The 43,353-nt window shown below is 58.8% G+C and carries 41 protein-coding genes; 20 read left to right on the plus strand and 21 right to left on the minus strand.

Annotated features, from left to right (window positions below; genetic code table 11):
- Positions 1-185: 185 nt before the first annotated feature.
- On the minus strand, positions 186-1,022 hold the full coding sequence (locus tag AC6CIA_RS25330) for a CvfB family protein (RefSeq protein WP_498315831.1): 837 nt from the start codon (positions 1,020-1,022) through the stop codon (positions 186-188).
- 336 nt (positions 1,023-1,358) lie between these two features.
- Between AC6CIA_RS25330 and AC6CIA_RS25335 the strand changes: the two genes are divergently transcribed.
- The 3 genes from AC6CIA_RS25335 (at position 1,359) to AC6CIA_RS25345 (ending at position 3,422) form a co-directional block, all read left to right on the plus strand.
- On the plus strand, positions 1,359-1,538 hold the full coding sequence (locus tag AC6CIA_RS25335) for a PFL_1563 family small protein (RefSeq protein ID WP_007946007.1): 180 nt from the start codon (positions 1,359-1,361) through the stop codon (positions 1,536-1,538).
- 219 nt (positions 1,539-1,757) lie between these two features.
- Positions 1,758-2,480 carry a TorF family putative porin gene (locus tag AC6CIA_RS25340; protein ID WP_498315832.1) on the plus strand — a complete coding sequence of 241 codons (723 nt, stop codon included), beginning with the start codon at positions 1,758-1,760 and terminating at the stop codon, positions 2,478-2,480.
- 66 nt (positions 2,481-2,546) lie between these two features.
- Positions 2,547-3,422 carry a DUF6279 family lipoprotein gene (locus AC6CIA_RS25345; protein WP_498315833.1) on the plus strand — a complete coding sequence of 292 codons (876 nt, stop codon included), beginning with the start codon at positions 2,547-2,549 and terminating at the stop codon, positions 3,420-3,422.
- Between the two features lie 23 nt (positions 3,423-3,445).
- Here AC6CIA_RS25345 and AC6CIA_RS25350 read toward each other — a convergent pair whose 3' ends face one another.
- Positions 3,446-3,835, minus strand: a complete 390-nt coding sequence (locus tag AC6CIA_RS25350; RefSeq protein ID WP_498315834.1) for a transcriptional regulator — start codon at positions 3,833-3,835, stop codon at positions 3,446-3,448.
- Between the two features lie 156 nt (positions 3,836-3,991).
- Between AC6CIA_RS25350 and AC6CIA_RS25355 the strand changes: the two genes are divergently transcribed.
- Entirely contained in the window at positions 3,992-4,267 is a 276-nt protein-coding gene (locus AC6CIA_RS25355) for a hypothetical protein (protein WP_339528778.1), read from the plus strand.
- Between the two features lie 49 nt (positions 4,268-4,316).
- On the opposite strand, the gene AC6CIA_RS25360 is transcribed toward AC6CIA_RS25355, so the two are convergent.
- Positions 4,317-5,663 carry a DEAD/DEAH box helicase gene (locus tag AC6CIA_RS25360; protein ID WP_084379427.1) on the minus strand — a complete coding sequence of 449 codons (1,347 nt, stop codon included), beginning with the start codon at positions 5,661-5,663 and terminating at the stop codon, positions 4,317-4,319.
- A 193-nt stretch (positions 5,664-5,856) separates the two neighbouring features.
- Between AC6CIA_RS25360 and AC6CIA_RS25365 the strand changes: the two genes are divergently transcribed.
- Positions 5,857-7,155: a mechanosensitive ion channel family protein gene (locus AC6CIA_RS25365; RefSeq protein ID WP_498315835.1), complete on the plus strand. Its 1,299-nt coding sequence runs from the start codon at positions 5,857-5,859 to the stop codon at positions 7,153-7,155.
- Positions 7,156-7,225: 70 nt separating this feature from the next.
- Here the strand turns inward: AC6CIA_RS25365 and AC6CIA_RS25370 are convergent, their stop codons facing one another.
- On the minus strand, positions 7,226-7,687 hold the full coding sequence (locus AC6CIA_RS25370; RefSeq protein WP_498315836.1) for a TlpA family protein disulfide reductase: 462 nt from the start codon (positions 7,685-7,687) through the stop codon (positions 7,226-7,228).
- 116 nt (positions 7,688-7,803) lie between these two features.
- Between AC6CIA_RS25370 and arsC the strand changes: the two genes are divergently transcribed.
- The 3 genes from arsC to AC6CIA_RS25385 are packed head-to-tail and all read left to right on the plus strand — an operon-like array spanning position 7,804 to position 9,171.
- Positions 7,804-8,157, plus strand: coding sequence for an arsenate reductase (glutaredoxin) (gene arsC, locus AC6CIA_RS25375; protein ID WP_339528591.1), 354 nt, complete (start codon positions 7,804-7,806; stop codon positions 8,155-8,157).
- Positions 8,154-8,768: an NAD(P)H:quinone oxidoreductase gene (wrbA, locus tag AC6CIA_RS25380; RefSeq protein ID WP_339528590.1), complete on the plus strand. Its 615-nt coding sequence runs from the start codon at positions 8,154-8,156 to the stop codon at positions 8,766-8,768. The genes arsC and wrbA overlap by 4 nt, the downstream gene beginning before the upstream one ends.
- The gene (locus AC6CIA_RS25385; protein WP_498315837.1) at positions 8,752-9,171 is read left to right on the plus strand and encodes a DUF2069 domain-containing protein; all 420 of its coding nucleotides are present in this window, start codon (positions 8,752-8,754) and stop codon (positions 9,169-9,171) included. Before wrbA ends, AC6CIA_RS25385 begins: the two co-directional genes overlap by 17 nt.
- A gap of 146 nt (positions 9,172-9,317) precedes the next feature.
- Here the strand turns inward: AC6CIA_RS25385 and AC6CIA_RS25390 are convergent, their stop codons facing one another.
- Both AC6CIA_RS25390 and ttcA read right to left on the minus strand, forming a co-directional pair.
- Positions 9,318-9,989, minus strand: a complete 672-nt coding sequence (locus AC6CIA_RS25390; protein WP_498315838.1) for a DNA-3-methyladenine glycosylase I — start codon at positions 9,987-9,989, stop codon at positions 9,318-9,320.
- 67 nt (positions 9,990-10,056) lie between these two features.
- Positions 10,057-10,881 (minus strand): tRNA 2-thiocytidine(32) synthetase TtcA, encoded by an 825-nt coding sequence (gene ttcA, locus AC6CIA_RS25395; protein ID WP_498315839.1) that lies wholly within the window; start codon positions 10,879-10,881, stop codon positions 10,057-10,059.
- Positions 10,882-11,160: 279 nt separating this feature from the next.
- On the opposite strand from ttcA, the gene AC6CIA_RS25400 reads away from it, so the two are divergent.
- Together AC6CIA_RS25400 and AC6CIA_RS25405 are read left to right on the plus strand one after the other, a co-directional pair.
- Positions 11,161-11,763, plus strand: coding sequence for a Yip1 family protein (locus tag AC6CIA_RS25400; protein WP_084379435.1), 603 nt, complete (start codon positions 11,161-11,163; stop codon positions 11,761-11,763).
- Between the two features lie 129 nt (positions 11,764-11,892).
- Entirely contained in the window at positions 11,893-12,387 is a 495-nt protein-coding gene (locus tag AC6CIA_RS25405; RefSeq protein ID WP_498315840.1) for a SprT family zinc-dependent metalloprotease, read from the plus strand.
- Positions 12,388-12,493: 106 nt separating this feature from the next.
- Here AC6CIA_RS25405 and AC6CIA_RS25410 read toward each other — a convergent pair whose 3' ends face one another.
- Both AC6CIA_RS25410 and AC6CIA_RS25415 read right to left on the minus strand, forming a co-directional pair.
- Positions 12,494-13,675, minus strand: a complete 1,182-nt coding sequence (locus AC6CIA_RS25410) for a CaiB/BaiF CoA transferase family protein (RefSeq protein ID WP_498315841.1) — start codon at positions 13,673-13,675, stop codon at positions 12,494-12,496.
- Positions 13,676-13,834: 159 nt separating this feature from the next.
- Complete coding sequence (locus AC6CIA_RS25415; protein ID WP_339528584.1) at positions 13,835-15,166, minus strand: dicarboxylate/amino acid:cation symporter; 1,332 nt, start codon at positions 15,164-15,166, stop codon at positions 13,835-13,837.
- A 333-nt stretch (positions 15,167-15,499) separates the two neighbouring features.
- Here AC6CIA_RS25415 and AC6CIA_RS25420 point away from each other — a divergent pair, with 333 nt between their 5' ends.
- Positions 15,500-16,498, plus strand: coding sequence for an AraC family transcriptional regulator (locus AC6CIA_RS25420; RefSeq protein ID WP_498315842.1), 999 nt, complete (start codon positions 15,500-15,502; stop codon positions 16,496-16,498).
- A 201-nt stretch (positions 16,499-16,699) separates the two neighbouring features.
- On the opposite strand, the gene AC6CIA_RS25425 is transcribed toward AC6CIA_RS25420, so the two are convergent.
- Positions 16,700-18,046 (minus strand): ATP-binding protein, encoded by a 1,347-nt coding sequence (locus AC6CIA_RS25425; RefSeq protein ID WP_498315843.1) that lies wholly within the window; start codon positions 18,044-18,046, stop codon positions 16,700-16,702.
- Positions 18,043-18,720 carry a response regulator gene (locus AC6CIA_RS25430; RefSeq protein ID WP_339528581.1) on the minus strand — a complete coding sequence of 226 codons (678 nt, stop codon included), beginning with the start codon at positions 18,718-18,720 and terminating at the stop codon, positions 18,043-18,045. Before AC6CIA_RS25430 ends, AC6CIA_RS25425 begins: the two co-directional genes overlap by 4 nt.
- Before the next feature lie 161 nt (positions 18,721-18,881).
- Between AC6CIA_RS25430 and AC6CIA_RS25435 the strand changes: the two genes are divergently transcribed.
- Positions 18,882-19,601 carry a 4'-phosphopantetheinyl transferase family protein gene (locus AC6CIA_RS25435; RefSeq protein WP_498315844.1) on the plus strand — a complete coding sequence of 240 codons (720 nt, stop codon included), beginning with the start codon at positions 18,882-18,884 and terminating at the stop codon, positions 19,599-19,601.
- 45 nt (positions 19,602-19,646) lie between these two features.
- On the opposite strand, the gene AC6CIA_RS25440 is transcribed toward AC6CIA_RS25435, so the two are convergent.
- Together AC6CIA_RS25440 and AC6CIA_RS25445 are read right to left on the minus strand one after the other, a co-directional pair.
- On the minus strand, positions 19,647-21,257 hold the full coding sequence (locus AC6CIA_RS25440) for an ATP-binding protein (RefSeq protein WP_498315845.1): 1,611 nt from the start codon (positions 21,255-21,257) through the stop codon (positions 19,647-19,649).
- A complete protein-coding gene (locus AC6CIA_RS25445; RefSeq protein ID WP_498315846.1) occupies positions 21,254-21,979 on the minus strand; it encodes a response regulator in 726 nt (241 codons plus the stop codon). Before AC6CIA_RS25445 ends, AC6CIA_RS25440 begins: the two co-directional genes overlap by 4 nt.
- Positions 21,980-22,709: 730 nt before the next feature.
- Between AC6CIA_RS25445 and AC6CIA_RS25450 the strand changes: the two genes are divergently transcribed.
- On the plus strand, positions 22,710-25,604 hold the full coding sequence (locus tag AC6CIA_RS25450; protein ID WP_498315847.1) for a ribonucleoside-diphosphate reductase subunit alpha: 2,895 nt from the start codon (positions 22,710-22,712) through the stop codon (positions 25,602-25,604).
- 170 nt (positions 25,605-25,774) lie between these two features.
- Here the strand turns inward: AC6CIA_RS25450 and flgE are convergent, their stop codons facing one another.
- The 6 genes from flgE to AC6CIA_RS25480 all read right to left on the minus strand — a co-directional run bounded on the left by flgE (position 25,775) and on the right by AC6CIA_RS25480 (position 30,893).
- Positions 25,775-27,091, minus strand: coding sequence for a flagellar hook protein FlgE (gene flgE / locus AC6CIA_RS25455; RefSeq protein ID WP_498315848.1), 1,317 nt, complete (start codon positions 27,089-27,091; stop codon positions 25,775-25,777).
- A 30-nt stretch (positions 27,092-27,121) separates the two neighbouring features.
- Positions 27,122-27,853, minus strand: a complete 732-nt coding sequence (gene flgD / locus AC6CIA_RS25460) for a flagellar hook assembly protein FlgD (protein WP_498315849.1) — start codon at positions 27,851-27,853, stop codon at positions 27,122-27,124.
- Between the two features lie 16 nt (positions 27,854-27,869).
- Positions 27,870-28,313 carry a flagellar basal body rod protein FlgC gene (gene flgC / locus AC6CIA_RS25465; RefSeq protein WP_084379447.1) on the minus strand — a complete coding sequence of 148 codons (444 nt, stop codon included), beginning with the start codon at positions 28,311-28,313 and terminating at the stop codon, positions 27,870-27,872.
- A gap of 3 nt (positions 28,314-28,316) precedes the next feature.
- On the minus strand, positions 28,317-28,724 hold the full coding sequence (gene flgB, locus AC6CIA_RS25470; protein ID WP_498315850.1) for a flagellar basal body rod protein FlgB: 408 nt from the start codon (positions 28,722-28,724) through the stop codon (positions 28,317-28,319).
- A gap of 365 nt (positions 28,725-29,089) precedes the next feature.
- Positions 29,090-29,917, minus strand: a complete 828-nt coding sequence (gene cheR, locus AC6CIA_RS25475) for a protein-glutamate O-methyltransferase CheR (protein WP_498315851.1) — start codon at positions 29,915-29,917, stop codon at positions 29,090-29,092.
- Between the two features lie 43 nt (positions 29,918-29,960).
- Positions 29,961-30,893 (minus strand): chemotaxis protein CheV, encoded by a 933-nt coding sequence (locus AC6CIA_RS25480; protein WP_498315852.1) that lies wholly within the window; start codon positions 30,891-30,893, stop codon positions 29,961-29,963.
- An 81-nt stretch (positions 30,894-30,974) separates the two neighbouring features.
- On the opposite strand from AC6CIA_RS25480, the gene flgA reads away from it, so the two are divergent.
- The 4 genes from flgA (at position 30,975) to AC6CIA_RS25500 (ending at position 33,566) form a co-directional block, all read left to right on the plus strand.
- The gene (flgA, locus tag AC6CIA_RS25485) at positions 30,975-31,739 is read left to right on the plus strand and encodes a flagellar basal body P-ring formation chaperone FlgA (RefSeq protein ID WP_498315853.1); all 765 of its coding nucleotides are present in this window, start codon (positions 30,975-30,977) and stop codon (positions 31,737-31,739) included.
- A 142-nt stretch (positions 31,740-31,881) separates the two neighbouring features.
- Positions 31,882-32,205 carry a flagellar biosynthesis anti-sigma factor FlgM gene (gene flgM, locus AC6CIA_RS25490; protein WP_339528570.1) on the plus strand — a complete coding sequence of 108 codons (324 nt, stop codon included), beginning with the start codon at positions 31,882-31,884 and terminating at the stop codon, positions 32,203-32,205.
- A 48-nt stretch (positions 32,206-32,253) separates the two neighbouring features.
- The gene (locus AC6CIA_RS25495; protein ID WP_498315854.1) at positions 32,254-32,721 is read left to right on the plus strand and encodes a flagella synthesis protein FlgN; all 468 of its coding nucleotides are present in this window, start codon (positions 32,254-32,256) and stop codon (positions 32,719-32,721) included.
- Between the two features lie 95 nt (positions 32,722-32,816).
- Entirely contained in the window at positions 32,817-33,566 is a 750-nt protein-coding gene (locus AC6CIA_RS25500) for a flagellar brake protein (protein WP_498315855.1), read from the plus strand.
- Between the two features lie 58 nt (positions 33,567-33,624).
- Here AC6CIA_RS25500 and AC6CIA_RS25505 read toward each other — a convergent pair whose 3' ends face one another.
- Positions 33,625-35,025 carry an MFS transporter gene (locus AC6CIA_RS25505; protein WP_498315856.1) on the minus strand — a complete coding sequence of 467 codons (1,401 nt, stop codon included), beginning with the start codon at positions 35,023-35,025 and terminating at the stop codon, positions 33,625-33,627.
- A 371-nt stretch (positions 35,026-35,396) separates the two neighbouring features.
- Entirely contained in the window at positions 35,397-36,722 is a 1,326-nt protein-coding gene (gene nhaA / locus AC6CIA_RS25510; protein ID WP_498315857.1) for a Na+/H+ antiporter NhaA, read from the minus strand.
- 285 nt (positions 36,723-37,007) lie between these two features.
- Here nhaA and AC6CIA_RS25515 point away from each other — a divergent pair, with 285 nt between their 5' ends.
- From AC6CIA_RS25515 to AC6CIA_RS25525, 3 genes are all read left to right on the plus strand, one after another.
- Complete coding sequence (locus tag AC6CIA_RS25515) at positions 37,008-38,282, plus strand: DUF2254 domain-containing protein (protein ID WP_498315861.1); 1,275 nt, start codon at positions 37,008-37,010, stop codon at positions 38,280-38,282.
- Between the two features lie 156 nt (positions 38,283-38,438).
- The gene (locus AC6CIA_RS25520) at positions 38,439-40,316 is read left to right on the plus strand and encodes a DUF294 nucleotidyltransferase-like domain-containing protein (RefSeq protein WP_498315858.1); all 1,878 of its coding nucleotides are present in this window, start codon (positions 38,439-38,441) and stop codon (positions 40,314-40,316) included.
- Positions 40,313-41,035 carry a 3'-5' exonuclease gene (locus tag AC6CIA_RS25525; RefSeq protein ID WP_498315859.1) on the plus strand — a complete coding sequence of 241 codons (723 nt, stop codon included), beginning with the start codon at positions 40,313-40,315 and terminating at the stop codon, positions 41,033-41,035. The genes AC6CIA_RS25520 and AC6CIA_RS25525 overlap by 4 nt, the downstream gene beginning before the upstream one ends.
- A 143-nt stretch (positions 41,036-41,178) precedes the next feature.
- Here the strand turns inward: AC6CIA_RS25525 and AC6CIA_RS25530 are convergent, their stop codons facing one another.
- Positions 41,179-42,846 carry a BCCT family transporter gene (locus AC6CIA_RS25530; RefSeq protein WP_498315860.1) on the minus strand — a complete coding sequence of 556 codons (1,668 nt, stop codon included), beginning with the start codon at positions 42,844-42,846 and terminating at the stop codon, positions 41,179-41,181.
- Positions 42,847-43,353 lie beyond the last annotated feature (507 nt).

Consider the following 43,353-nt stretch of genomic DNA (forward strand, 5'->3'; position numbering starts at 1 on the left):
GGGTTGATCCAGGCAAACCGGGGTGGCAGGTTTGAGGACTGCTGCGCAGCCCAACGGGGGACAAGCCCCCTCGCCACAGACAAGCCCCCTCGCCACAGGAGGTTGTTCATCCTTGCCACAGGAGGTTCGCCCTTAGCTGAAGGCGCGGAGACTGTGCAAGAGCCAATATGCGCCCGCACGCGCCATCAGCTTAGTTCAATGCGGTCTGCATGAATCACGATCTGGCCTTGCTTGTAAAGGGCGCCAATGGCCTTCTTGAAGTTGCCCTTGCTGACGCCGAACAGACTGCTGATCAGCGCCGGATCGCTTTTGTCGCTGACCGGCAAAGTACCGTTGTTATCACGCAACTTGGCGAGGATCTTCGAGTTCAGGCTGGAGGCGGCTTGTTCGCCCACCGGTTGCAGACTCAGGCTGATGTTGCCGTCGGTACGAATCTCTTTGATATAGCCCTTCTCTTCCTTGCCTGGCCGCAGAAACTTGAACACTTCGTTCTTGTGGATCAAGCCCCAGTGCTTGTTGTTGATGATGGCCTTGAAGCCCATATCGGTGGCTTCGGCCACTAGCAAATCGACTTCCTGGCCTACCGTGTAATTGGCCGGGGTCTTGTCCAGGTAGCGATCAAGGCGCGCGGTGGCGGTGATGCGCTTGGTGTGTTTATCGAGGTAAACATGCACCACGCAGTATTCACCAGCCGTCAGTTGGCGTTTTTCCTCGGAGTAGGGCAGCAACAGGTCCTTGGGCAGCCCCCAGTCGAGGAATACGCCGATACTGTTGACTTCAACTACTTTCAGGCTGGCAAACTCACCCACCTGCACTTTCGGTTTTTCAGTGGTGGCGATAAGTTTGTCATCGCTGTCCAGGTAAATAAAAACGTTAAGCCAGTCTTCATCTTCACTGGGAATATCTTTGGGAATATAACGGTTAGGCAAGAGAATTTCGCCATCTTGCGCACCGTCAAGGTACAAACCAAAGTTAGTGTGTTTAACCACTTGCAAACTGTTGTAGCGCCCGACTAAAGCCATTTCCAATACCCTCATTGCGTGGGCGACATTCTACCCGACTTGGCGGCAGCGGTCCCCTGTCCAGGCCTGCGACGCTGAAAAATCGTGGGGAGCCCAGCCCGTTCTCCGCAAGCCTCCCGCTCGTCAGGTCAAGCGGCCGGGTCCCGACAGTTCCAATTGCGCTTTTTTAGCGTGGCGTTCCCATTTAAAACAGCGAGTTAGGCAGTTTATTTCAACTATCAAAGCGGGCGTGCTTTAACAGCCCGGTTTATTCCCGGGGGATATTTACCAAGCAATTGTCAAGCATTTCATGTACGATGCTTGGCCAAGTTAATTTTCTATAGGTTAGTGGCCGCCATGCGCGTAAAAGCATCCAATAGCAAAGCAAAGCCAGCTCCCGCCGTTGAAACCAGCGAATCGATCAACAACCAAATTGCTGCCTTCCTGAAGTCCGGCGGTGAAATCCAGCAAATTGCCAAAGGCGTGAGCGGCCAGACATTCGGCCCGTCCAAGCAGATCACCCTGGGCAAAAAGTAAGCTGAAAATACCGCGTGCGCATAACACCTGGTCCCTAAGCGCTTTGCCTTTCAAAGCGCTAGGACTGGAGCCCGCAACACCCCTCCTGACTCATCCCGCAGTGCACCAATCGACGAACGGGCCTCATCTCCTGGCTTTCGCCGGTATGCTTGCACACGTCTAGAACGGGCATCTGCCCGGTTCCCCTGTTCCAGCTCCTCGCTTTTAATGGAGTGAAGCGTGCTAAAGCCCTGCATTTTCCTGGTCAGCGCCCTGCTCGCCAGCCCACTTGCCGAAGCGCAGGTTTTCCAGCGTGAATGGGGCGACTTCGACTTGAAGTTGGGCACCACCCCCAGCCGCAGCATGGCCCAAGGCCTGGTACAACCCACCTCCCCCGGCAGTAATTCGTTCCATGGCGGTCTCGATCTTTCCCATGCCAGCGGTCTGTACTTCGGCCAGTTTTCCCCAAGCATGGGCCTCTCTCCCGCGAGTAAACTCGAGGTCGACTCCTACATGGGCTTCAAGCGCCCCTTCGATCAGACCCTGGGCTATGAGCTAGGCATGATTCAATACAGTTATCCCAGGCTGAGCCCACTCGACAGCCAGGCGTTCTACGGCGGCCTGACCGTTCTGGGCAATCGTTTCGGCGTGTCGCTGGGCAATGACCCGGATCGCCGGGACAGTACGCTATTCGCCGACCTCGGCGGCACCCAACCCTTCGGGATCGGCGTCAGCATGCAATACACCACCCATCAATTGGGCAGCCCGGTATCGGTCGAAGATGGCTCCATTCGCAGTTTCAGCGATTGGTCCGTGAAATTTTCCCGGCCCTGGCTGGGCATTGACCTGGACCTGATCTACAGCGATTCCAGCCTCAGCGGCAGCGACTGTTCGGCTTACTCCGGACATAATTCGCAATGTGATGGACTGTTGACCTTGAAGGCCGAGCAGTCGTTTTATTAACGGACTGAACTGTTGCGTCCCTGGCGAGTTCGGATGAACTAATCACGTCTGCGCAAGGATTCGCCCATGTTGCGTCGGTTGAACCTCCTGATGGTCTTGCTGATCCTGAGCATCGTGCTCGCCGGCTGCAACCGCGTAGGCCTGGCCTACCGCAACCTCGACCTGATCATTCCGTGGACCCTCGACGACTACCTGGACATGAACGCCGGGCAAAAGAGCTGGTTCAACGACACACTCGAGGATCACCTGGCCTGGCATTGCACCACCCAATTACCCGGCTATCTGGACTGGCTTGACCGCCTGCAGCAGATGGTCGCAGGCAATCAGGTGACGGACGCCGCGCTTCAAACCCGTACCGCCGAAGCCAAGCAAGCCATCGCCGCAGTCGCCCGCGAAATCACTCCGTCAGCCATCGAGTTGCTGCGCAGCCTGGACGCTCAACAAGTCCGAGAGATGAGCGAAGCGCTGGCCAAAGACCTGCGCAAACGTCAACACGAATACCTTGATCCCCCGCTGGAACAGCAGATAAAAGAACGTGCCGAGCGCATGAGCAAACGCCTGGAAAGCTGGCTGGGCCCATTAAGCGCCAGCCAGCAAAATCGCGTCACCGCCTGGTCAGTCGCCTTGGGCGCGCAGAACCAGCAATGGATCGGCAATCGTGCCCATTGGCAGTCGCAGTTCATTGCCGCGGTGCAACAACGCGCCAGCCGTGATTTCCCGCGCAGGATGGAGCAACTGCTGGTGGATCGCGAAAGCCTGTGGACCGCGGACTATCGCCGAGCCTACGCTCGCACCGAAGCCGAGGCCCGCAGCCTGTTGGTCGATCTGATGGCCGAAAGTAGCGTGCGACAACGACAAAAACTGACGCAACAGATCAGTAAAGTGCGCAGCGACTTTCAGGCACTCCAATGCCTGAAAGGCGCCACGCCCGTCAACGGCTAACCGCAGGCGCCCGCCACGGGCCTTCAGGCAATCGCAGCCTTGGACGCCACCTGCGCAAACGTCGTCGGATCCAGCGCATCCACCTGTTCATCCAGCACCTGTCGCGGGTGGTCATTGCCTGGAATGGAGCTGTCAATCAGCGCCAGCAACTGCGCACCGAGGGGAGTCAGGATAAAGTTCTCCCCATTGCCACCTTCTTCCTCAGGGCGAGACTCGATAAACCCGCGCTTGAATAACAGCGCTTCGTAATCCGCGGCGGTCTTTTTCAGCGCATCCAGATTGCCGGTCGGCTCATCGGCCGCGGCCTTGTCAGCCGCTTCCTGCTCGGCATATTTACGTGGGGCAAAGCTGCCCTCGCCGTTCTGCACTTCGTGCAGCAGGCGTTCGATCAAATCCCAGTTGTAAGTCGTCATCCTGATTCCTCCTTTAGGCATACCGATACGTTGCCCTTCCAAAGGTGTGACACACGGGGTCTGCCGCCGTTCAGCCGGGTGGACGGACGTCATCGCACTGAACTTTCTGCCAGCCCGCACCCTCAACCGACTATCACCGCCACGGAGAGTTGAACGATGAAAACCCTAGTGCAACTGGCTGTCGCCGCAGCCCTGCTCGGCGCCCTGCCCGCGTGGGCCTGCACCCCGGAAGAAGCCACGATCAAGCGTGAGCAGTTGGCCAAGGAAGTCACCACACTCACCCAGCAGAACCCGACCAAAGCCAAGGAAATCAACGATGAGTTGCAGCAAATGGACCTGGACACCGAAAGCGCGAAGTTTCCCGACAAATGTCAGCTGATCGATGCTCGGCTGAAAGAGTTGAAAGAAGCCGCCGCCGAAACCCGGAAGTGAACGCATAAAAAAACCGGACATTGTCCGGTTTTTTTGGGGCCTGCCGGTATTACTCGGCAGCCGGGGCTTCCGGCTTGCGGCGCTTGAGCGGCGCCATGCCGTCCTTGCTGACCAGCGACAGGTTGTCGGTTTTCGGCCGGTTGGCAATCTTGCGCTTGGTCGGCGACTTGCCGCCGGCCTTTTTCTTGTCACCCTTGGCGTCGACCTTTTTCTTCTTCACGCCCACCGCCTTGCCCGACGCCTTGACCTTCTTCGGCCCGGTGTAGGTACCTTTGACTTCCTTGATGGTACGGCGCTCGAAGGATTGCTTCAGGTAGCGCTCGATGCTCGACATCAAGTTCCAGTCGCCATGGCAGATCAACGAGATGGCCAGGCCATCGTTGCCGGCGCGGCCGGTACGCCCGATACGGTGCACGTATTCGTCGCCGCTGCGCGGCATGTCGAAGTTGATCACCATGTCCAGGCCATCCACGTCGAGACCACGCGCAGCCACGTCGGTCGCCACCAGGATCTTCACGCCGCCCTGCTTCAGGCGGTCGATGGCCAGTTTGCGGTCCTTCTGGTCTTTCTCGCCGTGCAGGACAAACGCCTTGTACTCCTGCGCCACCAGGCGGCCGTAGATACGGTCGGCCATGGCCCGGGTGTTGGTGAAGACAATGGCCTTCTGGTAGGTCTCATTGGCCAGCAACCAATTGAGAATCTGTTCCTTGTGCACATTGTGGTCGGCGGTAACGATCTGCTGGCGCGTGGTCGCATTCAGATCGCTGACATTATTGACCTGCAAGTGTTCCGGGTTGTTCAGGACCTTGGCGACCATTTCGCGCAAGGTCGAACCGCCGGTGGTGGCGGAGAACAACATGGTCTGCTGGCGGTTGACGCATTCTTCCACCAGGCGCTGCACGTCGTCGGCAAAGCCCATGTCGAGCATGCGGTCGGCTTCGTCGAGCACCAGCACTTCGACTTCCTTGAGGTCGAGGTTGCCGGCGTTCAGTTGCTCGATCATCCGGCCGGGCGTGCCGATCAGGATGTCCGGCACCTTGCGCAGCATGGCGGCCTGGACCTTGAAGTCTTCGCCGCCGGTAATCAGGCCGGCCTTGATGAAGGTGAACTGCGAAAAGCGTTCCACTTCCTTCAGGGTCTGCTGGGCCAGCTCGCGGGTAGGCAGCAGGATCAGGGTCTTGATGCTGACACGGACTTTCGCGGGGCCGATCAGGCGATTGAGGATGGGCAGCACGAAAGCGGCGGTCTTGCCGCTCCCGGTTTGAGCCGTCACCCGCAGGTCACGCCCTTCGAGCGCGAGCGGGATGGCCGCTGCTTGCACAGGCGTAGGCTCGACAAATTTAAGCTCGGCCACGGCTTTGAGCAGGCGTTCGTGCAGGGCGAATTGGGAAAACACGGGTGCTACCTCGAAGAAATACAAAAAAACAGCTGCATAGGGTAACGGTTTCGGGCGCCGAGGCCGAGTTTCTTTACGCGAACAATGACAATCGGATAGTTTTTTGTGAGGTGATTTGTCTACAACCACAACTTTGCAGCACTTCAGTGCTCTAATTGCCCCGTCATGTCTTACAGAAGAATTGCGTTTATCCATGGATATCAAACAGCTCTGGCTCAACATCCAGGACCTCTGGGGCGCCCTGGACCAACACCCGCTGCTGCATTCAAGCCTGGCTCTGCTGGTGTTGCTGGTGGTGGCACTGATTGTCGGTCGGGTGGCACGCTACCTGATCCTCCACGCCGTTAAACTGCTCGGCCGCCAACCCGCGCTGCACTGGCTCAATGACCTGCGGCACAACAAAGTTTTCCACCGCCTGGCGCAAATGACCCCGTCGCTGGTGATTCAGTTCGGCCTGCATCTGGTACCGGGACTGGGCAAGACCAGCGCGCTGTTCATCGGCAACGTGGCCCTGGCGTTCACCATTCTGTTCCAGGTGCTGGCCTTGAGCGCACTGCTCAACGCCCTGCTGGATATCTATGCGCGTACCGAACATGCCCGCACGCGCTCGATCAAGGGTTACGTGCAGCTGGCAAAAATGGTGCTGTTCATCTTTGGCGCCATCATCATCGTCGCGACCTTGATCGACCGTTCGCCGTTACTGCTGCTGTCTGGCCTGGGAGCCATGTCGGCGGTGATTCTGTTGGTCTATAAAGACACCCTGCTGTCATTTGTCGCCAGCGTGCAATTGACCAGCAACGATATGCTGCGCGTGGGTGACTGGATCGAAATGCCCCAGGTCGGTGCCGATGGCGATGTAGTCGACATCACTTTGCACACCGTCAAGGTGCAGAATTTTGACAAGACCATCGTCTCCATTCCTACCTGGCGCCTGATGTCCGAGTCCTTCAAGAACTGGCGTGGCATGCAGGCCTCGGGCGGGCGGCGGATCAAGCGCAGCCTGTATATCGATGCGGCCGGCGTGCGTTTCCTGCGCGATGACGAAGAAACGCGCATGACCCAGGTCCATCTGCTGACCGACTACGTCAGCCGCAAGCAGGCGGAGTTGAAAGCCTGGAACGAGGCTCAGGGCCACAGTGCGCAGCTATCGGCGAACCGGCGGCGCATGACCAATCTGGGCACCTTCCGTGCCTACGCCCTGGCCTATCTGAAAAGCCATCCGGACATCCAGCCCAATATGACCTGCATGGTCCGCCAGATGCAGACCTCTGCCCAAGGTGTTCCGCTGGAAATCTACTGCTTTACCCGTACCACGGCGTGGGGCGACTACGAGCGCATCCAGGGCGATATCTTCGATTACCTGCTGGCGGTGCTGCCGGAGTTTGGCTTGAGCCTGTACCAGCAGCCGAGCGGCAATGATTTAAGGGCGGGCATTTTACCCGCGGTGCTGGGGGCGAGTCATTTGCCGGTGCCGGAGAAAGCGGCGCTCTGAGGATTGCGGTGCAATTGAGTCGAAGCGCCGATCCGTTACCGCAGCAACGGATAGGCGCCCCTCCACCCGCTCATCCCCGCAAGGCCTTGAGCCTGGCCATCACCCCGGCCGCTGTCTGTTCGCCCAACAACTGCTCACGCACTTTGCCCTTGTCATCAATGATGTAGGTCACGGGCAACGCTTCACTGCGCGGGATATCGAAAATCGCCTCGGGGTTCTGCGCCAGCACGGTGAACTTGATACCCAGCTTTTCACTGGCACTCTTCAGTTCTTCACCCTGCACATTATCGAAGTTGACCCCGAACACGCTCACCGGCTGCCCTTTCAACTGCTCGGCCAGAGCGTTGAGTTCGGGGATTTCGATACGGCAGGGACCGCACCACTCGGCCCAGTAATTGATCACCAGCCATTGCTTGTCGACGCGCTCGGACGCCACTTTCTGGCCATATTGGTCGACGCCGTAATCATTGCCGCAGCCGCTGAGCAGCAGGGTAGTGAGCACTGCCAACGCGCCTATCAGTCGCCGTGTCATGGGGAAATCCTTTGCAAAAAATGAACAAGGGCTGCGGCCTATCGCCTCTTACGGTTTAAGGACAACCCGCAGCGCAGGTAGAATACCCGCCACCTTACGCAAGATGCGACCCGCACATGACCGATCTGACGCTTTATCACAACCCGCGCTGCTCGAAATCCCGCGGTGCGCTCGAACTGCTGGAAGCCCGCGGCTTGACGCCTGCCGTGGTGCGTTATCTGGAAACCCCGCTGGACGCCGCGCAGTTGAAGGCCTTGCTCGGTAAGCTTGGGGTCAGCGCCCGGCAACTGTTGCGCACCGGCGAAGAGGAGTACAAAACCCTCAACCTGGCTGACGCAAGCCTCAGCGACGCGCAGTTGATCGCAGCCATTGCCGAACATCCGAAGTTGATGGAACGGCCGATCCTGGCAACCGCCGATAAAGCCGTGATTGGTCGCCCGCCGGAAAATATCCTGGAGATATTGCCGTGAGCGCGCCTTACATTCTGGTGCTGTATTACAGCCGCAACGGCTCGGTGAGCGAAATGGCCCGACAGATTGCCCGAGGCATCGAACAAGCCGGCCTGGAAGCACGATTGCGCACCGTTCCAGCCATCTCCACCGAATGCGAGGCCATCGCGCCGAGCATTCCGGCAGAAGGCGCGCTGTACGCGAGCCTCGACGACCTGAAGAACTGCTCGGGCCTGGCCCTGGGCAGCCCGACGCGCTTTGGCAACATGGCCGCGCCGCTGAAGTACTTTCTCGACGGCACCAGCAATCTGTGGCTGACCGGCGCGCTTGTCGGCAAACCGGCCGGCGTCTTCACGTCGACCGCGAGTTTGCATGGCGGCCAGGAAACCACCTTGATGTCGATGCTGCTGCCGCTGCTGCACCACGGCATGTTGATCACCGGCCTGCCCTATAGCGAACAGGCCTTACTCGACACCCAGGGCGGCGGTACGCCCTACGGCGCCAGCCATCACTCCGGCGCCGACGGCAAGCGCGTCCTGGACCGGCATGAAATTGCCCTGTGCCGCGCCCTCGGCCTGCGCCTGGCAAGCACGGCGATGAAACTGGAGAGCGGCCGTGGCCAGGAAGCCTAAGATCCTGCCGCCCCAGGCCTGGCTGGAGCCACGGGTCAAAGTGGCGCGAGCGTTGAGCCTGCTGGCGTTTTTCGGCCTGGTGGGCTTGCTGTGTGGCTACTACCTGCTGGTTGCCGACCTGCACGGTGCACGGCCCTGGGTCATCCTGCTGATCGAACTGGTGCCGCTGCTGATCCTCGCGCCGGGGATGATCCTGGGCAGCGCACGCGGGCATTCATGGACCTGTTTTGTGGTCAACCTGTACTTCATCAAAGGCGCGTTGGCCGCCTACGACCCGAACCGACAGTGGTTTGGCGTGCTGGAAATGCTGGCGAGCCTGACGGTCTTCTGCACCGCGCTGCTGTACGTACGCTGGCGGTTCCAGCTGGATCGGCGGTTGGCGGGGGAAGGCCAACCGGCCTGAAGGTTTCGCGAAGCCTGGGTAGATAGCGCCTTGAATCTCACCGAGCAAGCTCGACAACTGCTACGGGGTAACTTATGGCTTGAGATGTGCGCTTGCTCGGCAAGATTCAAGACCTATCTACGGGATACTCCTCCTCACCCGTGCGGTCAGTGATTGACGGTGTAGGCCAACATCATCGACAACTGGCACATCGGCCGCCCACTCTCGGCGTGCCACTGGTTGAACGCGCCCTGCACGGTCGCCAGATCGCGCAGGCTGCTGGGTACCTTGTCGACGATGTTCTGCGCATTGAGCGCTGCCACCACATCGTAGCTCGGTACAAAGGTGTCCTTGCCGACCATGCGCAAAAAGCGCGGCGCCGAGAGTCCGCCCAACTGATGACCGTGCTTGCTGAGGTATTTCCACAGGCCGACGATATCGGTCACCGGCCAGTCGGCGATCAGGGCGCCAAAGCTGCCCTTTTCCTGCTCGATATCGAGGATCATCTGCGCATTGCGCGGCACGCTCTTGAGCTTGCCCAGGTGCCGGATGATGCGCGTATCCTGCATCAGTCGCTCCAGGTGCTCGGCGCCCATCAACACGACTTTTTGCGGATCGAAACCGAAAAACACCTGCTCGAACGCCGGCCACTTGGCGTCTACCACGCTGTGTTTGAGCCCGGCGCGAAACACCCGCAGCGAGAGCGTCGAGAGGTAACGGTCAGCGCTGATCTTGCGCAACTGCGCCGGCGTCTTGGGCACGGGCAGGTGCGCTTCCAGCTCGGCCACTGAACCGAAACGATTCAGACAATATTCGTGCAGCCACTTGTAATCGCGCATGCCCTCTCCTACCGGTTGAAATGAAAACGGCGCCCAGGAGCGCCGTCAGTCAGAGCGTTGAAAAGCCTCAGAGGTTCACCACATTGACGAAACGCGATGCCGCGCTTTCATCGATACGCAGGTTGCTGAAGTCGAACAGGTTGCGATCAGCCAGTTGCGACGGAATCACATTCTGCAGGCTGCGGAAGATGCTTTCGGTACGCCCTGGCGTCTTGCGCTCCCATTCTTGGAGCATCTCCTTGACCACCTGGCGCTGCAGGTTCTCCTGGGAGCCGCAGAGGTTGCAGGGAATGATCGGGAATTGCTTGAAGTCGGAATAGGCCTGGATGTCCTTCTCGTTGCAATACGCCAGTGGGCGGATCACCACATTGCGCCCGTCATCGGCCCGCAGCTTGGGCGGCATGGCCTTCAGAGAGCCGTTGAAGAACATGTTGAGAAAGAAGGTTTCGACGATGTCATCGCGATGATGACCGAGAGCCATTTTGTTCGCGCCGATTTCATCGGCAAAGGTGTACAAGGTGCCACGACGCAGGCGTGAGCACAGCGAACAGGTGGTTTTGCCCTCCGGGATCAACTCCTTGACCACCGAATAGGTGTCTTTCTCGACGATGTGGTATTCGATACCCAATGCCTGGAGATAGGCCGGCAACACATCCTCGGGAAACCCGGGCTGTTTCTGGTCCATATTGACCGCGACGATCTCGAACCTGATCGGTGCGACCTTTTGCAGGTGCATGAGCACATCCAGCATGGTGTAGCTGTCCTTGCCGCCGGACAGGCAGACCATGACCTTGTCGCCCTCCTCGATCATGTTGAAATCAGCCACGGCTTCACCGGCCAGGCGACGCAGGCGTTTTTGCAGCTTGTTCTGGTTAACTGTAAGAGTGCCCATGGCGCTAGGATCCGCGAAAGGTGTGTGACGAAAAGCCGGGTATTTTACGCAAAAAACGCCGCCGGGGCGACGCCGGCCCAGTGGGGGGCTTCTTACAGACCTCACCGCGATTAAGCCCCGTGTTTACAGCGCGATTTGCTCTAAAGCCGCACAGTTTTTCCGGTCATTCATTCCTATACTGCGACATAAGGTCGCACACATATATCCAGACCTTTCAGGCCAATTGGCCGGCGGGCGCTCCGCAGGGGGGCGATGGTAATAACGACAGGAGTGACAGGCATGATCCATCACGTCGTGGGGCTGTTTACTCACCCCGATCAGGAATGGCGGGAAATTCGTGGCGATAAGGAAGAAAGCATCAGCCACATGTACCTCACTCACACGCTGATTCTCGCGGCGATTCCGGCCGTATCAGCCTTTATCGGCACCACCCAGGTCGGCTGGGTCATCGGCGAACGCGCTCCGGTCATGCTGACCCAGGAAAGCGCATTGTGGATGACCATCATGTCGTACCTCGCAATGCTCGGTGGCGTAGCGGTCATGGGTGCCTTTATTCACTGGATGGCGCGCACTTATGATGCAACCCCCAACATGGCGCGCTGCGTCGCATTCGCCACCTACACCGCGACACCGCTGTTTATCGGCGGGCTGGCAGCGCTTTATCCACACTTGTGGCTGGGGATGGTCGTCGGTACCGCTGCCATCTGCTACACCGTGTACTTGCTGTATGTCGGGTTGCCGACCTTCATGAACATCGACCCGGATGAGGGCTTCCTGTTTTCCAGCTCAGTACTGGCAGTGGGCCTGGTGGTGCTGGTGGCGATCATGGCGTTTACCGTGATTGTCTGGGGCTTGGGTGTCGGCCCGATCTACACCAGCTGACCTGGATCGAATCGCAGGAGAAGCCACCGCAAGGTGGCTTTGTGCGTCATGCATGACCATTCGGCGCCTGACAGATTCGGAAACACCCCACGATGCGGCATACTGGATGTCTCTGGAGAGATGTACAGCATGCCCGAGCAACTCAATACCCGCGTCGAAGATTGTTTCCTGCAAGCCGAATCCTTTTTCAAACGAAGCTTCAAACGTCCCCAAGTCAGCCTCAAGCTGCGCGGGCAGAAAGCCGGTGTCGCGCATTTGCACGAGAACCTGCTGCGCTTCAACCCGCAGTTGTACCGGGAAAACAGCCAACACTTCCTCAAACAGACCGTCGCCCATGAAGTGGCGCACCTGATTGCCCACCAATTGTTCGGCGAGCGAATCCAACCCCATGGCGAGGAATGGCAGCTGATCATGCGCGGTGTGTACGAACTGCCGCCTGATCGGTGCCACACGTATGAAATCCAGCGTCGGCGGGTAACTCGCTATATCTACCGCTGCCCGTGTGCCGACAGTGACTTCCCGTTTTCGGCCCAACGCCATGGGCTGGTGAGGCAAGGCCGGCGGTATTTGTGCCGAAAGTGTCGCGAAACCTTGGTGTTTACCGGGGAGACTCGGGTGGAGTGAGGGTTGCGGCATCTGTTCTGGCCTCATCGCGAGCAAGCCCGCTCCCACAGGGGATTGCGGTCAAAATGTGGGAGCGGGCTTGCTCGCGATGAGGCCAGAACAGGCGCTACCCCACCACTTTGGCACCCCGCAACTGGGCTATCCGCTGAGCATCAAACCCCAGCGCCCCCAACACCTCATCACTGTGCGCCCCCACCGCCACCCCAATATGCTGCGGCACCGGCAAGCCCTCGGAAAACTTCAACGGGCAAGCCATTTGCGCCTGTGACGAGCCATCCCCACGGGGCACCTGGCTGACCAACTGCCGGGCCTTCAACTGCGGATGCTCCAAGGCTTCACCAAGACTGAGCACCGGCTCCACGCAAGCATCCACCCCGGCAAACATGTCACACAGCTCCTCAAAGCTATGCCGCTCGAACTCAACCTGCAGCGCCTGTTTGAGAGCCTGCTGCTGCTCGGGTTTGGGCGACAGTCCCTGGGCCGCCAGTTCCGGACGCCCCAACGCGGTACATAACTGCTGCATAAAGGCCGGTTCCAGGCTGCCCACCGACCACCAACGGCCGTCCCGCGAGTGGTAGTAGTCATAAAAGCTGCCGCCATTGAGCACCTGGCTTTCCATCTCCGGCTCCACACCGCAAGCCAGGTAGGCAGCGCCCGCCATGGCATGCAAGCTAAACGCACAGTCGGTCATGCTCACATCCAGATACTGGCCCACTCCGCTCTGTTGTCGTGCGATCACCGCCGCCAACAGGCCGATCACCGCGTGCAGCGAGCCGCCGCCCACATCCGCCACTTGCACACCCAACGGCAACGGGCCGCTGTCGCGCCGTCCGGTGTAACTGGCCACGCCGGACACCGCCAGGTAATTGATGTCGTGACCGGCGCGATCCTTATAGGGACCCGTCTGGCCGTAACCGGTGATGGAGACGTAAATCAGCTTCGGATTGATCGCCTTCAGCGCCTCATACCCCAGGCCCAGGCGCTCCATGACACCGGGTCGAAACTGTTCAAGGAGGATGTCGTAGTCCTTCACCAGTTGCCGGACAATGTCCAGCGCTTGCGGCTGCTTGAGGTCAAGCGCCAGGCTGCGCTTGTTACGATTGAGGTAAGCGTGGCTGGCCGACACGCCACGGTCATGCGGCGGCAATACACGCAACAGGTCCATGCGCGTGGGGGATTCGATGCGCAGCACCTCGGCGCCCATGTCCGCCAGCAACAGCGAGGCGAACGGGCCAGGCAGCAAGGTCGAGAAATCCAGCACTTTGAGGGACGCCAAGGGACCTGACATGGGAGCTCCGTTTCCGTTTCGATGGAATACAGAGTAGGCAGCCTTGGACCGCAGCGGCAATTACCGTAACCCTCATCGACACTGACCGTTGTGCTCGCCCCGTAATCCAACGCATAAAAAAACCCATCCGAAGATGGGTTTTTTGTACGGCCTCAGCGGTTACTTGAGGGCTGGCGCCGGGCCTTCGGCCACACCCAAGTCGTCGAGTTCACGGGTTTCGGAGATACCGGTACCGCCTGAAGCCAACTCGCTGTGCAGCTTGTCAGTGTCCAGTTCCTTGACCCACTTGGCCACAACCAGGGTCGCGACTGCGTTGCCGACCAGGTTGGTCAGGGCCCGCGCTTCGGACATGAAGCGGTCGATACCGAGGATCAGCGCCAGGCCGGCAACCGGCAGGTGGCCGACTGCCGACAAGGTCGCGGCGAGTACGATGAAACCACTGCCGGTCACACCGGCGGCGCCTTTGGATGACAGCAGCAGCACCAGCAACAGTGTGATCTGGTGGGTGATGTCCATGTGCGTGTCGGTTGCCTGGGCAATGAACACCGCGGCCATGGTCAGGTAGATCGACGTACCGTCGAGGTTGAACGAGTAGCCAGTCGGAATAACCAGGCCTACCACCGACTTCTTGGCCCCCAGGCGTTCCATCTTGATCAACATGCGTGGCAGTGCGGACTCGGACGAGGAAGTCCCCAGTACGATCAGCAGCTCTTCACGGATGTAGCGCACCAGTTTCAGCACGCTGAAACCGTGGGCACGGCAGATGCCACCCAGCACGACCAACACAAACAGCACGCAGGTGATGTAGAAGCAGATCATCAACTGGCCCAGCTGCACCAGGGAACCCACGCCGTAGGCACCAATGGTGAATGCCATGGCGCCAAAGGCACCGATTGGCGCGAGCTTCATGATCATGTTGATGATGTTGAACATCACGTGGGCAAAACGATCGATGAAGTCCAGCACCGGTTTGCCATAGGCACCCAGGCGATGCAGGGCAAAACCGAAGATCACCGAGAACATCAACACTTGCAGGATATCGCCATTGGCGAAGGCGCCGACGATGGTGTTCGGGATCACGTTGAGGATAAAGCCGACAATGCTCTGGTCTTTACCGGCGGTGACGTAGGCCGCTACCTTGGAGGCGTCCAGGGTCGAGACGTCAATGTGCATGCCGGCGCCCGGTTGCACGACGTTGACCACCACCAGGCCGATCAACAGGGCAATGGTGGAAACCACCTCGAAGTACAGCAGCGCGTAGCCACCCGTCTTGCCGACCGATTTCATGCTCTGCATACCAGCGATGCCGCTGACCACGGTACAGAAGATGATCGGGGCAATAACCATTTTGATCAGCTTGATAAAGCCGTCACCCAGTGGTTTGAGGGCCACACCGGTCTGCGGGTAGAAGTGGCCGAGCAAAATACCGATAACGATGGCAACGATTACCTGGAAATACAGGGTTTTGTAGAACGGCTGACGAGTCGTCATTGCAAAGTTTCCTCAAGAGTCCCGCGTGGCAAAGATCCGCCATTGCCCACGACACCTGAATTGCGAACCCTCCTGCACTGGAGGGATTTGTTTTGGCGAGCGGCACCGGGCAGCTCTGCCTCTCCTATCGCAAGCGCCATGCCACTTTATGGAAATAGCCTGCAGGCCGTAAGACACAAGGCCTGGGGCTTTGCAGTGGGTGGGACAGCCTCGAAAAAGGCTGGCGGATTTCCGCCCATTCCCCGGGTCTCGTCCTACAATTTGGCGGATATCCGCCTTGTTCGCCGGCAGCCCGATAGCTACCATCGGTCCCTCAATGCACGAGGCCCCCGCATGCGTGAACGCACCATCGCCAGTCATTTCGCCCGCGCGGCCTTGGGGGGCGCGCGCCGGGCTGGCCATGACTATTCGGGGCTGTTGCAGCAAGTGGGCATCACTCCGGAACTACTCGCCGAACCTCGCGCGCGCATTGCGCCGGAACAATTCGCCCGGCTGCTGCAAATGCTCTGGCTGGCGCTGGATGACGAATACCTGGGATTTGCCGAAGGACCGAGCAAACGGGGCACCTTTGCCATGATGTGCCACGCGCTGATCCACTGTCGCACCCTGGAAAAGGCGCTGGAGCGCGGTTTACTGTTTTACGGCCTGTTCCCCCAAGGGCCGCGCTGGCATCTGACGCGCGAGGGCGACATGGCACGCTTGAGCCTGGATGACTCGCAGCTGTGGGATCCGGATCACTTTTTGAGCGAATGCCTGCTGGTGATCTGGCACCGTCTTGGCAGTTGGCTGATCGGCCAGCGCATTCGCCTGGAACAGGTGACTTTCAGCTACCCGATGCCGGCCCATGGCGGCGAGTATGATCTGCTGTTTCCTTGCGCCCTGATGTTCAACGCGCCCAGCAGCAGTCTGCTGTTCCACAACCGCTACCTGAACTTGCCGCTGCTACAGGACGAGCGCACCCTCAAACACTTCCTCGAACGCTCGCCCGCCGACCTGTTGTCACGGCCGGATGAAGGCGACAGCCTGAGCAGCCAGATACGTCGTCTGTTGAGTCGCGACCGCACGCCCTGGCCGGACCTGGAAGCCGTGGCCCAGCATCTGCACATCAGCGCGCAAACATTGCGTCGGCACTTGCGGGAGGAAGGCACCAGCTTTCAGGCCCTCAAGGATGAACTGCGTCGGGATATTGCGATTTATCATCTGGGACGGGCGGACCTGTCGCTGCAGGAGATCGCCGAGCAATTGGGGTTTTCCGAGCCTTCGGCGTTCCATCGGGCGTTCAAGAAGTGGACCGGGTTGACGCCGGGGGCTTATCGGGCGCAGGGAGGGTAAAGCGTAAAGCCAGCCCTCACCCTCTCCCGGAGGGAGAGGGGACCGAGCGGGGGATATTGGCGTTTTACTGTGACCTGAAAGAGCGGCTTTGAATCCATAATCAATACGGTTTTTCAGGTCGCCCATTTTCTCAGCACACTTCGGTCAATCCCCTCTCCCTCCGGGAGAGGGTTAGGGTGAGGGCGGCTTTTGCCCTGCCTCTCACACCGCAGGAAAATGAATCCTGAACGCCGCCCCGCCCAAGGGCGAATCCCCCAGGGTCAACCGCGCACCGTAGCTTTCTATGATGTCCTTGACCACCGCCAACCCGATCCCCTGCCCCGGGTGCTGGCGATCCAGGCGCTCTCCCCGTTGCAGAATCCGCGCCCGCTGGTCCGGCGGTACACCCGGACCGTCATCTTCAATGCACACGCGAATCCCATCCAGGCCCTCGTCCAGCGTGATGCGTACCTGGCTCAGGCACAGTCGATAGGCGTTTTCCAGCAAGTTGCCAAGCAACTCCAGCAAGGCACCCTGTTCGATGGGCACCTCGCATTCGTCCGGCAGATCGAAAGTCACCGCCACCTGTTTGTCGCGGTAAACCTTGCCCAGGGTGTCACACAGGCTTTGCAGCACCGGGCGCAGTTGCACCTGATGGCGTACCAGGCCGCTTTTGCGCAGGCTGGCGCGTTGTAATTGGTAGCTGATCTGCTGGCTCATGCGCTCGATCTGCGATTGCAGGACCCTCGCTTGATCCCGCTCCTCAGGACGCTGCGCCATGTCCTCACTCACCCCTTGCAAGACCGCCAGCGGGGTTTTCAGGCTGTGGGCCAGGTCATCCAGGGAATCGCGGTAACGGCTACGCTGCTCGCGTTCGCTGTGGAGCAAGCGGTTGAGGGATCCGGTCAGGCGCAGTAATTCCCGAGGGTGCTGTTCACTGAGGCTTTCGCGGGTGCCGCCTTCGATTTCATCCAGCTCCTGGCTCAAGCGCCGCAGCGCCCGCAAGCCCCAGCTCAGACCAAACCAGAGCAGGGTCAGGAGCACCAGCAAGGCGGCGCCAAACCCCAGGTACAGGTTTTCCCGCAGGCCTTCGAGGGTCAGTTGATATTCGCGCACCGGTTGCAAGGCGACGATGCTGAACGCCGCGCTCTTGCCCCCCAGCAGCTTGACCTCGACGTCATAGACAAAGAATTCCTGGCCATCGGCCTCGCGAATTCTTGCGAACTCGTTGCCGCGCCCGTCGTAGCGCGGCCGGTAGTTGATGTTTTCTGCCTGCGACGCGCGTGAGCGCCAGACCAGATGACCTTCGCGGTCATAGATGTAACCCAGCAGACGGCTGTCGGTCAGGTTGAAGCGCTCATCGGGCAATTGCGCGGGCATCAGCAAACGGTTGTTGTCGACCCGCGCAGCCGAAATCAATGTCGTCACGTCCGACGCCAGGCGCTGCTCGATGGAGTCCTGCAACGCCAGACTGAAGGCCCCTTGCATCGCCGGCAGTAAAGCGAGCATGAACAACACGGCCAAGATCGCGGCCGCCAGCATCAGGCGCACACGTAACGAGCGAATCAACGGCAGCGCTCGTTAAACAGGTAACCCAGGCCACGTACGGTGTCGATCGGCTTGAAGCCGGCCGGGGCCTCGAGTTTGCGACGCAGACGCCCCACCAGCACTTCGATGACGTTCGGATCACGTTCGTCGTCATCGGGATACAGTTGCTCCATCAATCGATCCTTGGCCACCACTTGTTGATGATGACGCATCAGGTATTCGAGGATCCGGTATTCGTAGGCGGTCAGCGCCAAGGGTTGTTCGTCAAGGGACGCCTGCTTGCGGTTAAGGTCCAGCAGCAGCGGCCCGGCGACAATCGTCGACTGGGTAAAACCGCTGGAGCGGCGCAGCAACGCGTTCATCCGCGCCTCCAGCTCCTCGAACTGGAACGGCTTGACCACATAATCGTCAGCGCCGGCGGCCAGGCCTTCGACCTTGTCCTGCCAGTTGCCGCGCGCCGTGAGGATCAGGATCGGAAAGCTCTTGCCCTGGGTACGCAGTTGCCGGATCAGGTCCAGGCCGCCCATGCCCGGCAAGCCCAGGTCGATGATCGCCAAGTCATGATTGAATTGCCCGGTCTGGTACAGCGCCTCTTCGGCATTGGCCACGGCTTCGACCACGTGACCGCTGTCGGTAAGGCGGGTCAACAGGTGATGACGCAGCAGCGCCTCATCTTCGACAACCAGCAATTTCATAACACCCTCCAAGGTCAATCGACTGTCCCACAGGGAAACATCATAGCGGCCCTGAAGGTCTTGCTCGCACAGTTTACGGCGGTTGAACTGAACGCTGTCTGAACCACCCGCCCACCCGCCGGGCTACCCAGGTGCATCCCGATCCATGCAGAATAGCCGGCATGAATTCATTACCTGCCTGCTGCACCCCATTAGATGCCCACTGGCCACTGCCCGAACCGCTTCCGGGCACGGTGTTTCTGAGCACCCGATTCGATCCGGCCTTATTGGCTGCCGGCGATTTTCAACGCTGCGCGGTGCCTCCCCCGGCCAGCATCCAGCGTTCGGTGGCCAAGCGCCAGGCCGAGTTTCTCGCCGGCCGGCTGTGCGCCCGTGCCGCGCTGCGAGCGCTTGAAGGCTTGGACTGCATTCCGGCCATCGGCGACGATCGCGCGCCGGTATGGCCGGGTCATATCACCGGCTCGATCACCCACAGCACCGGCCACGCCGCGGCTATCGTCGCGCACAAGACACAATGGCGCGGGCTGGGCATGGACCTGGAGAATGTGCTGTCGCTTGAGCGGGCCGAACGCCTGGCCGGGGAAATCCTCACACCGGATGAGTTGCAGCGCATGGCGGCCGCCCCACGGGAACAGATTGCGCGGCGAGTGACCCTGACTTTCTCGGCCAAGGAAAGCCTGTTCAAGGCGCTCTACCCTATTGTGCAGAAGCGCTTTTACTTTGAGCACGCCGAGCTGCTGGAGTGGTCTGATACCGGCCACGCACGGCTAAGGTTGCTGACAGACCTGTCTGATGAGTGGTGCCACGGCAAGGAGCTGGAGGCGCAGTTTGTGGTGCAGGGCGAGCAATTGCTGAGCTTGGTGGCTATCAAGACGCCGTAGTGAAACCTACCGGGCAAGGTCCAGCTGCTACGGGGCCCCCACGTGTCAGGTTTTTTCCTGATAGCGCGGCCAGCTCAAGCTGAAACAGGCACCGCCCAGGTTATTGCTCTTGCTGATCAACGCCCGCCCGCCGTGCCAATGGATGATCCGTCGGACAATCGACAAGCCCAGGCCGTGACCGCCCGAAGCACGGGTGCGGCTATCGTCCAGGCGCAGGAACGGCGTGAAGATCCGTTCCCAGGCGCTTTCCGGCACGCCCGGACCGTCGTCTTCGACATCTATCCGGCAACGTATCTGCCCGACTTGATAACTGATCAATACCCTGGACTGGGCGTGGCGCATCGCATTGCTCACCAGGTTCTGCAGGGCACGGTGCAAATAGCGCGGCTCGGCCTCGACCCAGGCCCCATCCAAGTGCGCCGATGCCAGACAAATACCCCGGTCTACCGCGATCTCGGGGCGCAACGGCGCCAGTTCACCGATAACCTGATCCAGCAAGGCACTGAGATCGACCCGCTGGAAACTCAGGGCCGGTGATCCCTGCTCAAGGCGCGCATAGGTCAGCATTTCGTCCACCAGGCCATCCAGGTCCTGGATATCGCTGTCCATGCCGTCCATGTACTTGCGCCGGGCCTCGGGCGTCGCGGCTTCAGCAATCATCTCGAGACCAAAACGCAGGCGCGCCACCGGCGTACGCAGCTCGTGGGACACCGCCCGCACCAGTTCGCGCTGGATCGCCAACAAACGCTGCAAATGCTCGGCCATGCCATTGAAGGCGGCTGCCAGTCGCCCTACCGAATCGGCCCCGCGCGTCGGCACCCTGACTTCCAGGTTGCCTTTGGCAATGCGTGTGGCTGCAGCTTCCAACCCGCGCAGGCGCCGCTCCAGCTGACGCACCAGGAAATACACGATCAAGCCAATCAGGGTCAGGCCAATCAAAGCGATCAACACCAACCATTGCACCGGATACGGGTTCATCTGGTACAGCGGGCCGATCTCCAGCACCCACGGCGTACCGACCATGCCGGCAAACACCCGGATCGAATCGCCGCCCTTGCCCAGCGCCATGACAGTATCGCCTTCAGCCACGCGGCGGCGCTGGTCGTCATCCATGTCAGCCTGGTCCAGCGCGACCAAATGTATATCGAAACCAAAGCCCTTGGCCTGTTTCAGGTCGGCCAGGCGTTGCGGTTGCTCGGCGTCCGGGAAACGCACCAGCTCATCGGCCAACAGGTAAATGGTTGCGCGGGCCAATTGCTCACTGATTTGTTGCACCTCGCCAGTGAGTAACAGCTGCTCTTTTTCACTGACCAGGCGCATGACTTTGGCCGCATGCGGCCCAGTCTGCTCGACCAGCACCTGGCCGCGCTGCAGGCGATTGCGCTGGCTCAGGTCCAAGTGGGCATCGGCCACCTTCTGCAGTTCCAGGGGAATCCCCAGCAGGCGCTCCCACACCGCCAGGGCGCGTCGGCGCTCAATGGCACTCATCGGCTGCAGGTTGTCACCCATCAGGGCGAACGTGCCATGGGCCAGGCGCTCGCGATACTGGCCACTGCGCACTTCGTTGAGCAGGTGCAAGGCCAGCACCCCCAGCAGGGCCACCAGGATCAGCGCCGCGCACATGCCGCCGTAGATGCGCAGAAAGATGGAGTTCACGGGCGCAAGTCAGCGGCAGCTTCGGGGACGAACAGGTAGCCTTTGCTGCGGATCGTCTTGATCAGCCGTGGGTGGATCGGATCGTCACCGATTTTCGGGCGGATCCGTGAAATACGCACATCGATGGAGCGGTCCTGGCCGTCGTAGCCAATGCCGCGCAAGGCGGTGAATATTTCTTCCCGGGACAGAATGCGACCGGCATTGACCACCAACAGCCACAACAGGTCGAACTCGGCGCTGGTCAATTCGATGCCGGCCTCGTGCAGCCAGGCTTCGCGCAGGGCATTGTCCACCACCAGCGGCCCGAATTGCAGGCGCCGCTGCTGTTGCGGCGCGGCAGGTTCCGCACTGTCGCTGCGACGCAATAAAGCCTGGATGCGTGCCAGCAACAGGCGCGGACGCACCGGCTTACAGACGTAATCGTCGGCGCCCATGTCCAGGCCCAGTACCTGGTCCATGTCATCGGTACGCGCAGTCAACATCAGGATCACCCCGTCGTAGCGCGCGCGCACTTTGCGACAGATGCTCAAGCCGTCTTCGCCTGGCAGCATCAGGTCGAGAATCACCAGGTCGGGTTGCTCGGCGATGATCCGGGCCGCGGCCAGCGCGCCGTTCCCCTCCACCGCGACGCGCAGGCCGTTGCTCTGCAGATAGTCCCGGGTCAGTTCGGCCAGGCGCTGATCGTCTTCGACTATCAGTACCTGCCAGGCTTCTTGTTCCACGGGTGATCCTCGTTTTTATAAGAAATTTGTCAGGGCAGCGCACTGCATTTGTAATGTAATCAGGGCATAACACTGATCAATAGCAAGCCGATTGTAGCAACGCGTCCGCCCTCGAACACAAGCCGGGAATCGCACTCGGTGATCGCGTTTTTGTGTGATAGGGTTCGCGCCCGCAAAAATCCAACCGGGTGCTTGGTCTTGGAATATTCGGTGACAAACGGTGCAATGCCGCAATACTGCGGCCTACACGGCAGTTACACCGTTCATACACATTTTACCCACAGCGTTATCCACAGGTCGTGCGTTGCTAAGCCTCCGAAAACGCATTATCTTGTAGCTCAGCGCTAAAAAAACCCTACATGTAGGGTTTTCAGCCAAAAGAACCAAACACAAACCAGACCAGAAACTCAAGCTCTTTCTTGCACCTGTCTGGTTGAACCAAAGCATTTTTCAGAAGACCAATCGCCCGTGCGGTCGGTCGCTGTTTTCCAACCCCGAATGGGAGAAAACGGTACGGGTGTTGCAGTGCACACTGGCACCCAATCAGGAATACGGTGAAGAGCCCACGGCTCGGAACCGCAGACTTCGGCATGGAAGCGGCGCGAACAGCCCCCTTCCTCCTGTTCCGAAGTTGTTATGCCAGGCCAAGGCTTGTTGTAAGTGCTTCAGGACGGAACGGTGGGCACTTTGATGGTGCCCAAATAAATACAGAATGTGGAGACAACCCCCCATGCAAACCGACACAACTCGCGAGAACCCGCAAGGCTCCGTGCCGCAGGCCGCTGATTCGAATATGGATCTGTCCGCCACCGCGCCCGGCCAATTGCGTGTGATCAAGCGAAACGGCACTGTCGTTCCTTACACCGATGACAAAATCACCGTCGCGATCACCAAAGCGTTTCTTGCAGTTGAAGGCGGCACCGCTGCCGCCTCGTCGCGCATTCATGACACCGTTGCCCGCCTGACCGAACAAGTCACCGCGACCTTCAAGCGTCGCATGCCATCCGGCGGCACCATCCACATCGAAGAAATCCAGGACCAGGTCGAACTGGCCCTGATGCGTGCCGGCGAGCAGAAAGTCGCTCGCGACTACGTGATCTACCGTGATTCGCGCGCCAAGGAGCGTGCCGTGCGCACCCCTGCCGACGAGACTGCCGTACAAGCGCACCCGTCGATCCGCATCACCCTCGCCGACGGCACTTTTGCACCGCTGGACCTGGGCCGCCTGAACACTATCATCACCGAGGCCTGCGAAGGCCTGGAAGAAGTCGACGGTGACCTGATCCAGCGCGAAACCCTGAAAAACCTGTATGACGGCGTGGCCCTGACCGACGTCAACACGGCCCTGGTAATGACTGCCCGTACCCTGGTCGAGCGCGAGCCGAACTACTCGTTCGTGACCGCCCGCCTGCTGATGGACACCCTGCGCGCCGAAGGCCTGGGCTTCCTCGGCGTGGCCGAAAGCGCTACCCACCACGAAATGGCCGACCTGTACGCCAAGGCCCTGCCGGCCTACATCGCCAAGGGTATCGAATTCGAGCTGCTGAACCCGATCCTGGCCACGTTCGACCTGGAAAAACTCGGCAAGGCGATCAACCACGAGCGCGACCAGCAGTTCACCTACCTGGGCCTGCAAACCCTGTATGACCGTTACTTCATCCACAAGGACGGTATCCGCTTCGAACTGCCGCAAGTGTTCTTCATGCGCGTGGCCATGGGCCTGGCGATCGAAGAGAAGCACAAAGAAGACCGCGCCATCGAGTTCTACAACCTGCTGTCGTCGTTCGACTACATGTCGTCGACGCCGACGCTGTTCAACGCCGGTACCCTGCGTCCACAGCTGTCGAGCTGCTACCTGACCACCGTGCCGGATGACCTGTCGGGCATCTACCACGCGATCCACGATAACGCCATGCTGTCCAAGTTCGCAGGCGGCCTGGGCAACGACTGGACTCCGGTTCGTGCCCTGGGTTCGTACATCAAGGGCACCAACGGCAAGTCCCAGGGCGTTGTACCGTTCCTGAAAGTGGTGAACGACACCGCCGTCGCCGTCAACCAGGGTGGCAAGCGCAAAGGCGCTGTCTGCGCCTACCTGGAAACCTGGCACATGGACATTGAAGAGTTCATCGAGCTGCGCAAGAACACCGGTGATGATCGTCGTCGCACCCACGACATGAACACCGCCAACTGGATCCCCGACCTGTTCATGAAGCGTGTCTTCGACGACGGCCAGTGGACCCTGTTCTCGCCCTCCGAAGTGCCCGACCTGCACGACCTGACCGGCAAGGCTTTCGAAGAGCGTTACGAGTACTACGAAGCCCTGGCTCAGTACCCTGGCAAGATCAAGCTGTTCAAGACCATCCAGGCCAAGGACCTGTGGCGCAAGATGCTCTCCATGCTGTTCGAAACCGGCCACCCATGGCTGACCTTCAAGGACCCGTGCAACCTGCGCAGCCCGCAGCAGCACGTGGGCGTGGTCCACAGCTCGAACCTGTGCACCGAGATCACCTTGAACACCAACAAGGACGAGATCGCCGTCTGCAACCTGGGCTCGATCAACCTGCCGAACCACATCGTCAACGGCAAGCTGGACACCGCGAAGCTTGCACGCACCGTCAACACCGCCGTTCGCATGCTCGACAACGTGATCGACATCAACTACTACTCGGTGCCACAGGCGCAGAACTCCAACTTCAAGCACCGTCCGGTCGGCCTGGGCATCATGGGCTTCCAGGACGCTTTGTACCTGCAGCACATTCCGTACGGTTCGGACGCAGCGGTGGAGTTCGCCGACAAGTCCATGGAAGCGGTCAGCTACTACGCGATCCAGGCTTCCTGCGACCTGGCCGACGAGCGCGGCGCCTACGAGACATTCCAGGGTTCGCTGTGGTCCAAGGGCATCCTGCCGCTGGATTCGCAACAGATCCTGATCGAACAGCGTGGCCAGAAGTACATCGACGTTGACCTGAACGAATCCCTGGACTGGGCGCCGGTACGTGCCCGCGTACAGAAAGGTATTCGCAACTCCAACATCATGGCCATCGCACCGACCGCGACCATCGCCAACATCACCGGCGTATCGCAGTCGATCGAACCGACCTATCAGAACCTGTATGTGAAATCGAACCTGTCGGGCGAGTTCACCGTGATCAACCCGTACCTCGTTCGCGACCTTAAAGCCCGCGGCCTGTGGGACTCGGTAATGATCAACGACCTGAAGTACTACGACGGTTCGGTGCAGCAGATCGAGCGCATCCCGCAAGAACTCAAAGAGCTCTACGCAACGGCCTTCGAAGTCGACACCAAGTGGATCGTCGACGCCGCCAGCCGTCGCCAGAAGTGGATCGACCAGGCGCAGTCGCTGAACCTGTACATCGCCGGCGCTTCGGGCAAGAAGCTCGACGTGACCTACCGCATGGCTTGGTACCGCGGCCTGAAAACCACTTACTACCTCCGCGCCCTGGCTGCCACCAGCACCGAGAAGTCGACCATCAACACCGGCAAGCTGAACGCGGTTTCCAGCGGCAACCACGGTGATGACTCGGTTCTCGCCGCTCCAGCCGGCCCGGCGCCAGTGCCAAAGGCCTGCGCGATCGACGAGCCGGATTGCGAAGCCTGCCAATAAGCTGAGCCTGCCTTGGGGCTAATCCTCCAAGGTTGAGAAACCCCCGATAGACCCTGGCTGCAACGGGATCCATCGGGGGTTTTCTTTTGCCTGCGGTTTGCCTCCAAATGACGCACATAAAAAAGCCCCTCGATCGAGGGGCTTTCAAGTGAAGCGTCAGGCCAACCGCATCAGGTCATCTGAATGATGGTCTGCATGATGGTGCTTTGCGTGGAGATAGTCTTCGAGTTCGCCTGGAAGTTGCTCTGGGCCTTGATCAACTCGACCAACTCGCTGGTCAGGTTGACATTGGAGTTTTCCAGGGAGTTGGCAACAATCGTCCCCAAAGTACCGGATTGCGGCGCGTCGTAACCTGGCTGGCCGGAAGCGAACGTCTCTTTCCAGGTAGTGCCGCCATTTGGCTGCAGGCCCTGTTCATTGTTGAAGCTCGCCAGGGAGATCTGGCCGATCGCCTTGCTCTGCTGGTTGCTGAATGTAGCGAACAGCACGCCGCTGCCGTCGATTTTCAAGCCTGTGATTTCACCCGTGGCGTAGCCGTCGGTAACCGGTGGGTTACGGTAGCTGGCCGAATTGTACTGGGTGATGTTGGCCATGTTGATGGCAATCCCGGTAGGGTTGGCCGCTGCGCCATTGTCTTCCCACACACCATTGTTCAGGACGCCCGGCTTCCAGTCGTCAATGGTCAGGGTGGTGTTGGAAACGGTGCTCGGCGGTGTGACGATGCCTGCAAGGGCACCGGCCGTGTCAAACGTCAGCGTCGAAGCCACGGGCGGGACCGCACCGACACCGCTGATAGGTGTGCCATCAGGGTTGCGTCCATCAATCAGGGTGTAGGACTTCCACTCATTGGAGCCGGTCTTGACCATGTATTGCACCATCGGGTGCGAGTTGCCCTGGGTGTCATACAGCGTGGTGGTGTACTGGGTGGTGAAAGTCGATGTTTCATTCGGATCGAACGGATGAAGCGCCTGGTTAATCACCGGCTCCGTGGACTTGAGGTTGCTGGTCGAATCAACCTTGGTCGAGGCTTTCGGTGGCAGGTTCGACTGATCGATACGCAGGTCAATCAGTTCGCCCTTGACGATCTTGCCGTTTTCGTCCGCCGCATAGCCTTGCAGACGCGAGGTGCCGCCGGAGTTGGTGACAAAGCCATCCTTGTCCGGTTTGAAGGTACCGGCACGCGTGTACTCCAGGGAGCCATCGCTCCCCTTCTGCACGAAGAAACCACCGCCCTTGATCGCCATGTCCAGCAGTCCGCCAGTACCGGTGATTTCACCTTGGCTGAATTGCTGGGAAACAGCGGCGAGGTTAACCCCGCTTCCGATAGCGTTATGGCCGGTACCGAGCTTGGACGCCGCGTAGATGTCGGCAAACTCCGCACGGGACGACTTGAAGCCGGTGGTGGCGACGTTGGCGATGTTATTGCCGGTCACGTCCAGTTGTTTATTGGCCGCATAGAGGCCGCTGAGGCCGATATTAAAAGACATGTTCTCTCCTCTTGCCGTATTTAGCCGGCTCTATGTACCGATAGTCTGAATTTGCGACAGCTTGATACTGCCCAGGCCGCCCGAAAGATTGAGCAGCATTTCGCCGCCCGTCTGGCTCAAGGTGACGCTGGTGACGGTGGCCGGCAGCGAAGTGCGCAGAGCCACCGTATCGCCCGCGTCGTTCTTGGTGCTGGCCGCGAAAGTGTAATTGCCGGAATCGACGGTCTCGCCGGCTTCGTTCTTGCCGTCCCAGATGAAGTCCGACTTGCCGGCGCCCTGGGCATCCAGCTCGATAGTCTTGACAAGATTGCCGTCTTTGTCGGTGACCTTGACGGTGACGTTGCCCACCGACGAAGTAACGGCCACCGAGCCGGTGAAGCTCTTGCTGGTATCAACCAGCGCCTTGTCGGTATCAATAATCACCGAACGGCCCACCAGCGACGACGCTTGCAGTGCCTGCGAGGACTTGTAGTTGCTGGAGATGGCATTCACCGAGTCGTTCAAGGTGTTGATGCCTTCCAGGCTGCTGAACTGCGCCAGTTGCGCCACGAACGCGCCGTTGTCCTGAGGCGACAGCGGGTTCTGGTTTTTCAATTGGGTGACCAACAATTGCAGGAACGCGTCCTTGCCCAGGGCCTGGTTGCCGGAAGCCGACTTGGCAGCATCGGACAGGCTGTCCTTGTTGGCCGCCGCGTCCTTGACGTTGGCGTTGAACAGATCCTGGATCGTCGAGTTACTCGACACATCGTTAGTGACGGACATTCTTTGGCGCCCCTTATCACTGACCCAGGGTCAGGACCTTCTGCATCATGGTTTTGGCGGTGTTCATCATTTCCGCATTGGTCTGGAACGAGCGACTGGCGGAAATCATGTCAGCCATTTCCTCGACCACGTTGACGTTGGGGTAATACACGTAGCCCTTTTCGTTCGCGGCAGGATGGTTGGGTTCGTAACGCGCTTCCAGATTGCTCTGGTCTTCGACCACACCCAGGACCTGGACCCCCTGGCCCGCGGCATCCTGGCTCTGGAACAGCGAATCGCTGCCGCCATTCTGGCCAGCCTGGAACATGGTGGCGAACACCGGGTGGCGCGCACGGTACGTCTGGTCAATGCTCGACGATACGGTTTCGGCGTTGGCGATGTTACTGGCAACGGTGTTCAGACGCGTGGTCTGTGCACTCATGCCACTACCGGCAATATTGAAAACACTGGATAGAGACATGAATTACTCTCCGCGCAGGGCCGACATCAGCCCTTTGAATTTGCTGTTGAGCAGGGTGAAGCTGGCCTGGAAGTTCACCGAGTTCTCGGCGTAGTTCGACTGTTCCAACTGGGCATCGACGGTGTTCTGGTCGATCGACGGCTGCATCGGCGTGCGATACATCAGCGACTCATCAGCATTGCCCAGGCCTTGCGCTTCGATATGACGGTTGTTGGTCATGTTCAACGCAAAGGCGCCATTCTTGGTCTTGTCACTCTGCGCGGCGAGCACCGCAGCGAAGTCCAGATCCCGAGCCTTGTAGTTCGGGGTGTCGGCGTTGGCGATGTTATTGGCCAGGACTTCAGCACGCTGGGCGCGGAACCCCAGGGCTTGTTCGTGGATACCGAGCGCTTTATCGAAGCTGATGCTCATGGCGGAAACCTTTAGGCTGACCTGCTTTTCGTAATACGGATTTAGCAAGTGCCATGCCAAGTAGCTTAAGCCCATATAAATCAAGGCGTTGAGTAAATTCAGGCCGCGGCAATGCCAGAAAAGCGGCAACCGTCTTCCGCTTTGACGCCAGTAAAGCGGCAATAGCCGTTGCCACCCTCCAATAATTTGCCGCAAAAAAGTGGGTGTGGCGCTGAATGCCGGTCAGCCAGGCGAAACGACTGTGGGAGCGGGCGTGCTCGCGAAAGTGGCGTAACAGTCAACAGTGATGTTGTCTGCCACACCGATTTCGCGAGCACGCCCGCTCCCACAGGTTCCACTGCTTATCGGAGGTGATTTTCGGGGTATTACTTGGCCTGGTAAATGATCCCTGGACTGCACTGCACCATCTGATAATGGTCCGGCAAGCCATTCAACGCTTCGGACGCCCCCAGGAACAGGTAGCCACCGCGCTTGAGGGTACCGTGAATGCGCAACAGAATGTCTTTCTTCACTTCAGCCGAGAAATAGATCAACACGTTGCGGCAAAACACGATATCGAACTTGCCCAGGCTGGCATAACTGTCCAGCAGGTTGAACGAGCGAAACTCGACCCGACTCTTGATCGGTGCCTTGATCGCCCAACGCCCGGCGCCCTTGGGGTCGAAATAACGCTGCAAGCGTTCCGGAGACAAGCCACGTCCCAAGGCCAGGCTGTCGTACTCGCCGGTCTTGCAGTTGCTGAGCATGGAGCCGGACAAGTCCGTGGCGACAATCTGCACCCCGGCCTTCAACTGCCCAATGTTGGTCCGCTCGAACTCATCGATGGACATCGACAGCGAATAGGGTTCCTGACCCGAAGAACACGCCGCGGACCAGATCCGCAGACGCTGGCCCGGGCTGGCCTTGATTGCCGCAGGCAGTACCTTGTTCTTGAGCACTTCAAAGGGATAGGTGTCGCGAAACCACAGGGTTTCGTTGGTGGTCATGGCATCGACCACCAACTCCTTGAGCCCGCTGCGCGGCTGCCCCTGGATCCGCTGGACCAGCTCGCTCAGTGACTTGATCCCCTGCTGCTCCATCAATTTATTGAGGCGGCTGGATACCAGATACTGCTTGTTTTCACCGAGCAATATGCCACAGGCTTTTTCCAGGAAGACCCGGAACTGTTCGAAATCCAAATTACCCGTAGACAATGATACCGCCTCTTAAATCGTGTGAACGCCAGGGAAAAAGCCCTTAGCCGTGATCTGCTGCCTTGATCCGGTCAACCACCCGGGATGCCAGGTCATCAGGACGAAACTTGGCCAGGAAGTCATCGGCACCGACCTTCTTGACCATCGCTTGATTGAATACACCTGACAAGGAAGTATGCAGGATGATATGCAATTTTTGCATGCGTGGGTCGCTGCGTATCTCGGCAGTGAGAGTGTAGCCGTCCATTTCCGGCATCTCGATGTCGGAAATCATCATCAAGAATTCTTCTTCCGGCTTCTTGCCCTCATCCACCAGCTTGCGCAGATAATCCAGCGCCTGGCGACCATCATTGAGTGCCACCACTTCCACGCCGACCGTCTGCAGGCAACGGGACACCTGCTTGCGCGCCACCGATGAATCGTCGACCGTCAGCACCCGCAGCGAAACCGCCTTGTGTGCCGTCTCGGCATCCACCACACCCACCGAAATGGCTTCCGAGGTCGGTGCAACTTCAGCCAGGATTTTTTCCACGTCGATGATTTCCACCAACTGGTTGTCAACCCGCGTCACCGCCGTGAGGTAATGATCACGTCCGGTGCCCTTGGGTGGCGGATGAATCTCTTCCCAGTTCATGTTGACGATGCGCTCCACCGAACGCACCAGGAACCCCTGGGTCTTGGTGTTGTACTCGGTGATGATCACGAACGGACTGCCCCGATCCTGCAAACCAACCGAACCCGTTGCCATGGAAAGATCAAGAATCGGAATCGTCGAGCCGCGAATATTGGCCACGCCACACACTACAGGGCTGGACTTGGGCATTATTGTCAGCTTGGGACATTGCAACACCTCCCGCACCTTGAAGACATTGATGCCATAGAGCTGATTGCCATCAAGCCGAAACAGCAATAACTCCAGGCGATTCTGCCCTACCAGCTGTGTGCGCTGGTTTACTGAATCCATTACACCTGCCATGCACAGACTCCTACGCTACAAAATCTACGGATACGACGCGTACCCAACACTAAACGGCACGAGCTTTGCTATTTATTGGCCATGGACATCAAAACGACAGTTTCCCGACACCTTGGCTCATCCCGTCACCGCAGATTGCTCTGCGCCTGGGTGGCGTTGCTCGCCTTGTGCGCGGGGCAACAGGTTCGAGCCGACAACGTCACCTTGCCTGATGTACTTATCGGCGTCACCCAGGGCTTTCTTGAGTTCACTGTAGAAGATTATCTCGCGACCACCCAGACACCGGGGCGCTACGAGATCGAAGTCAAACAGTTGGACCCTCGCCTGCGCATGCCAATGTGCGACAAGGAATTGACAGCCACCCTCGAAAGCCCCGCCCAGCCGATTGGCCGGGTCACCGTGCGGGTGCGCTGTGACGGCGCCTCGCCCTGGACCGTGTTCGTGCCCGCTCAGGTCCGGCTGTTTCGTGAAGTAGTCACCGTCACCCGCCCACTTAAACGCACGGGAATCATTGGTTTTGCAGACGTCGCCCTGCGTGAACGAGACATCAGCCAGATCAACCAGGGCTATCTCACCTCGCTGGACCAGGCTATCGGCCAGAAACTGACCCGACCAATGGTCACCGACCAAGTCATCACCCTGGTGCACATGGAACAGGCCGAAGTGATACGCAAGGGGGATCAGGTGGTCATTTCCGCCAGCAGCGGCGGCCTGAGCGTCAAGATGCCGGGCGAAGCCCTGGCGAATGGCGGGATGAGCGAACAGATCAGGGTCAAGAACCTCAACTCCAAACGCGTGATCAAGGCCCGGGTGACCGCTCCCGGCCAAGTGGAGGTCGCGCTATAGATCACTGGCGTAGGACGCTGGCTTTTCCTACACTGTGCACTGAATTTCATTGCACGTAGGTTTATTGTCAATCGAGCCTAAAGTTTGTCCGGGTATGGCCGAAAACATGGCAAGCGTCCAAATACCCAGAGGTTTTTTTAACATGGTCATTGATTTCAATCGTTTGAATAACGCTCCGGCGTTGTCCGGCAATACGCGCACCAGCGGTGCCAAGGACAGCGTCGAGGCCAAGTCCCAACCTGCGCCCGCCCCGGCCGAACAAGCCGACGCCAGCAAAAGTGGGGAATCTGTCCACCTGAGCAATGAGGCTCAACAGTTGCAGAAGGTCACTGACTCGCTGCGCCACCAACCCGTTGTCAATGAAGCCCGCGTGGCCGAATTGAAACAGGCGATTGCCGATGGCAGCTATAAAGTCGACAGCAACCGTGTAGCCAGCAAACTGCTTAACTTCGAAGCCGAGCGCTAGGCAAAGGCCTGCGCCAGGCTTTTGGACGCTTAAAACCCAAGGCCAGCCATGCACGACGAAAATTTGTTGCAACTGATCATTGAAGACCTTGCTCCCGCACAACGCTTGCTCGAGCTGCTTCAAGAAGAGTCCCTGGCCCTGCATGGCCGGGATATGCGGCTGCTGGAAGATATCCTGGCACGCAAGCAATCGCTGATCGTCCTGCTTGAACAACACGGCAAGAAACGCAGCCAGATTCTTCTCAGCCTCGGGCTGACGGCCGATCACAGCGGCCTGCAACAGTTGGCGAGCCATTCGTCGGTCGGTGAGCAGTTGCGCACCCAGAGCGAAACACTCAACCAGTTGCTGCTCAGTTGCCAGGAAGCCAACACGCTTAACGGCCAGTCCATCCAGATTCAACAAGCCACCACCGCAAACCAGCTGCGCATCCTCCATGGCGGCGAACCTCCGGCCTTGTATAACGCCCAGGGCTCCACCTCGCGACTGGTCAAGCCCAGCACTCTCAGTCAAGCCTGACACCGGTTTACCACGCGCCCTATCAAGGCGCGCAACATGCTGGCAAAATGCCAACTCTTGCGTGTAGTCGTATTTTGCCTGGAGATGGAAGAACCGTGCTCAACACCCTCAACGCGGATGATGCTCCGCAGCCGCCCAAGGTCCTCACCACACCTCTGGAAATTGCCGGGACCTTGCGACTGCTGCAAGAGAGCAATGATCCTCTGATCATTACCTTCCACGAGCGCAGCCAGCGTTTCCAGAGCTACCTGGTGCACATCGACCGCGACAGCAAGGCGCTGAGCCTGGACGAAATGATCCCGCGGGACGGTGAGCGCTATCTTGAGAATGGCGAAGCGTTTCGCGTGGAAGGTTTTCACGAAGGTGTCCGGGTGGCCTGGGAAAGTAAAGGCAACCTGACCATCAGCGAGAAAGACGGCCATCGCACGTATCAAGGCAGCATGCCCGATGAGGTGGTTTACCATCAGCGGCGCAATGCCTTCCGCGCAGCGTTGAAACTGGCGCAATTGATCAATGTCGAACTGGGCGGCGAGAAACTCAAAGCCGCCGTCAACGGCAAACTGCTGGATATTTCCGCTACGGGTTGCAAGCTGCGCTTTGAGGGCGATATCTCCCAGCGCCTGCAATTGGGCCAGGTCTATGACCGTTTTATCGCCGCCCTGCCCTTCGGCAACATGACCACCGCTGTGGAGTTGCGTTACCTGCACTTCGAAGAAAAGATCGACACCACCTTTGCCGGCGTACGCTTCCACAACATGAGCGGCCTGGTGCAGCGGCAGGTGGAGCGCTTTGTCTACCAACTGCAACGTGAAGCGCGGCGGTTTGATAAAGACGACGATTTTTAAGCACTGAACCGCAGTAGAAAAAACGGGCAGCTCCTTTCGGAACTGCCCGTTTTCGGTTTCAGGGGCGCGCCCTGCTCAAGTCATGCGGATGCTCGTCCGGGTCCAGCGGCTCCTGCGAGCCATCCTCGGCGGACGACTGCTGCGCAACGACCTCGGCGTCAGGCTCAGGCTCAGATTCGGGCTCAGTCTCCGTCGCAGTCGTCTGCATTTGATCCTGCACCACCTGCTCGTCGACCCGCGGATCAAGCGCGGCCACCAGGGGCGAGCTGGACATACTGTCGGGCATGGCCACGTGATGCAGCGGGGCATCGTCTACCTGATGCAGGTTGGTCACCGCTTTAGGCCGAATGCGCCAGACCAGAATCAATGCGCACAGACTGAAAAACGCGTAGAGCATCTGGCTGCCGAACAGCTTCATGACCACCCCGGCCAACAGCGGCCCGATACTCGCGCCGACACCGTAAGTCACCAGCAACATGGCGGTCAGCGATACGCGGCGATCGCCCTCGACGTGGTCGTTGGAGAATGCAACCGCCAGCGGGTAAAGACAGAACTGCACCAGCGAACACAAAAACCCTACGATAAACAGCACTTCCAAGGGCACCTGGCTCATGATCGCCAACGGCAAGGCCACGACCGCCAGGCTCAAGGCGAAGCAGCGAATCAATAGCGCACGGTCATAGCGATCCGAAAGCCAACCCAATGGCCACTGCACCACCAATCCGGCGAAAATACAGCTACCCATGAACAGACCGACCTGTTCAGTGGTCAGCCCCTGCTGGGACGCATACAGCGGTGCCAGGCCGTAGAACGAGCCGACAATCAGCCCCGCGCCCAGCACCGTGCTGAGCGACTGCGGCACCCGCTTGATAAAGAAGCGCGGTTCCATCGGCGCCGGATGCAAGGGCGCCGGGTGAATACGCCGAGTCATGGCGACCGGCACCAGGCACAGGGCAAAACACAGTGCGACCAGCATCAGCAGCTCAAGCCCCAGCTCAGGGTGCATGACCAGGATCAACTGGCCCAATACCAGGCCCAGATAGGAGGCGATCATATAGCCACTGAACACCAAGCCTCGCTGGTTGGCATCCGCCTGCTCATTGAGCCAGCTCTCGATGACCATGTATTGGCACATCATGCCCAAGCCGACAATAACCCGCAGCACGATCCAGGCCGACAACCAGTCGACCAACCCATGGCCCAGCACAGCTGCGCCGACAATCCCGGCACACGTGGCGTAGGCACGAATATGGCCGACCCGGGCAATCAGCCGGTGGCCGATCTTGCCGCCCAGGACCAGGCCAAAATAGTTGGCCGCCATCAACGCACCGACCCACAGACTGTCGACATTATCGGCCGCCAGGCGCAAGGCCAGGTAAGTGCTGAGCAGACCAGAGCCAATCAGCATCATTAATGAGGCGAAGTAAAGGGCTCGAAAAGATTTCCAGATTTGGCGCATCGGCGTTCCGAGCGGCTCCTTGCAGTGAGGTGTCAGGCTCTCTATACGATAGCCTGATAACGAAAAGCGTCATGAAACCCGGGCACCAGAACACAGCAATACCAAGGTCTGTTTAATCCGACAAGCAGCTCAACGCCGGGATCTTCGAAGCCTGAAGCCTTCGATGAACACGTCGCGCAACAGTTCCCTTGCCTTTCCGCTTTATCAGACGCTCACGGGCAGGAGACAAGGTACACGCCGACGACAATATATCTCGCCAATCAGGCCACCGGCACCGACTGAAAGGCACGGGCACAAAAAACCCCGCCTGAAACTCCCAGGCGGGGCCTTATCGATCACCTCGGGTCGAGGCCGCCAATGCTGGCGGGCAGCTAAGAGCCTTTTCCAGCCTGTTTATGCCGGGATGCTCGTTGTATCCAGCCCCAACCCAGGCCCAGCGCGGCCGCAGCGGCCGAAGCACAGAGGACGCTCAACTTTGCCGCCGAGAGCAAACTGGCATCGTCAAACGCCAGCGCGGCGATAAAAATCGACATGGTAAAACCGATACCCGCAAGCAAGCCTACAAGGACGACGCCAGACCAGGTTACGTCATCAGGCAGTTGGCACAATTTCGACTTCACCAACAAACCCGAGGCGAGTATTACGCCCAGTGGCTTGCCTACCACCAGCGCGAGTATCACCGCGATAAACACGTGCTGGGAGAGCGCGTTTTCCAGGTTCGCGCCGGAAAAACTCACCCCGGCATTCGCCAGAGCGAAGAGTGGCATGATCCCGAACGCCACCCAGGGATGCAGTGCCGTTTGAATCCGCTGAACCGGGGAAAGCACTTCTCGCTGAGCCTGGCGTATCTGTTTCAAAGGTTTCGAGATCGCCTGTGCCTCGTTGTCCTTTGACGAGAATCTGTCCACCAACTCATGAAAGTTCTTTTGAATGGTTTCCAGCGGTTGCTCGCGCATAGGCATCGAGCGCACCGGGCTCATCAGCCCGAGGATCACGCCGGCCAATGTGGGATGCACACCCGTCTTGAGTAATCCATACCAGATGACCACGCCCGGCACTATGTAAAGGAGCATATTGCCGATGCCCATTCGCTGGAGCATCAATACCAGGAGCATGCCGCCCAGTACGATCACGATCCCCGTGTAATCAAGATTCGAGGTGTAGAACACCGCGATAATCAGGATGGCCACAATATCGTCAATGATCGCCAGCGCCAGCAATAACACCCTCACGCCCGCGGGAATCGACTTACCGAGCAGCGCCAGTACCCCGACAGCAAATGCAATATCGGTGGCAGTCGGCACGGCCCAGCCGCTACTTGCCTCAGTCCCATGATTGATTGCCAGGTAAATCAGCGCCGGCACCAGCACCCCGCCCAATGCAGCGCCCATGGGCAGCATTGCCATTTTGACGCTGGCCAACGCCCCGGCGTGGATTTCCTGCCGTATCTCTGCGCCGACGACCAGGAAGAAGATCGTCATGAGCCCGTCATTCACCAGAAAATGCAGGGATTGCGAGACGCTGGCGTCGCCAAAGCCAAGGGTGACCGGGGTGTGCCAAAGGTCTATGTAACTTTGCGCAAAAGTACTGTTTGCCCAAACCAGGGCGATAATCGCCGCTATCAGCAGCGCGATACCGCTGAGGGCTTCAATATGCGAGAAACGTTCAAGGGCTGAAAGTGCCTTTTCGGTCAGCACTTGAGGGCGCGGGATGGGGGTTGAGGACGGCTTATTTCCAGGCACTGAAACTCTCCGGTTGGCGGTGCGATCCACACGATAAATTCAACCTGCCCTGCGCGTCATGCGGCAGTTCAGCCGGCTGATGGTATGAAGGTATCATCCGAGGCGCAAATGTTGCGGGCGAACGCCCAAGTGAACCTTCTGCAATCACGCGACTCCAGTTGCTATGCCAGCATGCTCAAGGCAGAACGGGCTCGACAGTTATTTTACGGGATACGAGGCACTTCAAGGAGTTTTGAGAACATGATTGCGCGATGGCAATGGCTGTTAACGCAAATGACCAAACGGCTTTGGTTCAGGGCCAGTTTATTCTCGGTACTGGGCGTCATGACAGCATTGATCGCAATTGTGCTCAAAGACTATATTCCCATCTCGCTGCCAGGACGGATTGGCGCGGACGCGGTTGACAAGATATTGAGCATCATTGCCTCAAGTATGTTGGCCGTCACGACCTTCTCTCTAAGCACAATGGTTGCCGCATACGGCGCCGCCAGCTCGGGGGTTACCCCTCGCGCAACGACGCTGGTCATGGAAGACACTACGACCCAGAACGCGCTGGCGACCTTTATCGGATCATTTCTGTTCAGCCTGGTGGGCATCATCGCGCTCAGTACCGGAGCCTACGGCACACAGGGCCGCGTGGTGCTTTTCGCGGTGACCATCGCAGTGGTCATACTGATTGTCTATACGCTATTGCGGTGGATCGACCACCTTTCCAAGCTCGGGCGGGTCGGGGAAACAATTGACCGGGTCGAGAGCGCCACCATCCATGCGATCCGACATAGGGTCAACCTGCCATATCTGGGTGGCTCCGCCTATCCCAGCGGGTTGAACCTTTCGGATGGCGTCGCGGTTCTCAGTCGTGATGTGGGCTACGTGCAGCATATTGATGTACAAGCATTGGCGGTTATCGCCAAAAAACACCGGCTGCACGTCTATGTTGAAGTCCTTCCGGGCAGTTTTGTGCATGAAGGTGAGTTGATCGCACGGCTATTACCCGCCGAAACCCCTCCAGCCACGGGCCAGGATATTGACCCCGTCTCGGTTTTATCGGCGATCACGATCGGCACGCGGCGCACCTTTGAGCATGATCCACGCTTCGGCCTGTCGGTACTCTCCGAAATCGCATCACGGGCGCTGTCGCCTGCCGTCAATGACCCAGGCACCGCCATTGATGTCATAGGCCGGGGCATACGAACATTCAATGCATGGGCAAAACCGGCGCACTCGCAACGTTCGGACATTGACTGCAGCAACGTATATGTTCGGGGACTGTCGTTAAATGACATGTTCGACGATTTTTTCTCGCCCATCGCACGAGATGGAGCATCCCTGCTTGAAGTCAATCTTCGACTGGTCAAGGCGCTTGCCAGCCTGGCCGAGACGAACTCGAGGTTGTTCGCGGATCTGAGCGCTCACTATATAGGCGTCATTCTTCAACGGGCGGATACTTCTCTTACACTTGAAGAGGACAAGGCCCGTTTGAAAATGTGCGCCGCGCAGATTACGGACAAATAAACACAGGCGTGCGCGCACTCCCCCACCCGGCCGGCTGTGGATCTCGCGCTTGATGATCATAGTGGGATGTGGTCTGGTAGTTACCATGGAAGGTCGATGGCCTTTACCCAGCCTAGCTCTCGAAAGCCCCATTTTTGCCCAGCATTCCGAGGTTTCATGCAAATCGAGTTACAGGAGATCAGCGACCACCTCTATCGTTTCGCACCGTTTGATACGCTGCCAAAGGAATCGGTAGATGCCATAGCCCGGCGGGTTGAAGTCAGTTACTTCAAGGCTGGCAGCGACATCCTCGAAGCGGGCGCAATCGTCAAGGATTTGCACTACGTGCGTAGCGGCGCGGTGGAGATTTATCGGCGCAACGGGGACCTCTACAACCGACTCGTCGAAGGCGATCTCTTCGGGCAAGCCGGTCTGCTGCGCAGTAACAAGGTGCGCTTTCCAGCAAGGGCGCTGGAAGACAGCCTGATCTACTACATTCCCGCCGAGGTCTTCGCCGACCTGTGCGCTCAGCATGACGCCTTTGCGGACTTCGTTGAGGCCGAGGGTCACTCCAGGCTCAAGTCCGCCGTCGAAGCCCAGGGCCGAGCGAGCGAACTTATCCAGCTCAAGTGCCGCGCATTGATTTCACGCTCCTTGGTGTGGGTGACCTCTGACACATCCGTTGGCCAGGCGGCAAAGATCATGACCGAGCAAAGCGTCGCTTGCGTGCTGGTCATGCCGCCAGAGGGGATCCAGGCAGAGATCGAAGGTATCGTGACCGACAGGGACCTGCGTACGCGCGTCGTCGCTGCCGCAAGAGACAGCAACACAACGTCCGTCAGCGATATCATGACGACCGATCCGGTGGCGATCAGCGGAGATGATTCGGTCTTCGAGGCCATGCTAGTGATGTTGCGCCGCAATATTCACCATCTGCCGGTACTGCACCATGGCCGGCCGATTGGCTTGATCAACCTGTCGGACATCATCCGCTACGAGTCTCATAGCAGCTTGTACCTGGTGAACAGAATCTCCAACCAGACCTCCGTCGAAGGCCTGAAGTCGCTATTACGCGACCTGCGAGGCACCTACATCCGCATGGTGCGCGATGGCGCGACCGCGCACATGATCGGCAGTGCGATTTCCGGTATAGGCCGTGCCTTCACCCAGCGCTTGCTGGAGCTGGCGGAGAAAAAACTCGGCCCGCCTCCGGTGCCCTACTGCTTCATGGTGCTGGGTTCCATGGCGCGTGACGAACAGTTGCTGGTGACTGACCAGGATAATGCGCTGGTGCTGGATGATAGCTTCGATCCCGCCTTGCATGATGCGTACTTCCGCAGTTTGGCGACGTTTGTGAGTGACGGTCTCGCCGCCTGCGGTTACAGCTACTGCAAAGGCAAGATAATGGCGACCAATGATCAGTGGCGCCAACCGTTGAAGGTGTGGCGCAATTACTTTGATCAGTGGATCGAGAAGCCAAACCCGACGACGCTGCTGAACAGCTGCATTTTTTTCGACCTGGATGGTGTGTTTGGCCAGCTTGAACTGGTGCAAGAACTCAAGAAGTTGTGCGCCAGCAAATCCAGCACACATCACGGGTTTCTGAATGCCATGGCCAGGATCGCTCTCAACCGGACGCCACCCTTGGGGTTTTTCCGAACCTTTGTCGTCGAGACCGATGGCCAGCAGAAAAGAATCATCAACCTCAAGGGGCGTGGCACCGCGCCGCTGACCGACCTTATCCGCATCCATGCGCTGGCGTGCGGCAGTACCGCGCAAAACTCGTTTGATCGCCTTGATGCAATTGCCGGCACCCATCTCATGCCGCCGGACGCGTTGAAGCAACTGCGCTACGCGCTGGAGTTCCTGTCCATGGTCAGAATCCGGCACCAGGCCGACGCCTTGGAACAAGGCGCAACGCCCAACAACTACGTTGAACCAGAGCGCTTCTCCAACAGCGAGCGACATAACCTCAAAGAGGCATTTCAGGTCTTGAGCAATGCCCAGAACTTCCTGCGATTCCGTTACCCGGCAAAGGGCCGTCTTTCGCAATGAGGGAGGTCAAATCGAATCCAAGCCCGCAGCTGCCGGATTGGTCTGCGCAGTTTGAAGTCTTGGCGAAAAAGGCCCGTCACCCTGGCTTGCGACAGTACTACCAGGCAGGCGTCGTCCCGGCACAGACCTCAATTGATGAGGTGCAATTTCTGGCCATGGACGTGGAAACCACCGGGCTTAACCCGCAGGCTCACAGCATTGTCAGCATCGGCTTGATACCTTTCACGCTGCAGCGAATTCATTGCAGCCAGGCACAGTATTGGGTGCTGAAGCCCACGTCGGAACTGAGTGAAAAGTCTGTCACTTTTCATCACATCACCCATACCGAAATCTTGAATGCGCCGACCTTCGAAGCGGTGCTGGATCCACTCCTGGAAGCGATGGCAGGCAAAGTGATGGTGGTCCATTACCGGAACATTGAACGTGCTTTTCTAGGCGAGGCCGTGCTTAGACTGCTGAAGGAGGAGCTTGCGTTTCCGGTGATCGACACGATGCAGCTGGAAGCGCGAATACATCGCCGGAAGCGCGGATGGTTTGCCCGGCTGATGCGCCGCTCACAAGCCTCCATACGCTTGGCTGATAGCCGCGAGCGCTATAACCTTCCGGCGTATCACGCCCACCATGCGTTGACCGACGCACTGGCGACAGCTGAATTATTGCAGGCGCAGATCGCCACCCTCCACTCCCCGTCGACGCCGGTCGGGGCGTTATGGAACTGAGTCAAGCCAGGTAGCTTTCAGAAAAAAACCATCGAGCGATGATTCTTGAGGTAGTGCAGACCCCCGCAGGTATAGCCCTTTGGCCGGGCTATACCTGCGAGGGTGAGTTAAACGTACGCGCCGCTTAACTCACATGCAGCGTACTAACGCGGTTCAGACATCAGTCCTTTCACCAGGGATATACATCCCAGCATCAGCACGAGAGCGAACGGCAAGCCCGTGGACACCGCCATCGCCTGCAATGCCACCAGGCCGCCCCCGAGTAGAAGAGCAATCGCAATCACACCCTCGATGACCGCCCAGAACACCCGCTGGGGCACAGGTGCATCCACCTTGCCGCCCGCCGTGATCGTATCGATGACCAACGAGCCGGAGTCAGAGGAGGTAATGAAGAACACGATCACCAGAACAATGCCCAGGAATGAGGTGATCTCCTTCAGCGGCAGCTCTCCCAGCATCGCGAACAGTTTCAGCTCCAGGACTGCGTCCTTGACGCCCATCACGCCTTGTATGGTCGCTTGATCAATGGCAGTCCCGCCGAACGTCGTCATCCACAGCACAGAAACCACTGACGGAACGAGCAACACCGAAATCAGAAACTCTCTGACGGTCCGGCCACGACTCACACGTGCGATAAACATCCCGACAAATGGCGACCAACTGATCCACCAGGCCCAGTAAAACGCAGTCCAGCCTTGAGTGAACTCGGTATCAGTGCGCCCGAAAGGATTGGAAAGCGCCGGCAGATACTCCACGTAGGTGACCAGATTCTTGAAGAACCCGGTGAAGATCGCCAAGGTCGGACCCACCACGATGATAAACACCAGCAAGAGCAATGCGAGTCCCATATTGATCTGGGAGAGCATCTTGACGCCCTTGTCCAACCCCGAAAGCACCGACCACAGGGCGATCAAGGTAATCCCGACGATCAGTACGACCTTGCTGAGATTCGTCGACTGGATGCCGAACAGGTACTCAATACCCGCTGCCGCCTGCTCCGCGCCGATCCCTAGAGACGTCGCCAGCCCGAACAACGTGGCGAATACCGCGAGGATATCGATGCAATGCCCCGGCCATCCCCAAACGCGCTCACCCAGCAACGGATAGAAGATCGAGCGTATCGAGAGCGGCAAGCCCTTGTTGTAGGAAAACAGCGCCAGGGACAACGCCACAATCGCGTAGATCGCCCAAGGGTGCAGACCCCAGTGGAAGATCGTGGCCGCCATTGCCAAATCGGCGGAAGCCTTCATATCGCCCGCCGCGCCACCTAACGGCGCCCAGTCAGTGCGCGCTCCGCTGGCATCGACGGTGATACCGCCCATGGACGCAGCGTAGTGAGACATCGGCTCCGCCACACCGTAGAACATCAAGCCGATGCCCATACCGGCGGCAAACAGCATTGAAAACCATCCGACGTAGCTGTGATCCGGCTTGGCGTCTCTCCCCCCCAAGCGAACCTTGCCTAACGGCGAGCAGATCAGCGCAAGGCACAGCACCACAAAAATGTTGGCGATGCTCATGAAAAGCCAGGCCAGATGACCGGTCAGCCAATTGCGCAGAGCGCTGAACAGCGGCTCAACTTCATTTTGCAGCGATAGCGTCAGAATGACGAAGAGCAAAATGGTAGCGGCTGAGATGATAAAAACCTTGCCGTGGATATCGAGCGAGAACGAAAACTCTCCTTTGATATTGTCTTGGCCAATGACGTAGTCGGTATCTATCAGGTTGGCAGCGCCGCTAGGCGCAGGAATACCATCCTCACTTGCAGAGTGAGGGCTGACAGGTAGATCGTCCTCTGGTTTTTGACCCATAAGAGTCTCCTTGGTTAAGGCACGTTGCAACGTGCATTTATAGTTATCCCCGCTGTTCCTATGGTAAAAACGAGATGTAAGCACGCCTATCGTAGCAAGCTTTTCCGGGCATCCGGCAACCTCTGTCGGTATCGAGTCCACACGCTCGGCTCCCGGCGCAGTTGGACTAGCCCCAGGTGGCCAGCATTTTCACTCCCGGCTCGCGCTTTCAAGCTGTCACTTATCCGAGTTTTACACATAGGCACGCGGGCCCTGCCAGCAGGCTGGCAACCCCGGGTAGGACTGTCGGTGAGCAGGTCAGACCCCTGGCGAATCCCTGGCGTTCCTTGAAATGCAACCCCAGATACGAAAAAGCCCCGCCAGGAAACCTGAGCGGGGCTTTTTCTTGGCCACATGGCGGGTACACCAGGGAACTCGCAACATGGAAAATAGATGGTGTCCCAGGGCCGGTTCGAACCCCTATCCGACATTTACCGCCCTAGAATCTAGAAATAATAAAATACAATG

The organism is Pseudomonas sp. GQ91 (genome assembly GCF_059758795.1).

What these genes read in the sequence shown, in the direction of transcription:
- AC6CIA_RS25330 (WP_498315831.1), bottom strand. Translation starts at nt 1,022, where the DNA reads ATGGCTTTAGTCGGGCGCTACAACAGTTTGCAAGTGGTTAAACACACT.
- AC6CIA_RS25335 (WP_007946007.1), top strand. Translation starts at nt 1,359, where the DNA reads ATGCGCGTAAAAGCATCCAATAGCAAAGCAAAGCCAGCTCCCGCCGTT.
- AC6CIA_RS25345 (WP_498315833.1), top strand. Translation starts at nt 2,547, where the DNA reads ATGTTGCGTCGGTTGAACCTCCTGATGGTCTTGCTGATCCTGAGCATC.
- AC6CIA_RS25350 (WP_498315834.1), bottom strand. Translation starts at nt 3,835, where the DNA reads ATGACGACTTACAACTGGGATTTGATCGAACGCCTGCTGCACGAAGTG.
- AC6CIA_RS25355 (WP_339528778.1), top strand. Translation starts at nt 3,992, where the DNA reads ATGAAAACCCTAGTGCAACTGGCTGTCGCCGCAGCCCTGCTCGGCGCC.
- AC6CIA_RS25365 (WP_498315835.1), top strand. Translation starts at nt 5,857, where the DNA reads ATGGATATCAAACAGCTCTGGCTCAACATCCAGGACCTCTGGGGCGCC.
- AC6CIA_RS25370 (WP_498315836.1), bottom strand. Translation starts at nt 7,687, where the DNA reads ATGACACGGCGACTGATAGGCGCGTTGGCAGTGCTCACTACCCTGCTG.
- arsC (WP_339528591.1), top strand. Translation starts at nt 7,804, where the DNA reads ATGACCGATCTGACGCTTTATCACAACCCGCGCTGCTCGAAATCCCGC.
- AC6CIA_RS25390 (WP_498315838.1), bottom strand. Translation starts at nt 9,989, where the DNA reads ATGCGCGATTACAAGTGGCTGCACGAATATTGTCTGAATCGTTTCGGT.
- ttcA (WP_498315839.1), bottom strand. Translation starts at nt 10,881, where the DNA reads ATGGGCACTCTTACAGTTAACCAGAACAAGCTGCAAAAACGCCTGCGT.
- AC6CIA_RS25400 (WP_084379435.1), top strand. Translation starts at nt 11,161, where the DNA reads ATGATCCATCACGTCGTGGGGCTGTTTACTCACCCCGATCAGGAATGG.
- AC6CIA_RS25405 (WP_498315840.1), top strand. Translation starts at nt 11,893, where the DNA reads ATGCCCGAGCAACTCAATACCCGCGTCGAAGATTGTTTCCTGCAAGCC.
- AC6CIA_RS25410 (WP_498315841.1), bottom strand. Translation starts at nt 13,675, where the DNA reads ATGTCAGGTCCCTTGGCGTCCCTCAAAGTGCTGGATTTCTCGACCTTG.
- AC6CIA_RS25415 (WP_339528584.1), bottom strand. Translation starts at nt 15,166, where the DNA reads ATGACGACTCGTCAGCCGTTCTACAAAACCCTGTATTTCCAGGTAATC.
- AC6CIA_RS25420 (WP_498315842.1), top strand. Translation starts at nt 15,500, where the DNA reads ATGCGTGAACGCACCATCGCCAGTCATTTCGCCCGCGCGGCCTTGGGG.
- AC6CIA_RS25430 (WP_339528581.1), bottom strand. Translation starts at nt 18,720, where the DNA reads ATGAAATTGCTGGTTGTCGAAGATGAGGCGCTGCTGCGTCATCACCTG.
- AC6CIA_RS25435 (WP_498315844.1), top strand. Translation starts at nt 18,882, where the DNA reads ATGAATTCATTACCTGCCTGCTGCACCCCATTAGATGCCCACTGGCCA.
- AC6CIA_RS25450 (WP_498315847.1), top strand. Translation starts at nt 22,710, where the DNA reads ATGCAAACCGACACAACTCGCGAGAACCCGCAAGGCTCCGTGCCGCAG.
- flgE (WP_498315848.1), bottom strand. Translation starts at nt 27,091, where the DNA reads ATGTCTTTTAATATCGGCCTCAGCGGCCTCTATGCGGCCAATAAACAA.
- flgD (WP_498315849.1), bottom strand. Translation starts at nt 27,853, where the DNA reads ATGTCCGTCACTAACGATGTGTCGAGTAACTCGACGATCCAGGATCTG.
- flgC (WP_084379447.1), bottom strand. Translation starts at nt 28,313, where the DNA reads ATGTCTCTATCCAGTGTTTTCAATATTGCCGGTAGTGGCATGAGTGCA.
- flgB (WP_498315850.1), bottom strand. Translation starts at nt 28,724, where the DNA reads ATGAGCATCAGCTTCGATAAAGCGCTCGGTATCCACGAACAAGCCCTG.
- AC6CIA_RS25480 (WP_498315852.1), bottom strand. Translation starts at nt 30,893, where the DNA reads ATGGCAGGTGTAATGGATTCAGTAAACCAGCGCACACAGCTGGTAGGG.
- flgA (WP_498315853.1), top strand. Translation starts at nt 30,975, where the DNA reads ATGGACATCAAAACGACAGTTTCCCGACACCTTGGCTCATCCCGTCAC.
- flgM (WP_339528570.1), top strand. Translation starts at nt 31,882, where the DNA reads ATGGTCATTGATTTCAATCGTTTGAATAACGCTCCGGCGTTGTCCGGC.
- AC6CIA_RS25495 (WP_498315854.1), top strand. Translation starts at nt 32,254, where the DNA reads ATGCACGACGAAAATTTGTTGCAACTGATCATTGAAGACCTTGCTCCC.
- AC6CIA_RS25505 (WP_498315856.1), bottom strand. Translation starts at nt 35,025, where the DNA reads ATGCGCCAAATCTGGAAATCTTTTCGAGCCCTTTACTTCGCCTCATTA.
- AC6CIA_RS25515 (WP_498315861.1), top strand. Translation starts at nt 37,008, where the DNA reads ATGATTGCGCGATGGCAATGGCTGTTAACGCAAATGACCAAACGGCTT.
- AC6CIA_RS25520 (WP_498315858.1), top strand. Translation starts at nt 38,439, where the DNA reads ATGCAAATCGAGTTACAGGAGATCAGCGACCACCTCTATCGTTTCGCA.
- AC6CIA_RS25525 (WP_498315859.1), top strand. Translation starts at nt 40,313, where the DNA reads ATGAGGGAGGTCAAATCGAATCCAAGCCCGCAGCTGCCGGATTGGTCT.
- AC6CIA_RS25530 (WP_498315860.1), bottom strand. Translation starts at nt 42,846, where the DNA reads ATGGGTCAAAAACCAGAGGACGATCTACCTGTCAGCCCTCACTCTGCA.